A 57,671-nucleotide genomic window follows, 5' to 3' on the forward strand; every position below is an offset into this window, starting at 1 on the left:
GCTCATCACCACTGTAGCCGGTAACGTGAGCGTGGAGAAAACCACCCGCAATGCGTTGCAACTGCTGCATTTCTGGCAACGGGATGTGCCGCTGGCGAAGGGCGCCGCCACGCCTCTGGTACGCCCGCTGCGCGACGCGGCCTGTGTGCATGGCGAGTCCGGAATGGAAGGGTATAACTTTGTCGCCCATGATCGCCTCGCGCCTGACATTCCGGCTTTTCAGGCGATATATCACTGCCTCTTAGCCAGCAAAACGCCTGTCACTCTGGTTACTATCGGTCCGTTGACGAATATCGCGTTGTTGCTGACCCATTACCCTGACTGCGTCACCAGAATCAAACGGCTGGTGATGATGGGCGGCTCTGCCGGGCGCGGCAACTTTACCCCCAACGCCGAGTTTAATATCGCCATCGACCCGGAGGCGGCGGCGCGCGTTTTCCAGAGCGGGCTGGAGATAATAATGTGCGGGCTGGATGTCACAAACAAGGCCATGTTAACGCCGGAATATCTCGCCGCGCTTCCCACGCTGAACCGCACCGGCGCGATGCTGCATGCGCTCTTTAGCCACTACCGCAGCGGCAGCCTGTCCACCGGGCTGAGAATGCATGACCTCTGCGCCATTGCCTGGCTGGTTAAACCTGAACTGTTTACTTTAAAGCCCTGTTTCGTGGCGGTTGAAACGCAGGGCGAATACACTTCCGGCGCAACGGTGGTCGACCTGGAAGGGCGGTTAAATCAACCCGCTAACGCGCAGGTGGCGCTGGAGATAGACGTGCCTGCCTTTCAGCAGTGGGTGGCGCAAACGCTCGCGCTGGCGCCGTAGCGGAGCGGGTTTACTGGCTCTGAACGGTCAGCTTACCGGCGAGATAATCAATCATCGCGCGCATTTTAGCAGGAAGCTGGCGGCCTGCGGACCACAGCAGCCAGAGCTGGCCGGAGTAAGCGCTGATGAATTCCCACTCCGGCAGCACCTGCACAATTTCGCCGCGCTTTAGCGCTTCTCGCGCCGTAAACAGCGGCAGGCTGCCAATCCCCAGATGCTGTTTTACCGCGTCCAGCCGCACGCCGGTATGGTTCGCTGCATAGCGGCCATGCGTCTGCACGACCAGCGTTTTGCCGTGCTGGCGAAACTTCCATCGCGAATCTGCCGGCGTTTCCCCAAGGCTGATACAGCTGTGATTACGCAGATCCCGAGGATGCTGTGGCGCGCCGTGCTGCGCCAGATAATGCGGCGTGGCGCACAACAGATGGGTAATCGGCATCAGCGCTTTACCGTGCAAACCGGGCGAAGGGGTGTCGGTAATCCGCAGCGCCAGGTCGACGCCGTCGTCAATCAGGTCCATATAGCGGTCTTCAAGCCTCAGGCGAACGTCGATTTGCGGGTAGCGGGCCAGAAATTCCGGCATGACCGGATGCAAAACAAAACGGCCTACCGCTTTAGGTACGCTCAGGGTAAGCGTACCTTGCGGCTCCTGCTGGCCGACCGCCCCATGAGCAAGCACCTGACGCGCTGAATCCATCATTACGGCGGCGGATTTCAGCACTTCGGCGCCCGCGTCGCTCAGGCGCAGCTTGCGGGTGGTGCGGTGCAACAGCTTCACGCCAAGCTCCTTTTCCAGCCGTGAAATACTTCGGCTGACGGAGGAGGGGGCGGTGCCAAGCTTGCGGGCGGCGGCGGAAAAGCTGCCGCTTTCCACCACAATGACAAACGCGGCGATTTCAGGCAAAAGCGTCAGGTTCATATTTGTGCGTAGGGTGCAAAGGTTCATTGTCAGGTGACGGGATTATCTTCCCGGGATTAACCAATATACTGTCTGGCTAACCGGGAGGACAACGATGACTGAAAGATGCTATTACACCAGCGATGCAATAAGCGGCGAAGCGCAGGTCTTACGCTGCGAGGCAAACGGCGATGGCTTATATGAAGTGGAACTTAACGCCACGCTTTTTCATCCGCAGGGCGGCGGACAGCCTGCCGACAGCGGGACTCTTAACGGCATTCCTGTTGTGCGCCTGGAGAACCGTGGCGAGCAAGTTATTCATTTTCTTGAGCAGCCTGTAGCGGAAGAGACAGTCAGGCTTGAGATAGATGCCCCGCTGCGCAAGCGCCACTCTCGCTGGCATTCGGCCGGACATTTGATTGGTTATGCCGGCGAAGAGGCGGGCTGGCGTCCTGTCAAAGCGCATCACTGGCCTGGCGAAGGGAAAATTACCTTTAGCGCGGCGCAGGACGCAGCTGCGCCAGACATCTCAACATTGAGTGACAAAATTGCAGCCTGGATTGCCGCCGATTTGCCGCGCCGGGTAACCTTTAAGGATACGCTTCGTCAGGTGCGCTTCGGCGATTTACCCATTTATGGCTGCGGCGGTACGCACGTGGCTTCGCTTGCAGAACTCGGCGAAGTAAAGCTTACCAGCCTGAAAATCAAAAAAGGCCAGTTGATAGTGGCTTATCAGTTGGAAGAGTAAACCACGCCGCTAAAACCGGTTCGCTTATTTTGCAGGCGTATGCTTATCCCTGAAAAGCTTACGCCTTTCATGTCTTTTACTGATATCCCCTTCGTTTTGTCATAAATTTCTAATTATGGGCGTTTTCGGCTGGCGGCCCGCCTGCGGGCTGGTTACCCTGAGAACGTTTTGTAAGCAATTTTTTAACATATAAAGAGTATAACTATGCAAGAAGCACAAATCCGCGTCGCCATCGCCGGAGCGGGCGGCCGCATGGGGCGGCAGTTGATCCAGGCTACGCTGCAAATGGAAGGCGTGGCGCTGGGCGCGGCGCTGGAGCGGGAAGGCTCATCGCTGCTCGGCAGCGATGCCGGTGAGCTGGCGGGCGTGGGTAAGTCAGGGGTTATCATTCAAAGTAGCCTTGAAGCGGTAGTTAACGATTTCGATGTCTTTATCGATTTCACCCGACCGGAAGGCACACTGGCGCATCTGGCCTTTTGTCGCCAGCATGGCAAAGGGATGGTCATCGGCACCACGGGCTTTGACGATGCCGGCAAACAGGCCATCGGCGAAGCCGCGAAAACTATCCCTGTCGTATTTGCCGCTAACTTTAGCGTAGGGGTTAACGTCATGCTTAAGCTGCTGGAGAAAGCCGCGAAGGTGATGGGTAACTATACCGACATAGAGATCATTGAAGCGCACCATCGCCACAAAGTGGACGCGCCGTCAGGCACGGCGCTGGCGATGGGAGAAGCTATCGCCCAGGCGCTGGATAAAGACCTTAAAGATTGCGCAGTTTATGCGCGGGAAGGTTATACCGGCGAGCGCGAGCCAGGCACTATCGGCTTCGCTACCGTTCGCGCAGGCGACATTGTGGGCGAGCACACCGCTATGTTTGCCGATATTGGCGAGCGCGTTGAAATTACGCATAAGGCATCAAGCCGGATGACATTTGCCAACGGAGCGGTTCGTTCCGCTATCTGGCTGAAAGGTCATAAAAATGGCCTTTTTGATATGCGCGACGTGCTGGATTTGAACAGTATTTAAAAAGAATTACCCATCGTGATGTGGTTATTACAATCATAACTAATTGATTGGCAGGGCAATAATTTATTGCCCTTTTTATTTTTGTTTTTTTAATTGGTTACATGCGTTTTTTTATAGCAATACTTCATAAATAATGGTTTTGGTCACGATTTTTGTTGCCTTTCTGTAAATTTTGACCAAATGGTCCGCTTTTTTCATGCTGGCTACCCTGTTTTCTTTTTTCACTGGCAACGAAACGGTTTCGTCGCTGACTTTTCCATGGGTTTTGTTGCTGTTTAAGCTTATTTCATCTCAGAGCGCTAAAAATATCAGAAAAAATCACCTTCAGAGTAGACTTTGCCCCGCCTTCTCTCTAGAATGCCGCCGTTTGCCAAAAATTCGTCAGGCAGGCTGTTTTGCAATTGATTCATCACCTCGATTTGAATTAATATGCAAATAAATTGACTGTTTATTCCCTGGAGGACGTTTTGATTAAGTCAGCGCTGTTGGTTCTGGAAGACGGGACCCAATTTTACGGTCGGGCCATTGGGGCATCAGGTTCGGCGGTTGGGGAAGTCGTTTTCAATACTTCAATGACCGGTTATCAAGAAATCCTCACTGATCCTTCCTACTCCCGCCAGATTGTCACTCTTACTTATCCCCATATCGGTAATGTCGGCACTAACGAAGCCGACGCAGAATCCTCTCAGGTGCATGCCCAGGGGCTTGTGATTCGCGACCTGCCGCTGATTGCCAGCAACTACCGCAACACCGAGGATCTTTCTTCTTACCTTAAGCGCCATAACATCGTGGCGATTGCCGATATCGATACCCGTAAGCTGACCCGCCTGCTGCGTGAAAAAGGCGCGCAGAACGGCTGCATCATCGCAGGCGATAATCTCGACGCCCGCCTGGCGCTGGAAAAAGCAAAAGGGTTCCCGGGGCTGAATGGTATGGACCTGGCGAAAGAAGTCAGCACGGCTGAACCTTACAGCTGGACGCAGGGAAGCTGGACGCTTTCAGGCGAGCTACCGGAAGCGAAGAAAGAAGAAGAACTCCCGTATCACGTGGTGGCTTACGACTACGGCGTGAAGCGCAACATTTTGCGCATGCTGGTTGACCGCGGCTGTCGTTTGACCGTCGTGCCGGCGAAAACCTCTGCGGAAGAGGTGCTGAAAATGAAACCGGACGGCGTATTCCTTTCGAATGGCCCGGGCGACCCGGCGCCGTGCGACTACGCCATCGAAGCGATTGAGCATTTCCTGCAAACCGAGCTGCCGGTATTCGGCATCTGCCTCGGCCACCAGCTGCTGGCGCTGGCAAGCGGCGCGAAAACCGTGAAGATGAAGTTCGGCCATCACGGCGGCAACCACCCGGTAAAAGATATCGACAACAACCGCGTTATGATAACGGCCCAGAACCACGGCTTCGCTGTAGATGAAGCTACGCTGCCCGCTAACCTGCGCGTGACGCACAAATCGCTGTTCGACGGTACGCTACAGGGCATTCACCGCACCGACAAACCCGCTTTCAGCTTCCAGGGCCACCCGGAAGCGAGCCCGGGTCCGCATGATGCCGCGCCGCTGTTTGACCATTTCATTGACTTAATTGCGCACTACCGTAAGACCGCCAAATAATCAGGAGAAAATGAAACATGCCAAAACGTACAGACATTAAAAGCATCCTGATTCTTGGCGCAGGCCCGATTGTTATCGGCCAGGCCTGTGAATTCGACTATTCCGGCGCCCAGGCGTGTAAAGCGCTGCGCGAAGAGGGGTACCGCGTCATTCTGGTGAACTCCAACCCGGCGACCATTATGACCGACCCGGAAATGGCGGATGCAACCTACATTGAGCCGATCCACTGGGAAGTGGTGCGTAAGATTATCGAAAAAGAACGCCCGGACGCGGTGCTGCCGACCATGGGCGGCCAGACGGCGCTTAACTGCGCGCTGGAGCTGGAGCGTCAGGGCGTGCTGGAAGAGTTCGGCGTGACCATGATTGGCGCCACCGCCGATGCGATTGATAAAGCCGAAGACCGTCGCCGTTTCGACGTGGCAATGAAGAAAATCGGTCTGGAAACCGCACGCTCGGGTATCGCCCACAATATGGAAGAAGCGCTGGCGGTTGCGGCTGATGTCGGCTATCCGTGCATCATCCGTCCGTCCTTCACCATGGGCGGCACCGGCGGCGGCATTGCTTATAACCGCGAAGAGTTTGAAGAAATTTGTGCTCGCGGCCTCGATCTTTCTCCGACCAAAGAGCTGCTGATTGACGAATCGCTTATCGGCTGGAAAGAGTACGAGATGGAAGTGGTGCGCGATAAGAACGACAACTGCATCATCGTCTGTTCTATCGAAAACTTCGACGCGATGGGCATTCACACCGGCGACTCCATCACCGTAGCCCCCGCTCAGACGCTGACCGATAAGGAATACCAGATCATGCGTAACGCCTCGATGGCGGTGCTGCGTGAGATAGGCGTAGAGACCGGCGGCTCCAACGTGCAGTTTGCGGTAAACCCGAAAAACGGTCGCCTGATTGTCATTGAGATGAACCCGCGCGTGTCGCGCTCTTCGGCGCTGGCTTCCAAAGCCACGGGCTTCCCGATCGCCAAAGTGGCGGCGAAGCTGGCGGTGGGCTACACCCTCGACGAACTGATGAACGACATCACCGGCGGGCGTACGCCAGCTTCGTTCGAACCCTCTATCGACTACGTCGTGACAAAAATCCCGCGCTTTAACTTTGAAAAATTTGCGGGCGCTAACGACCGTCTGACCACTCAGATGAAATCGGTCGGCGAGGTCATGGCGATTGGTCGCACCCAGCAGGAGTCCATGCAGAAAGCGCTGCGCGGCCTGGAAGTGGGCGCAACAGGCTTCGACCCGAAAGTGAGCCTGGATGACCCGGAAGCGCTGACCAAAATTCGCCGCGAGCTGAAAGACGCAGGCGCCGAGCGTATCTGGTACATCGCCGACGCCTTCCGCGCCGGGTTGTCTGTAGACGGCGTCTTTAACCTGACTAACATTGACCGTTGGTTCCTGGTGCAGATTGAAGAGCTGGTGCGTCTTGAAGAGAAAGTCGCAGAGGTGGGTATCAACGGGCTGGACGCCGATTTCCTGCGCATGCTTAAGCGCAAAGGCTTTGCCGACGCGCGTCTTGCTAAGCTTGCCGGCGTTCGCGAAGCGGAAATCTGTAAACTGCGCGAGCAGTATAATTTGCACCCGGTCTACAAGCGTGTGGATACCTGCGCGGCGGAGTTCGCTACCGACACCGCTTATATGTACTCCACTTATGAAGATGAGTGCGAAGCCAACCCGAACCAGGATCGTGAAAAAATCATGGTGCTGGGCGGCGGACCGAACCGTATCGGCCAGGGCATTGAATTTGACTACTGCTGCGTTCACGCCTCGCTTGCGCTGCGCGAAGACGGTTACGAAACCATCATGGTCAACTGCAACCCGGAAACCGTTTCTACCGACTATGACACCTCCGATCGCCTCTACTTCGAACCGGTAACGCTGGAAGATGTGCTGGAGATTGTGCGTATCGAGAAACCCAAAGGCGTGATCGTGCAGTACGGCGGACAGACCCCGCTCAAGCTGGCGCGTGCGCTTGAAGCGGCAGGCGTGCCGGTGATTGGCACCAGCCCGGACGCGATTGACCGTGCGGAAGACCGCGAGCGTTTCCAGCAGGCGGTGGATCGCCTGAAGCTGAAACAGCCGGCTAACGCCACCGTGACCGCAATCGAGCAGGCCGTTGAAAAAGCAAAAGAGATTGGCTACCCGCTGGTCGTGCGTCCTTCTTATGTACTGGGCGGCCGCGCGATGGAAATCGTGTATGACGAAGCGGACCTGCGTCGCTACTTCATGACCGCCGTCAGCGTTTCTAACGATGCGCCGGTACTGCTCGACCGTTTCCTGGACGACGCGGTTGAAGTTGACGTCGACGCTATCTGCGATGGCGAAACCGTGCTGATTGGCGGCATCATGGAGCACATTGAGCAGGCAGGCGTCCACTCAGGTGACTCCGCCTGTTCGCTGCCGGCTTACACGCTGAGCCAGGAAATCCAGGATGTGATGCGCCAGCAGGTGCAGAAGCTGGCTTTCGAATTGCAGGTTCGCGGTCTGATGAACGTACAGTTTGCGGTGAAAGATAACGAGGTTTACCTGATTGAGGTGAACCCGCGCGCCGCACGTACCGTACCGTTCGTTTCTAAAGCCACCGGCGTGCCGCTGGCAAAAGTGGCGGCGCGTGTCATGGCAGGCAAAACGCTGAGCGAGCAGGGCGTCACCAAAGAGATCATCCCGCCGTACTACTCGGTGAAAGAAGTGGTGCTGCCGTTTAACAAGTTCCCGGGCGTCGACCCGCTTCTGGGGCCTGAAATGCGCTCTACCGGTGAAGTTATGGGCGTGGGCCGCACTTTCGCGGAAGCGTTCGCCAAAGCGCAGCTCGGCAGCAACTCCACCATGAAGAAGAAAGGCCGCGCGCTGCTCTCCGTTCGTGAAGGAGATAAAGAACGCGTAGTGGATCTGGCGGCGAAACTGCTGAAATATGGCTTTGAACTCGACGCCACCCACGGCACGGCGATTGTGCTGGGCGAAGCGGGCATTAACCCGCGTCTGGTAAACAAAGTGCATGAAGGCCGTCCGCACATTCAGGACCGCATCAAGAATGGCGAATACACTTACATCATCAATACCACCGCAGGACGCCAGGCGATTGAGGATTCCAAGCTGATTCGCCGCAGCGCGCTGCAATACAAAGTGCATTACGACACTACGCTGAACGGCGGCTTCGCTACCGCGATGGCGCTGAACGCCGATGCCACTGAGAAAGTGACCTCCGTTCAGGAGATGCACGCGCAAATCACGAAGTAACAGCTTCACTCTCTCTGCAAGCCCGCTTATAAAGCGGGCTTTTTTATTTCCCCCTACCTGATATGGCGGGTTTATGTCCGGGCAACCTGATATCCCGCTAAACTTGCTCGGGTTCAGAGGCATAGCCGACTTAAGGAGAACATTTTGCAACGTGCATGGGTAGCCGTTACGCTGGCGCTGACTTTATCGGGCTGCGCGGAATTCTCTTCCTCGGTAACAAATAGTATCGATGCGATGGGGATGACGCCGGATTACGCGAAGGGCATTAAAGAAGATTTACAGCCAAAAAAACTTGAAGCGCCTTCGGTCACCGTGACCGATAACGTCCCGGAAGGAAAACTAACGGAGCGTTATGACAATGGCCGTAAAAAGTTTGAAACCGTGGTGAAAAACCGTTGTTTCGATGAATACCTTGATATTTATTACCCGGACGGCAAGCTTCGCACGCACACGCCGTTAGTGAACTGTAAAGCGCAGGGCGTGTCGCAAGGCTATTCGCCGCAAGGTAAGTTAAAAACGGAGATCACCTATAAAGAAGGTCTGGCAGACGGCAAAGCGACGACATATGACGATAACGGTAAGGTGCTGAAAACCGTAACGTATAAAGCGGGTTATCCGGCGAGCGGCGCGTAAATAACTGACAGGGCAGCGTAGGAGTCTTCTGTTTCTGATTTTCTGCTTCGCTTGCGAAGCTATAGTTACAGAACTATCGCAGCAAACAAACGGGAGATAACTATGCAAGTTAAACATCTTGCCGCCCCTTTTCTGGCCGCCTCCGCCTTGCTTTTTATCAGCGGCTGCTCTTCTAACCAGGCGGTGAAAACCACCGATGGCCACACCATTGTTACCGATGGCAAACCGCAGGTGGATGACGATACCGGCCTGGTATCGTATGAAAATGCCGAAACGGGCAAAACTGAACAGATTAACCGCGATCAGGTTAAGTCGATGAACGAGCTGGATAACTAAGCCTCATCTCTTAATTTCAGCAGTGGCTTGCCCACTGCTGTTCCGCGCATCGAAAAAGCCCTGCATATTGTCCCTGTAAGCGAAACGTCAATCCGTCTACACTCAGGGGATTAACCGTGCCCGCAAGACAGGCGACCTCATGATTTTGATTATTTATGCACATCCCTACCCGAACCACTCCCACGCCAACCGGCATATGCTTGAACAGATAAGCGCTTTGCCGGATGTGGAAGTGCGCTCGCTTTATGCGCTTTATCCCGATTTCAATATCGATATTGTCGCCGAACAGGAAGCATTAAGCCGGGCGGAGTTAATCATCTGGCAACATCCGATGCAGTGGTACAGCGTGCCGCCGCTCTTTAAGCTCTGGATAGACAAGGTGCTGACGCACGGCTGGGCTTATGGTCATGGCGGCACGGCGCTGCATGGCAAAAGCGTGCTCTGGGCCGTAACCACCGGCGGCGATGCGCATCATTTTGATCTGGGCGACCATCCGGGTTTCGACGCGCTGGCCCAGCCGTTACAGGCTACTGCGCTCTATTGCGGGCTGCAATGGCTGCCGCCTTTTACGCTGCACGGCGCCTTTGTCTGCGACGATGAAACCCTGGAAGGCCAGGCGCGACATTATAAACAACGGTTAATGGAATGGCAGGAGACGCACCGTGGATAGTCATACTCTGATTCAGGCGCTGATTTATCTTGGCTCCGCAGCGCTGATAGTGCCGCTGGCGGTGCGGCTCGGGCTTGGCTCGGTGCTGGGCTATCTGATTGCAGGCTGTATTATCGGCCCCTGGGGCCTGCGGCTCGTGACCGACGCCGAGTCTATCCTTCACTTCGCCGAAATCGGCGTGGTGTTAATGCTGTTTGTCATCGGGCTGGAGCTGGATCCGCGCCGTCTCTGGACGCTGCGCGCTTCGGTGTTTGGCGGCGGAGCGTTGCAGATGGTCGCCTGCGGTTTGCTGCTTGGGCTGTTCTGCATGGCGCTGGGTCTGCGCTGGCAGGTAGCCGTGCTGATTGGCCTGACGCTTGCGCTCTCTTCTACAGCGATTGCGATGCAGGCGATGAATGAGCGCAACCTGACGGTTTCGCAAATGGGGCGTAGCGCTTTTGCGGTGCTGCTGTTTCAGGATATCGCTGCGATCCCGCTGGTGGCGATGATACCGCTGCTGGCCGCCAGCGGCGCGGCCACAACGCTTGGCGCTTTTACGCTTTCGGCGCTGAAAGTGGTGGCGGCGCTGGCCGCTGTGGTGCTGATAGGGCGTTACGTTGCGCGTCCGGCGCTGCGCTTCGTGGCGCGCTCTGGCCTGCGGGAAGTCTTCAGCGCCGTCGCATTATTTCTGGTATTTGGCTTTGGCCTGCTGCTGGAAGAGGCCGGGCTGTCCATGGCGATGGGGGCGTTTCTGGCAGGCGTTCTGCTGGCGAGTTCCGAGTACCGGCATGCGCTGGAAAGCGATATCGAGCCGTTTAAGGGGTTGCTGCTCGGCCTCTTTTTTATCGGCGTCGGCATGTCTGTCGACTTCGGTACGCTGGTGGCGAACCCGCTACGGGTAATTATCCTGCTGGTAGGCTTCCTGGCGATTAAAACGGCAACGCTGTGGGTAGTGGCGAAACCGCTAAAAGTGCCGGGCAAGCAGCGCCGCTGGTTTGCCGTGCTGTTAGGGCAGGGGAGCGAATTCGCCTTTGTAATTTTCGGCGCGGCGCAAACGGCGCAGGTGCTTGATCCGGAGTGGGCTAAATCGCTGACGCTTGCGGTCGCGCTTTCTATGGCTGCGACGCCGGTATTGCTGGTGCTACTGACACGGCTTGAGAAAGCTGCCCCTGCGCAGTCGCGCGAAGCGGATGAAATTGACGAGGAACAGCCGCGGGTGATTATCGCAGGCTTCGGGCGTTTCGGGCAGATTGCCGGACGTTTGCTGCTTTCAAGCGGCGTAAAAATGGTGGTGCTCGACCACGATCCCGATCACATCGAAACCCTGCGTAAGTTCGGCATGAAGGTCTTCTATGGCGACGCCACGCGGGTGGATCTGCTGGAGTCGGCAGGCGTGGCGAAAGCCGAGGTGTTAATCAACGCCATTGACGACCCGCAAACTAACCTGCAACTTACGGAACTCGTGCAGGCGCATTTTCCCCATGTGCGTATTATCGCTCGCGCCCGCGATGTCGATCATTACATCCGGCTGCGCCAGGCGGGCGTTGAACAGCCGGAACGTGAAACTTTCGAAGGCGCGCTGAAAGTGGGCCGCCTGGCGCTGGAAGGGTTAGGCATCGGCGCGTATGAAGCGCGCGAGAGAGCCGATGTCTTTCGCCATTATAATAAGCAAATGGTGGAAGAGATGGCGGATGGCGATAACGACACCGCCGCTCGCGCCGCGACGTTCCGGCGCACCAGCGCGATGCTGACCGAGATAATCAGCGAAGACCGGGCGCATCAGTCGATAGTTCAGCGCCACGGCTGGCAGGGAACGCAGGAAGGAAAACATACCGGTAACGAGGCGGATGAACCTGAAGTGAAGCCGCAGGTCTGATAAAAAGCGCCCCGTAAGGGGCGTTTTTATTAGCTCAGGGCAACTTTAATCCCAAGCGCCAGCAGCATGCCGCCGAGCAGCTTATCAATAATTTTCTGCGCTCTGGTTAATGCGCGACGCACCGGATCGCTCTGGATCAGCACCACCAGCAGCGGCCACCAGACCACCGTCAGGCCAACAATAATGCCCGCGTACCAGAGCTTTTCGCCTAAACCGGAGTTCACGTTCAGGACCTGGGTGAACATCGCCAGGAAAAAGAGGGTCGCTTTGGGGTTAAGTAGGTTGCACAGATAACCCTGTAAAAATGCTTTTTTCAGCGAAACCTGTTCACGCGCGACGTCGCTGACAGAAATTTTACTGCCGCCGCGGGAAAGCAGCGCCTGTACGCCAAGCCAGATAAGATAAGCGGCGCCCGCATATTTCAACAGACCAAACAGCCAGGGCGTTGTGGTGATAACCACGGCGATGCCGGCCACACAGTAGGTCATATGGGTCACCACGCCGCAAATTACGCCCGCCGCGGTAGTGAGCGCGGCAGTGCGGTGATAGCGTGCGGCGTTTTTAATCACCAGAAAAAAATCGGGGCCGGGGGAGAGCATCCCCAGCGCGGCAATCGTCGCGACAAATAAGGTGGTTTCAAGCATACCGGTATCTCACTCTAAAACGTGGGCAGAACTATAGCGTAAAAAGTTGTCAAAAAGATCGCGCAAGCAGCCCGTAAATTTCGCCTTCTGCGATTATGTTGTTAACCGTGGCGTAAGTGGATAGTCCTCCGTCCAGCCAGGGTTGTGGAAGATCCGGCAGAACGGAAAATTTTACCGATCGCTTACGTTGCGTTAGTCGACTAAGGAATGCGCTTTACGTATAGTGGCGGCAATTTTTTTACCATCCAGGAATTAACCAATGATCAATCTGATTGCAGCGTTAGCTGTGGATCGCGTTATTGGCATGGAAAACGCCATGCCGTGGAATTTGCCAGCCGATCTCGCCTGGTTTAAGCGTACAACGCTGAACAAACCGGTCATTATGGGCCGCCTGACCTGGGAGTCTATCGGTCGCCCTTTGCCCGGTCGTAAAAATATCGTTCTCAGCAGCAAAGCCGGTGATGACGATCGCGTCGTCTGGGTCAGTTCAGTGGAAGAGGCGCTGAAAGCCTGTGAAGATGCGCAGGAGATCATGGTGATCGGCGGCGGGCGCGTTTATGAGCAGTTCCTGCCGAAAGCGCAGCGTCTTTATCTCACTCACATTGATGCGGAAGTGGAAGGCGATACTCATTTCCCGGATTATGAGCCCGATGAATGGCAGTCTGTGTTCAGCGAATTTCATGACGCAGACGAACAGAATTCGCACAGCTACTGCTTTGAAATTCTGGAGCGCCGATAAGCGGCGCACCTGAGCCTCGCATTCGGCGGCCCTCGCCTGAGGGCGCCGACGCGCATTACGACGCGACTGCCGTTTCGCCTTCGTCCAGATCAAGCTGGCGATTCGAAGGCTGGGTAAAGTAAGTTTTATCTTCCCAGCGCAGGCAGGTCAGCGTTCCTCCCCAGCAACAGCCCGTGTCCAGCCCGTAGATATGCTCCGGCGTGCCTTTGCCTTCAAGTGATGCCCAGTGCCCAAAAACAATGGCGTAGTTTTGCGATACCGGCCCCGGGATCGCAAACCAGGGTTTTAGCGGCGCAGGCGCGTTTTCCGGCGTGTCTTTGCAAAACATATCAAGCTGGCCGTTCGGGAAGCAGTAGCGCATCCGCGTCAATGCATTGGTAATGAAACGCAGGCGCGCCAGGCCGGTGAGATCCGTTGACCAGTTGTTTGGCATATCGCCATACATGGCGTCGAGAAAGAGCGGATAGCTGTCGCTTGAAAGCACCGCTTCCACATCGCGGGCGCACTCTATAGCGGTTTGCAGGTCCCACTGGGGCGTAATGCCAGCATGCGCCATCACCAGCTTTTTCTCTTCATCCACCTGTAATAGCGGCTGGCGACGCAGCCAGTTAATGAGCTCGTCAGCGTCTGGCGCTTCCAGCAGGGGGGTAATACGGTCTTTCGGTTTATTACGGCTGATGCCGGCGTAGACCGCCAGCAGATGCAAATCGTGATTGCCCAGCACCACGCGCACCGCATCGCCAAGCGAGCGGACATAGCGCAGCACCTCCAGCGAACCGGGGCCGCGCGCCACCAGATCGCCTGTCAGCCACAGCGTATCTTTGCCGGGAGTAAATTCGACATGCTTTAGCAGGGCGACCAGTTCATCGTAGCAACCGTGAACGTCGCCTATCAGGTATGTTGACATCGTATCAGTGAATTAATGTAGGTAGGGCCAGCCGGAAAACCGGGATGGCGATGCGAAAGCGGGCGCCCTGTTCATCGACCATTTCATAATGGCCTTCCATAGTGCCGAACGGCGTTTCTATCACCGCGCCGCTGGTGTACTGGTATTCGCCGCCAGGCGCGATATGGGGTTGTTCGCCAACGACCCCTTCACCCTGAACTTCTGTCTCGCGTCCATTACCGTTAGTGATAAGCCAGTAACGGCTCAGCAACTGCACGGGAGTTCGCCCCAGGTTGCGGATAGTGACGGTATAGGCAAAGACGAAACGCTCTTCGTCCGGCGAGGACTGGGATTCGATATAAACGCTTTGCACCTGAACACAAACACGGGGCGAATCTAACATGGCTTAGCTCTCCTTCGAGGGCAGATTGTCGGCTAAATAGTTAGCCATTTGACAATATTGCGCCACAGAAATGTTTTCTGCACGCAGGGCAGGATCTACCCCAAGCGATGTCAGCACTTCCGGGCTAAAGAGGTTGCCGAGGCTGTTGCGAATGGTTTTACGGCGCTGGTTAAACGCCTCTGTCGTCAGACGGCTCAGCAAACGCAAATCTTTCACCGGGTGCGGCAACTGCGCATGCGGCACAAGACGCACCACGGCGGAATCAACTTTCGGCGGCGGCGCAAACGCCGTCGGCGGCACTTCCAGCACCGGGATTATCTGGCAGTAATATTGCGCCATCACGCTTAAGCGACCATACGCTTTACTGTTCGGCCCTGCAACCAGTCGGTTTACCACCTCTTTTTGCAGCATAAAATGCATATCGGCAATCGAATCAGTATAGCTAAACAGGTGAAACATCAGCGGAGTGGAGATGTTATACGGCAGGTTGCCGAACACGCGCAGCGGCTGGCCGAGCGTTGCGGAAAGTTCGCTGAAGTTCATGGTCATTGCGTCCTGCTGATAAATCGTCAGCTTAGGCGCAAGGAAAGGGTGCGTTTGCAGACGGGCGGCAAGGTCGCGGTCCAGCTCGATTACCGTGAGCTTGTCCAGCCGCTCGCCGACAGGTTCAGTCAGCGCGCCGAGACCGGGGCCGATTTCCACCATCGCCTGGCCTTTTTGCGGATTGATGGCGGAGACGATGCTGTCGATAACGAACTGGTCGTTAAGAAAGTTTTGCCCGAAGCGTTTGCGGGCTAAATGGCCCTGGTGGACTCGATTATTCATTGATTCTTACTGTTTAAAATCATCTGGATGGCGAGATTAATCGCCGTAATAAAACTGCCGACACTGGCGGTGCCCTGGCCCGCGAGTTCAAGCGCGGTGCCGTGGTCGACCGACGTGCGAATAAAGGGCAGGCCAAGCGTGATATTCACCGCGCGGCCAAAGCCCTGGTATTTTAGCACGGGCAGGCCCTGATCGTGGTACATCGCCAGCACGGCGTCAGCATGCTCAAGATATTTCGGCTGGAACAGCGTATCGGCAGGCAGCGGACCGGTAAGGTTCATGCCGCGCGTACGCATCTCTTCAAGCACCGGAATTATCGTATCAATTTCCTCAGTGCCCATATGACCGCCTTCGCCCGCATGGGGGTTCAGGCCGCAAACCAGCACATGCGGTTGCGCGATGCCGAATTTGCTTTGCAGATCCTTATACAGAGTGGCGATGATATGCCGCAGCAGATCCGCAGTAATAGCCTGCGGAATGGCTTTTAGCGGCAGATGCGTGGTGGCAAGCGCTACGCGTAGCGATTCAGTCGCCAGCATCATCACCACTTTTTCGCTGTGCGAACGCTCTTCAAAAAACTCTGTGTGACCAATAAAAGGTATGCCTGCATCGTTGATGATGCCCTTATGCACGGGACCCGTTATCAGCGCGCCGAATTCGCCGCTCAGACAGCCGTCGCAGGCGCGCGCCAGCGTCTCTACCACATAGTCAGCATTACGCACATCGAGTACGCCCGGGGTTACCGGCGCACGCAGCTCAACGGGCAGTATAGTGAGCGTGCCTGCCCGTTGGGCGATGGCTGGCGAACCGGGCTTAAAAGGCAGAAGCGTCAGCGGCAGGCCCAGCAGGGCGGCGCGTTCGGTTAACAGTTCAGGGGAGGCGCAGACGACCAGTTCTGCGGGCCAGTCACGGCTTGCCAGCGCGATGACCAGGTCGGGCCCAATCCCGGCGGGTTCGCCGGGAGTGAGGATAACACGGGGAGTGTTTGCCATTAGTTGCTCAGAATTTTGACATAGGCGCTGGCGCGCTGTTCCTGCATCCAGGTTGCCGCTTCTTCAGAGAATTTACGGTTAAACAACATGCGATAGGCGCGCTCTTTCTGCGCGGCGTCGGTCTTGTCGACGTTGCGCGTATCCATCAGCTCAATCAAGTGCCAGCCGAAAGAAGAGTGCACCGGGGCGCTTAACTGGCCGCGTTGTAAACGCGTTAGCGCATCACGGAATGCCGGATCGTAAGCTTCGGGAGAGGCCCAACCCAGATCGCCGCCCTGGTTTGCTGAACCCGGATCCTGAGAAAAGGCTTTCGCCGCGTCGGCAAAGGAGGTTTTACCGCTCCTGATATCCGCCGCGATCTCTTCAAGCTTCAGGCGCGCCTGCTGATCGGTCATGATCGGCGAAGGCTTAAGCAGGATGTGGCGGGCGTGCACTTCAGTCACAGAAATGCTCTGAGACTGACCGCGCAGATCGTTCACTTTCAGGATATGGAAGCCAACGCCGGAACGGACAGGCCCAACGATATCGCCTTTCTTCGCCGTGCTTAACGCCTGAGCGAAAATAGACGGCAGTTCCTGAATGCGTCCCCAGCCCATCTGGCCGCCTTTAAGCGCTTGCTGATCGGCGGAATAGGTAATGGCGAGCTTGCCGAAATCACCGCCGTTGCGGGCTTCATCAACAATGGATCGCGCCTGCGCTTCCGCTTCGTTCACCTGGTCGGAAGTGGGGTTTTCCGGCAGCGGAATTAAAATGTGGCTCAGGTTTAATTCCGTGCTGGCGTCATTCTGGCTGCCCACTTGCTTCGCCAGCGTATCCACTTCCTGCGGCAGGATCGTGACGCGACGGCGTACTTCATTATTACGCACTTCAGAGATGATCATCTCTTTGCGGATCTGGTTACGATACGTGCTGTAGTTGATGCCGTCATAAGCCAGACGGCTGCGCATCTGATCCAGCGTCATGTTGTTTTGTTTGGCGATGTTGGCAATAGCCTGATCAAGCTGCTGATCGGTGATATTGACTCCCATCTTTTGCCCCATTTGCAGGATTATCTGATCTGTGATCAGACGCTCCAGAATCTGATGGCGCAACGTGCTGTTATCAGGAAGTTGCTGCCCCGCCTGATTTGCATTGAGCTTTACTGATTGCATCAGACCATCGACATCGCTTTCCAGTACCACGCCGTTATTCACGACGGCTGCAACTTTATCGACAACCTGCGGCGCAGCGAAGCTGGTATTCACGACTAAAGTGATACCAAGAAGCAGCGTTTTCCAGTTCTTCATACCTTTTCCATTTCGATTAACCGCAAAGCGGATTACGTTTAATTCAGTGCATTACAGCGAGCTTTGGTACGGCAGAATGTTGGAGCGCAACATCTGCTGTGTGCCGAGGCCGTAGTTAGAACTCAGGCCGCGCAGTTCGATGTTAAAGCCGAACACTTCGTCATACTTGCTCTGATCTTTTTCCCAACCGTTAATTTTCCGCTCGTAACCGACGCGGATGGCATAGCAGCAGGAGTTATATTGCACGCCCAGCATCTGGTCGGCGGCTTTGTTGGCATTGGTGTCGTAGTAATACGCGCCCACGACCGACCAGCGATCCACCACAGGCCAGCTTGCCGTCACGCCGACCTGGTTAATGCCGTCTTTAAACTGCTCGGTGGTTGAGTAGTAAGAAGGCAGCGTCGCCTGGATATACTGCGGACTGGCGTAGCGGTAATTCAGTTGCAGCATCCGGTCTTGATCGCGGCGGTATTCAATCGCCCCGTTGCCGGTCGCGACGTTATTCAGGCGCGCGTCATACTGCACGCCGCCGCGCAGGCCCCACCTGTCGCTGATGCGCCAGTAGGTATCTCCCGCCCATACCATGGAGCCGGTGTCTTTGTCTTTCTCCCAGTTGATGTTGTCATCACCGGTACGGGACTCGGTGAAATAGTAGATTTGACCTACAGAAATGTTAAAACGTTCAACGGCCTTATCATCATAAACGCGGGATGTGACGCCGGTCGTCATCTGGTTGGCCGAGGCAATACGGTCCAGGCCGCCGTAAGTACGGTCACGGAACAGGCCGGAATAGTCAGACTGCAACAGCGAGGAGTCGTAGTTATTGATGGTGCTCTGGTCGCGATAGGGCACATAAAGATATTGCGCGCGCGGCTCCAGCGTTTGCGTATAGCCTTCAGCCAGCGCGCTGAAATCACGCTCAAAGACCATCTTGCCGTCGATTTTAAACTGCGGCAGTACGCGGTTAACGGAGTCTTCAAGGTTATTCGCCGCGGCATTATTACCACCAAGATAATTGCGATAACGCTCCAGATTATCCTGCTGATAGTGGGTCGCCATCAGCTTGGCTTCCGTGTTGATGCTGCCCCAGTTGTTTGACAACGGCAGGTTAATCGTGGGTTCCAGATGCAGGCGCGTCGCTTCCGGATAGTTGTCGTTCACGTTAGTGAACTTGACCGCCTGCGCGTAAAGACGCGTATCAAACGGCCCTACGTCATTCTGGTAGAAGTTAACGTCCAGCTGTGGCAACGAACGGTAGGTATTACCAAAATCATTAAATACCTGGAAGTCTCGCGCGGAAACTGTCGCGTCAAAGTTTTCTATCGCGTAGCCGAGACTGAAAAATTGCGTCGCGTAGCCATCGGTACTGGAGCCATATTTAGAGCTGAAGTCATTGAAGTAACGATCGTCACTGACTTTGGTGTAGTCCACATTAAAGCGCCACACCTGATCCAGCACCCCGTTATGCTGCCAGTAGAACAGCCAGCGGTGTTCGTTATCGTCTGTGCGGGCGGTGTCGTCGCGGTAGACATCATCCGAAGGCAGGTAGTCGAACTCCATTAAACCCATGCCCGCCTGCGTCAGATAGCGGAATTCGTTCTGCCACTGCACGTTGCCGCGTTTTTCAATGTAGTGCGGTGTAATGGTGGCGTCGAAGTTAGGCGCGATGTTCCAGTAGTAGGGCAGGGTAAACTCAAACCCGTTATTGGTGCCGTACTTCGCATTCGGAATAAGGAAGCCGGAACGGCGCTTATCGCCGATCGGCAATTGCAGGTATGGGCTATAAAACACTGGCACCGGGCCGAGCTTAAAGCGGGCGTTCCAGATCTCCGCAACCTGTTCTTCCCGGTCGTGGATAACTTCGCTGCCCACCACGCTCCAGGTATTGGTGCCCGGCAGACAAGAGGTAAAGGTGCCGTTTTCCAGAATGGTATAGCGGTTTTCGCCGCGCTGCTTCATGAGATCGGCGGTGCCGCGGCCCTGCCGGCCTACCATCTGGTAGTCGCCTTTCCAGACGTTGGTGTCTTTGGTGTTTAAATTCGACCAGGCTTTCGGACCTTTCAGGATGACCTGGTTGTCGTCGTAGTGCACATTACCCAGTGCGTCGACCGTACGCACCGGATCCGCCTGGCCTTCTACCTGTTTTTGATGCAGCTGGACTTCGTCAGCCTGAAGGCGACCATTCCCCTGCGCAATATCGACATTGCCGCTGAAAACCGCGTCGTCAGGATAGTTTCCTTTAGCGCTGTCAGCATTAATTGTCACAGGCAATTGATTGGTGTCGCCTTGAACAAGAGGGCGGTTATAGCTGGGCACGCCGAGCATACACTGCGAAGCGAGATCGGCAGCCATCCCTTGTTGGCTATAGAGGGCTGTGCCAATCATCGTGGCCAGCAAGGTGGGAATACGTTTTTTCATACGTGTTATTCGTTGTTCCGTCATCATTGGCTTGGCGCCGGCAAACGGTCAGAGACTAACTTACTCATCACCACAGCGCTAGTGTTAATCCTGCCCGCTTTCGAGCCTCTCTGTTAGGCACGGCTTAGAATGACGGGTATGATAAAGCAAATTCTAGCCGACGGCATGACGATTTGGGGAGTATATGCAGTATTGGGGAAAAGTGGTTGGCGTGGCAGTGGCGCTGCTAATGAATGGCGGGATATGGGGCGTCATTCTTGGCCTTATCGTAGGCCATCTTTTTGATAAAGCGCGTAGTCGTCGTAACGTCTGGTTTGCCAGCCAGCGGGATCGTCAGTCGCTCTTTTTCAGCACGACCTTTGAGGTGATGGGGCATTTGACCAAATCCAAGGGCCGCGTGACCGAGGCGGACATTCAGATCGCAACGATATTAATGGACCGGATGAACCTGCATGGCGAATCACGCCGGGCGGCGCAAAACGCCTTTCGCATCGGTAAAGAGAATGGCTATCCGCTGCGCGATAAAATGCGTCAGCTCAGAAGCGTCTGTTTTGGCCGTTTCGACCTGATTCAGATGTTTCTGGAAATCCAGATCCAGGCGGCTTTTGCTGACGGCACGCTGCACCCGAACGAGCGCGAAGTGCTTTATGTCATTGCAGAAGAGCTTGGCATTTCGCGAATGCAGTTCGATCAGTTCATGCGCATGATGCAGGGAGGCGCGCAGTTTAACGGCGGCTACCAGCAACAGTCGCAGCAAAACGGCGGCTGGCAGCAGGCGCAGCGCGGGCCTACGCTGGAGGATGCCTGTAATGTGCTGGGCGTGAAACCGACCGACGATATCACCACGATTAAGCGCGCCTATCGCAAGCTGATGAGCGAGCATCACCCGGATAAGCTCGTGGCGAAAGGGCTGCCGCCTGAAATGATGCAAATGGCTAAGCAAAAGGCGCAGGAAATCCAGAAAGCGTACGATCTGATTAAAACTGCGAAGGGCGTTAAGTAACGGTTCCAGGACGCGCTTTAGCGTTAAATCGGTGGGATGACGGCTTGTTTATTTTTCAGGAATTAACGCTGTCAGAAGGTGGGTAAGCAAAGCGTTACCCACCTTTTACAACACGGCGTCAGAAATCCGCAGGCGCGCGGAAGGTCATGGAAGAGCCGTAGGCGGGGTGAGTGATGGTCAGCGTTTCCGCATGCAGCAGCAGGCGGTCCGCGCGGGCGAACGCCTCCGGCGTGGCGTAAAATTTATCGCCGAGGATCGGGTGACCCAGCGCCATCATATGTACGCGCAGCTGGTGAGAACGCCCGGTTATCGGTTTCAACAGCACGCGGGCGGTGTTATCCGCCGCATACTCCAGCACTTCATATTCCGTTTGCGCCGCTTTTCCGGTTTCATGACAGACTTTCTGTTTTGGCCGGTTCGGCCAGTCGCAAATCAGCGGTAAATCCACCAACCCTTCTTCGTTTGCCGGGTGGCCCCACACTCGCGCGACATACTGCTTTTTCGGTTCGCGCTCGCGAAACTGCCGCTTAAGCTCGCGCTCCGCCGCTTTGGTGAGGGCAACCACAAGCACTCCGCTGGTTGCCATATCCAGACGATGCACGGATTCCGCCCGTGGGAAGTCGCGCTGAATGCGCGTCATCACGCTGTCTTTATGCTCTTCGAGCCGGCCCGGCACGGAGAGCAGGCCGCTCGGTTTGTTGACCACCATGATATGGTCATCCTGATAAAGGATGACCAGCCAGGGTTCCTGCGGCGGATGATAAAATTCCAGCATCGTCCGGCTCCGGTTATTGATGCGTCACGACGATAAGACGCAGCGCGTCCAGACGCCAGCTCGCCTCATTAAGGCTCTCCAGCACCTGCTGGCGGTTGGTCTCAATAGCGCTCAGCTCGTCATCGCGAATGTTCGGGTTAACCGCGCGCAGCGCTTCCAGACGGGACAGCTCAGCAGACAGTTTTTCATCCGCTTCGTCGCGCGCCGCAGCAATCAGCGCCTGCGCCGCTTTCTCTACCTGACCTTCCGCCAGTTGCAAAATGGCATGCACATCCTGCTGAACGGCGTTAACCAGTTTGCTGCCGGTATGGCGGTTTACGGCGCTTAGCTGGCGGTTAAAGCTTTCAAACTCTACCTGTGAAGCGAGGTTAGTGCCGTTTTTATCCATCAGCATGCGCACCGGCGTCGGCGGCAGGAAACGGTTAAGCTGTAACTGCTTCGGCGCTTTAGCCTCAACCACATACATCAGCTCAACCAGCAGCGTGCCGACGGGCAGCGCTTTGTTCTTCAGCAGTGAAATAGCGCTGCTGCCCGTATCGCCGGAGAGGATAAGATCCAGGCCGTTGCGAATAAGCGGGTGCTCCCAGGTAATGAACTGCGCATCTTCGCGGGAAAGGGCCACGTCGCGGTTGAAGGTGATGGTGCAGCCATCTTCCGGCAGACCGGGGAAATCCGGCACCAGCATATGGTCGGACGGCGTCAGCACAATCATGTGCTCGCCGCGGTCGTCCTGGTTGATGCCGATAATATCAAACAGGTTCATGGCGAAATTCACCAGCCCGGTGTCGTTATCCTGCCCGGCGATCTCGTCCGCCAGACGCTGCGCTTTTTCACCGCCGTTGGAGTGGATTTCCAGCAGGCGGTCGCGGCCTTGCTCCAGTTGCGCTTTCAGCGCTTCATGTTGTTCGCGGCAAGCTTTAATGAGTTCATCAAAACCTTCTGTGTTTTCCGGCGCGGCGAGATAGCCAATCAGCTGCTCATAGACGCTGTCGTAAATGGCGCGCCCGGTCGGGCAGGTGTGCTCGAATGCATCCAGCCCTTCGTGATACCAGCGCACCAGAACCGACTGCGAGGTTTTTTCCAGGTAAGGCACATGGATCTGGATGTCATGCATCTGGCCGATACGATCCAGACGGCCGATACGCTGTTCAAGCAGGTCCGGGTTAAACGGCAGGTCGAACATCACCAGCTGGCTGGCGAACTGGAAGTTGCGGCCTTCAGAACCAATTTCCGAGCAGAGTAACACCTGCGCGCCGGTATCTTCTTCAGCAAACCACGCGGCGGCGCGGTCGCGCTCGATAATCGACATGCCTTCGTGGAACACGGCGGCGCGAATGCCTTCACGCTCGCGCAGCACCTGCTCAAGCTGTAAAGCCGTTGCGGCTTTGGCGCAAATAACCAGCACTTTCTGCGAGCGATGGCTGGTGAGGTAGCCCATCAGCCATTCCACGCGCGGGTCGAAGTTCCACCAGGTGCCGGTGTCGCCTTCAAACTCCTGATAAATTTGCTCCGGGTAAAGCATATCGCGGGCGCGATCTTCCACCGGTTTGCGGGCGCCCATAATGCCAGACACTTTGATCGCCGTTTGATACTGGGTCGGCAGCGGCAGCTTGATGGTGTGCAGCTCACGCTTCGGAAAGCCTTTTACGCCGTTACGGGTATTACGGAACAGCACGCGGCTGGTGCCGTGGCGGTCCATCAGCATGTCGATAAGCTCGTGGCGCGCCTCTTCTGCGCCGTCGCGGTCGCTGTTGGCGGTTTGCAGCAGCGGCTCAATATCCTGTTCGCCAATCAGTTCGCTCAACATATTGAGCTCTTCATTGCTCAGTTTGTTGCCGGCAAGCAGCAAGGCCACGGCATCGGCCACCGGACGGTAGTTTTTCTGCTCTTCGACAAACTGGGCGAAGTCGTGAAAGCGGTTCGGATCAAGCAGGCGCAGGCGGGCGAAATGGCTTTCCATTCCCAGCTGTTCCGGCGTAGCGGTGAGCAGCAGTACGCCCGGCACCTGTTCCGCCAGCTGTTCAATCGCCTGGTACTCGCGGCTCGGCGCGCCTTCGCTCCAGACCAGGTGATGCGCTTCGTCCACCACCAGCAGATCCCACTGCGCTTCGCACAGATGCTCCAGGCGTTGCTTGTTGCGGCGTACAAAATCAAGCGAACAGATAACCAGCTGTTCCGTATCGAACGGGTTGTCGGATTCATGCTGCGCTTCGGTATAGCGTTCGTCGTCAAACAGAGCAAAGCGCAGGTTAAAGCGGCGCAGCATTTCTACCAGCCACTGGTGTTGCAGCGTTTCAGGCACCACGATCAGCACGCGTTCAGCGGCGCCGGAGAGCAATTGCTGATGAATGATCATGCCCGCTTCGATGGTTTTACCCAGGCCCACTTCGTCTGCCAGCAAAACGCGCGGCGCATGGCGGCGGCCCACGTCGTGGGCAATATTAAGCTGGTGAGGGATCAGGTTGGTGCGCTGGCCGCGCAGGCCGCTCCACGGCATGCGGTACTGCTCGCTCTGGTATTTGCGGGCGCGATAGCGCAGGGCAAAGCGATCCATACGATCAAGCTGGCCGGCGAACAGGCGATCCTGCGGCTTGCTGAACACCAGTTTGCTGTCGAGCAGTACTTCGCGCAGCATGACGTCCGCTTCCTGGGTATCCAGACGAGTGCCGATATAGGCCAGAAGGCCGTTCTCTTCCTTTACTTCATCCACTTTCAACTGCCAGCCTTCGTGGCTAGTCACGGTGTCGCCCGGGTTAAACATAACGCGGGTGATAGGGGAGTCATTTCGGGCATACAGACGATTTTCACCGGTAGCCGGGAAAAGCAGGGTAACCATGCGGGCGTCGATCGCCACCACGGTGCCCAGTCCCAGTTCGCTTTCCGTATCGCTGATCCAGCGTTGACCAAGTGTAAAAGGCATATATCGGCTCTATTCTCGTTACAAATTTGCAGGCAATAGTATGACTCCCGCCTGCGAGGAGGCGGGGGGTCGGGATTGGGTACAGTTTTGGAAAGGGCGCTATGGTACTGGATGGCAACGCGTTCGTCACCTGTCAAAATAGCCCTAACTGACCCGTCATGAGTGTAGCAAAGTCATCTTCAAGGAAAGGCAAAATGCCGTCCGCTACGGGCTGAAGCTGTTTTTCCAGATAGTGGTCGTAATCAAGCGGCGAACGTTGATAATCGACCGGCTCCGGGCCGCTGGTGGTCCAGACATATTTAATCGTGCCGCGGTTTTGATACTGCGCCGGACGCCCACGCTTAAGGTTTTCTTCATCGGCAAGCCTTGCGGCGCGCACATGCGGCGGCACGTTACGCTGATACTCAGCCAGCGGGCGGCGCAGCCGTTTACGGTAGACCAGCTGCTCATCCAGCTCGCCGGCCATCAGCTTCGCAATCGTGTCACGTACGAAATCCTGATAAGGCTCGTTGCGGAAAATTCGCAGGTATAAGCTTTGCTGAAACTGTTGGGCAAGCGGCGTCCAGTCGGTGCGCACTGTCTCCAGCCCCTTAAAAACCATGCGCTGGCTTTCGCCTTCCTGTATCAACCCGGCGTAGCGTTTTTTGCTGCCCAGCTCCGCGCCGCGAATGGTCGGCATGAGAAAGCGGCAAAAATGCGTCTCGAATTCCAGTTCCAGCGCGCTGGTTACCCCCATTGACGCATGCAGATGGCTTTTCCACCAGGCATTAACATGCTCTACCAGCTGCTGGCCGATACGCGCCGCTTCTGCTTCGCTGTGCGGCGTTTTAAGCCAGACGAAGGTGGAATCCGTATCGCCATAAATGACTTCATAGCCTTGCGTTTCTATCAGTTCGCGGGTCTGGCGCATAATTTCATGGCCGCGCAGGGTAATAGAAGAGGCGAGCCGCGGGTCGAAGAAGCGGCAGGCGCTGGTGCCAAGGACGCCGTAAAAGGCGTTCATGATGATTTTCAGCGCCTGGGAGAGGGGTTTGTTGCCCTGACGCTTCGCCGCTTCGCGCCCCTGCCAGATTTGCGTCACAATCTCCGGCAGGCAGTGCGTTTCCCGTGAAAAAAAGGCGCCGAGAAACCCTTCCACGCTCGCCTGCGCATCGGGGCGGGCCATGCCTTCCGCAAGCCCCACCGGGTCGATTAAAAAGGTGCGGATAATGGACGGGTAAAGGCTTTTGTAATCCAGCACCAGCACCGAGTCATACAAGCCCGGGCGAGAGTCCATGACGTAACCGCCAGGGCTCGCCTGCGGCGGCACATCGCCATGATTCGGGGCGACATAGCCTGCGCGATGCATGCGCGGGAAATAGAGATGGCTGAAGGCGGCCACCGAGCCGCCGTGGCGGTCGGCTGGCAGGCCGTTCACCGTGGCGCGCTCCAGTAAAAAAGGCATCAGCTCGGTTTTCTGGAAGATGCGCGTCACCAGCTCGCAATCTTTCAGGTTATAGGTGGCAAGCGCCGGTTTATCTTCGGCGAAGCGGCGGTTAATTTCCGCCATGCGGTGCCACGGGTCGTCTATCGCCTTGCCTTCGCCAAGCAATTCTTGTGAAACGGATTCCAGCGAAAAAGAAGAAAAGTTCCAGAAAGCGGATTTCAGCGCGTCGATGCCGTCGATAATCAGCCGTCCTGCGGCCTGAGCAAAGAAAACGCCGTTTTTGTAACCGTGCTCGCGCCATTCAAGCTCGCTGTTGCCGCGCCCAAGGCGCAGCGGCACGCCGTAACGCTCGGCATGTTTTTGCAGCATGCGCAGATCAAACTGCACCACGTTCCAGCCTATTAATACGTCGGGATCGTGCTGCGCAAACCAGGCGTTAAGTTTTTCAAGCAGCTGCGCACGGCCCGCCACATATTCCAGCTGAAAATCCAGGGCGCTGGCGTCGCCGTTTTCCGGCCCCAGCATGTAGACCACGCGCTGGCCGCACCCCTCAAGCCCGATGCAGTAAAGCTCGCCGTGGCGGTTAGTTTCAATATCCAGCGACACCCACTTCAGCGGCGGGCGATAGTGCGGGCTGGGTTTCAGGCGAGCGTTAATTAACATCCCGCCCTGCGGTTCGCCGCTTACCCAGACCGGCGCGGTAATAAAACGCTCCATTAAAAAGCGCTCCGGCGGGCGCACGTCGGCTTCATAAAGCGTCACGCCGTTTTCCCGAAGCAGCTTTTCGAGCCGCATCAACTGGCGGTGAGAACGGCAGTAAAGGCCGCAAACGGGCTGGCGATGAAAATCTTTAAGAGTCAGCGGCGCAAGGCGCGCATCGCTTTCGTTGGCCAGCAGTCGCTGCGCCTGGGGGCGCTGGGATTCAGGAATAAACGCCACGGACTCCTGCGGCGGCAGGCGAACCTTCAGCGGGCCGTCGTCGGTCGCCAGCCAGAACTCCACTTCCGTACCCTGCGTGCTATCCCGCCAGTGGCGGGTCAATATAAAACCCTGACGCGCTTCAGACACACCGCTTTCCTGAACAAAAAACCAGGCCTGATTATAGCCTGGTTTGGGTGGTGTTGCTGGTGTTTTATACAGTGCTATTGCCCGTAATAGGCTTTTGCCCCGTGCTTGCGCAGGTAATGTTTATCCAGCAGCGTTTGCTGCATATCCGGCAGTTGCGGGGCAAGCTGGCGGCAGAAAATGCCCATATAGGCGACCTCTTCCAGCACGATAGCGTTATGCACCGCGTCTGAGGCGTCTTTACCCCAGGCGAAAGGCCCATGGGAATGCACCAGCACGCCGGGCATCTGCGCGGGATCGATTCCCTTTTCACGGAACGTCTCGGCAATCACCACGCCGGTTTCCCACTCATATTCACCGTTAATTTCCGCATCGGTCATTTTGCGGGTGCAGGGGATCGCGCCGTAGAAATAGTCGGCATGGGTCGTGCCCGTCGCCGGAATCGACTGACCCGCCTGCGCCCAGATAGTGGCGTGACGAGAATGGGTATGCACAATGCCGCCAATGGTGGGGAACTGTTGGTAAAGCAGGCGGTGCGTCGGCGTATCTGACGAAGGCTTTTTGGTGCCTTCCACCACTTCGCCGGTTTCGATGCTGACAACCACCATATCTTCAGCGGTCATTACGGTGTAATCAACGCCCGACGGCTTGATAATGAAAACGCCGCGTTCGCGATCGACAGCGCTGACGTTGCCCCAGGTAAGCGTGACCAGATTATGTTTCGGCAGCGCCAGGTTCGCTTCCAGCACCTGACGTTTTAACTCTTCCAGCATCCTGAACCTCCAGATAAAAAAGAGGGCCAGCCCTTGCGAGCTGGCCGAACCCTGTTTTTACCGTTTGAAACCGTAGTAAACCTCGTTCCAGCGCAGCGCGTCTTTAAAAGCGGGCAGGCGAGTGTCGTTATCGATAACCGCAATCTCAATGTTATGCAGCTCAGCGAACTGGCGCATGTCGTTGAGATCCAGCGCCTGGCTGAAAACAGTGTGGTGCGCGCCGCCAGCGAGTATCCACGCCTCGGAGGCGGTCGGCAGATCCGGCTGCGCTTTCCACAGCGCGTTGGCTACCGGCAGCTTCGGCAATGAATGCGGCGCTTTCACCGCGTCGACGCAGTTAACCAGCAGGCGGAAGCGATCGCCCAGATCGATAAGGCTGGCGTTGATGGCAGGCCCGGTGGTGGTGGAGAAAATCAGGCGCGCCGGATCCGCTTTGCCGCCAATGCCGAGGTACTGCACGTCGAGGATCGGTTTTTCATCGGTGGCGATAGTCGGGCAGACTTCCAGCATGTGGGAGCCCAGCACCATGTCGTTGCCCGATTCGAAGTTATAGGTGTAGTCCTCCATAAAGGAGGTGCCGCCATGCAGGCCAGTGGACATCACTTTCATGATGCGAAGCAGGGCGGCGGTTTTCCAGTCGCCTTCGCCGGCGAAGCCGTAGCCCTGTTGCATCAGGCGCTGCACCGCAAGCCCGGGAAGCTGTTTTAAGCCGTGTAAATCTTCAAACGTGGTGGTGAAAGCGTGAAAGCCGCCCTGCTCCAGGAAGCGCTTCATGCCAAGCTCGATACGCGCCGCATCAATGACGTTCTGGCGCTTATCGCCATTAATCTGCGCAGCAGGCGTGAGGCGATAGCTGCTTTCGTATTCGTCTACCAGCGCGCTGATGTCGCCTTCGCTGACGTCATTCACTACTGCGACCAGGTCGCCGACGCCCCAGGTGTTGACCGAGAAGCCGAACCTGATCTGCGCGGCCACTTTATCCCCTTCGGTAACAGCCACTTCGCGCATGTTGTCGCCAAAGCGCGCCACTTTCAGGTGACGGGTATCCTGTTTAGATACCGCCTGGCGCATCCAGGCGCCGATGCGTTTATGCGCTTCGCCATCCTGCCAGTGGCCGGTAACGACGCTGTGTTGCAACCGCATGCGGGCGCCGATGAAGCCGAACTCGCGGCCGCCGTGCGCGGTCTGGTTCAGGTTCATAAAGTCCATGTCGATGCTGTCCCACGGAATTTGCGCATTAAACTGGGTGTGGAATTGCAGCAGCGGCTTGGTCAGGATAGAGAGACCGTTGATCCACATCTTGGCGGGCGAGAATGTGTGCAGCCATACCACCATCCCCGCGCATTTATCGTCGTAGTTGGCATCGCGGCAGATGTCGGTGATTTGATCCGGCGTGGTGCCGAGCGGCTTCAATACCAGCTTGCAGGGCAATTTCGCTTCCGCGTTCAGCGCATTCACTACCTGTTCCGCCTGCTGATTCACCTGGCGCAGCGCTTCGGGGCCATACAGATGCTGGCTGCCAATTACAAACCACACTTCATACTGGTCGAAAATAGTCATCGTCATATCCTTAATGTGTCAGTGCTGCCTGGCCTTCGCTGTGGTTAGCGCTGCTGGCCGGTAGTGAAGGGAGATAGTGTTGTTCCGCGCTGGCGGACCACTGCTGATAGCGGCGGTAAAGCTGCTCAAAGCGGGCGGCGCGTTCCGGGATTGGCTGTAGCGTGTTTTCGATGCGGCTGGCCATCGCCTGCTGCGCGGCGGGAATATCCGGGTGAACGCCTGCGGCGACAGCGGCGAAAATCGCGGCGCCCAGCGCGCAGCATTGATCGGAGGCGACAATCTGTAGCGGACGGTTCAGCACGTCGCAGCAAACCTGCATGATCACCGGGTTTTTGCGCGCAATGCCGCCCAGCGCCATCACGTTATTCACCGCAATGCCCTGTTCGGTAAAGCACTCCATAATGGCGCGGGCGCCGAAGGCGGTAGCGGCAATCAGTCCGCCGAACAGCAGCGGCGCATCGGTTGCGAGATTCAGGTCGGTAATCACGCCTTTCAGGCGCTGGTTGGCGTTCGGCGTACGGCGGCCGTTGAACCAGTCCAGAATGACCGGCAGGTGATCGAGCGAAGGGTTTTTCGCCCAGGCTTCGGTAAGCGCAGGCAGTAGCTGTTTTTTGCTGGCAGCGATAGCCTCTTTCAGCGCTGGCTGCTGTTGCGCCAGCTGGTCAAGCGGCCAGCCAAGAAGACGGCCAAACCAGGCGTAGATATCGCCAAAGGCGGATTGCCCCGCTTCAAAGCCGATAAATTCCGGCACTACGCTGCCGTCTACCTGGCCGCAAATGCCTTTCACAGCGCGATCGCCTACGCTCGGTTTATCCGCAGTGAGAATGTCGCAAGTGGAGGTGCCGATAACTTTTACCAGCGTATTGGGCTGAGCGCCGGCGCCGACGGCGCCCATATGGCAGTCAAACGCGCCGCCGGAAATCACCACGCTCTGCGCCAGGCCCAGACGCGCCGCCCATTCCGGGCTGAGGTTGCCCACCGGAATATCCGCAGTCCAGGTCTCGGTGAACATCGGGTAATCGAGGTGCTGATTGATAATAGGGTCGAGTTCGTCGAAGAAACTGGCAGGCGGCAGGCCGCCCCAGCTTTCATGCCACAGCGATTTATGCCCGGCGCTGCATCGGCCGCGGCGAATATCCGCCGGGCGGGTAGTGCCGGAGAGCAGGGCGGGCACCCAGTCGCACAGTTCAATCCAGGAGACCGCCGCCTGCGCGACGGCGCTGTCTTCCCGCGTCACGTGCAGGATTTTGGCCCAGAACCATTCGCTGGAATAAATGCCGCCGATATAGCGTGAATAATCCACTTTATCCGGCTGGTGGCACAGGCGCGTAATCGCTTCGGCCTCTTCAACCGCCGTGTGATCTTTCCACAGCACGAACATCGCGTTGGGGTTATCGGCAAACTGCGGGTTAAGCGCCAGTACGTTGCCCTGCGCGTCAATCGGCGCCGGGGTGGAGCCGGTTGAATCGACGCCAATGCCGACCACGTCGGCGCGCTGCGCTTCACTCAGTTGCGCCAGCACCGCCTTCAGCGCTGCTTCCATCGACTCGATGTAATCCAGCGGATGATGACGAAACCGGTTATGGGCGGCGTCGCAATAGCGGCCTTCCTGCCAGCGAGGATACCACTCAACCTGGGTGGCGAGCTCGGCGCCGCTGGCGCAATCCACCGCCAGCGCGCGCACTGAATCACTGCCGAAATCAAGTCCCAGCGCAATAGCCATCTTCACACTCCGTGAGGTAAACAAACATGCAGTGAACATTAGTTTTACGGGCAGAAAAGGGTCAGGGTGGATCCGCTGAACTTATGGACTAAAATGCTATGGGTTGAGAAATTGTGACGCCACGCAAATTATCGATGTGGACATTCCTGCCATGTTTATAGACACTTTAGCCATCATTGAAAAAGCCTGATGTAACAGGCGCGACGGGATAAATTCTGTTATGGCGCGGCTTTAACAACCCCGATAAGCTGAAGAAAAGGTAAGCAGAACGGCGAACGTCCCTCTGTTTGCTCATATGGACAAATGGTTTCCTTAAACTGGCTCTGGAGCACCGCTGACGATGGCTGAAACGCAAAACGATCCCCTGCTGCCGGGGTACTCATTCAACGCGCATCTGGTTGCCGGGCTAACCCCCATAGAGGCTAACGGCTACCTTGATTTCTTTATCAACAGGCCGCTCGGCATGAAGGGTTACATTCTTAACCTCACCATCCGCGGCGAGGGCGTGGTGAAAAATCAGGGGCAGGAGTTTGTCTGCCGTCCGGGCGACATGCTGCTGTTTCCACCAGGCGAAGTGCACCACTATGGCCGCCATCCGGAAGCGAAAGAGTGGTATCACCAGTGGGTTTACTTTCGTCCGCGCGCTTACTGGCATGAGTGGCTGAACTGGCCGACCATTTTCGCCCATACCGGCTTTTACCGTCCCGATGACGTCCACCAGCTCCAGTGCTCCACGCTTTTTCAGGAGATAATCAACGCCGCGCAGGGGCCGGGGCGATACGCCGAACTGCTGGCGATAAATCTGCTGGAACAGCTGTTGCTACGGCGCGTAGAAGCCATTAGCGAATCGATGAAAGCGCCGCTGGATAACCGCGTGCGCGACGCTTGCCAGTACATCAGCGACCATCTGGCGGACAGCCATTTTGATATCTCAAGCGTGGCGCAGCACGTCTGCCTTTCGCCGTCGCGCCTGTCGCATCTGTTTCGCCAGCAGCTTGGCGTTAGCGTATTGAGCTGGCGCGAGGATCAGCGCATTAGCCAGGCGAAGCTTTTACTCAGCACAACGCGTATGCCGATAGCGAGCGTCGGGCGTAACGTCGGTTTTGAAGATCAGCTCTATTTTTCGCGGGTCTTTAAAAAATGCACGGGCGCCAGCCCCAGCGAGTTCCGCGCAGGCTGCGAATAAAGCTAAACCGAAACTAAATGCTTTAGCGAATGTCGTAACCGGTAAGTTATTCAGGCAACGGATATCTTGACGCAGGTCAAGGCCGCCGGGAGAATCCTTCTTCCTCACTTTACCGGGTACGTTATGGAAGCCTTGCTGGAACATTTTATTACGCAGTCGCTCGCTTATTCGCTTATCGCCGTGGCGCTGGTGGCGTTTCTCGAGTCGCTGGCGCTGGTAGGGCTGTTGTTGCCGGGCACGGTGATGATGGCTGCGCTGGGCGCGCTGATAGGCAGCGGCGAGGTAGGCTTTTATGAGGCCTGGGCCGCCGGGATAGCCGGGTGTCTGCTGGGCGACTGGATCTCCTTCTGGCTGGGCTGGCGCTTTAAAAAACCGCTGCACCGCTGGAGCTTTTTGAAAAAGCATAAAGCGCTGCTGGATAAAACGGAGCATGCGCTGCATCAGCACAGCATGTTTACGATTCTGGTCGGCCGCTTTGTCGGGCCCACCCGTCCGCTGGTGCCGATGGTGGCAGGCATGCTTGACCTGCCCGTCGCGAAATTCGTGCTGCCCAATATTATCGGCTGCCTGCTCTGGCCGCCGCTTTATTTCCTGCCCGGCATTCTGGCCGGCGCGGCTATCGATATTCCCGCCGGAATGCAAAGCAGCGGCTTTAAGTGGCTGCTGCTTGGCGTAGCGCTACTGCTTTGGCTTGCGGCGTGGCTTTGCTGGCGCTGGTGGCGCAGCGGCAAAACCACCGACCGGCTGTCGCGCTTCCTGCCGCGCGCGCGCCTGCACTGGCTGGCGCCGCTGGCCAGCGCGGTGGGGCTGGCGGCGTTTATCGCCATTTTGCAGCACCCGCTAATGCCGGTTTACCTTACCCTTCTTGGAAAAGTGGTCAGCGGCGGGCATTAAGAGGTTATGCCGAGCAGCTTCGAGGCGCTCGCTTCGCCGCTCACCAGTTGAGCGGTGTCGCCATCCCAGGCGATGCGGCCGTCCACCACCACCACCGAGCGCGGCGCGATGCGCGCCGCATCTTCAAGGCTGTGCGACACCATCAGCAGCGTCAGATTTTGCGCCTGGCAAAGGCGCTCAAGCAGCGTCAGCATCTCCTGGCGCAGCGCCGGGTCGAGCGCGGAGAAAGGTTCATCAAGCAGCAATATCGGTTGCTGGCGTATCAGGCAGCGCGCCAGCGCCGCCCGCTGACGCTGGCCGCCGGAAAGTTCGCCTGGCAGCCGCGCCAGCAGGTCGTCAATCGCCATTTCCCTGGCTATCGTCGCCACGTTCTCCCGCTGGGCGGCGGTCAGCTTCAGCCCCGGATGCAGCCCAAGCCCGATATTCTCCCGCACCGTCAGATGGTTAAACAGGTTGTTCTCCTGAAACAGCATGGAGACCGGGCGGGCGGATGGCGGCGTGCGCGTATGGTCTGTCTCATTCAGCCGCAGCTCGCCGCTTGCCGGCGGCAGAAAGCCCGCAATGAGATTCAGCAGCGTGCTTTTCCCTGCGCCGCTTGGCCCCAGTATCGCCACGCGCTCGCCTGCTTTTACATGAAGAGAAAAGCGCATCGGCAGATGATGATAAAGCCAGGTGAGATCAGTCAGAGTCAGCATGGCGCCCCGGTAGTTTTTCGATAAGCGTGAAAAGCAGGAAGCAGAGCAGCAGCAAAATCAGCGCTGTTACGGCGCCCGCATCGCTGCGGTAAGAGCCAATCTGCTGGTAAAGGTAGAAAGGCAGCGTACGGAAATCTTCATTACCGAACAACGCCACCACGCCGAAATCGCCTATCGAAAGCACGCTGGCGAAAGCCAGCGCCTGCGCCAGCGGCCTTTTCAATGCGCGCAGTTCAATCAGGCGTAAGCGGTTAAAACCGTTTATATCGAGCGAGGCGCACAGCGGGGCGTAACGGGCGGCGATATCGCGCATCGGGTTTTCCAGCACTTTAAGCGCGTAGGGAATAGCCATAAGCGCGTTGGTAAAAATCACAATCGCGTCTGCCGATTGCGGCAACCCGATGGTGCTGTTAAGCAGCAGGAAAAAACCGGTGGCCAGCACGATGCCTGGCATGGCGAGGATCAGCATCCCGCTCAGTTCGAGGCTCTGGCCCGCCAGACGACGCTGTCGCAGGTAAAGCTCGCGGGCGCTCCATAACAGCATCATGGTGAGCGCCACGCAGAGCAGCCCGGCGGCGAGCGCGATACGCAGCGAAGTCCAGAGCGCGCGCCACAGCGCTGGCTGAAAAAGCGACTCGCCGGCGCTGCCGTTAATCCCATCCACCATGACCGCTATCAACGGCGGCAGTAATAGCAGCATCGCGAGGAAAATCAGCAAACTGTCCGCCAGCTTGCTGAAGCGGGAATCTTGCGGATCGCGCCAGCCGCGCAGTTGCGCGGCGCCGACAGGGATCGCCTTGCTGAACTGCTGGCTCAGGAGCATTAGCGCAAGACAGCAGACCATCTGTACCAGCGCCAGCAGCGCCGCGCGGCCAGGATCGTAGTCGTAGCTCAGCGCCTGATAGATAGCCAGCTCGATGGTGGTCGCCTGCGGGCCGCCGCCAAGCGAAAGCACCGTCGCGAAACTGGCGAAGCAAAGCATAAAAATCAGCGCGGCGGCGGGCGTGATTTGTCGGCGCAGCCACGGCCACTCCACCAGACGGAAAAACGCCCAGCCGCGCATGCCGAGCTGGGCGGCAATCTGGCGCTGTTCGCCAGGGATATTTTCCAGCGCCTGCAACAGCAGGCGGGTCGCCATCGGCATATTGAAAAAGAGATGGGCGAGCAGAATGCCCTGGAGCCCGTAAGGCGAAAAAGACCACTCCAGACCAAGCCACCCGCACAGCGAGGCGAGCCAGCCGCTGCGGCCATACACGCTGAGGATGCCGAACACCGCCACCAGCACCGGCAAAATAAGCGTCATGGCGCACAGCCGCAACAGGGCGTTACGGCCGGGAAAGCGGCGGCGGTAAAGGGCGCGGGCGAGAAAAATGGCGGGCACGACGGAGAGCAGGGCGGAGAGGAATGCCTGCCAGAAAGAGAAACGCACCACATGCCACAGATAGCTGTCCTGCAAGAGCGCCGGGAAATCGGTCTGCGGCGCGTTAAGCCAGAGGGCGGAGAAAGCCGTCAGGGCTACCGCCGCCATCAGCAGGGCGGCGAGCAGACCAGGCCACAGCCAGCCGGGAATTAACGGCTGACGGCGCGTTGCCATTCGCTAATCCATTGCGCGCGCGATTTCGCAACCACCTGCGGCGTAAACTCCAGCGAAGTTTGCGGTTTCTGCAACGTATTGAAGCCTTCCGGCAGGGCGATATCGGTGACCGGATACATCCAGTTGCCGGTGGGAATGGCGTTCTGGAAGGCGGGGGAAACCATAAACTTGAGGAATTTTTCTGCCAGTTCCGGCTGTTTGCTGGCAGCGGTGCGGGCCGCCACTTCCACTTGCAGATAATGACCTTCGCTGAAGTTAGCTGCGGCGTAGTTGTCCTTTTTCTCTTCGATAATGTGATAAGCCGGCGAGGTGGTATAGCTCAGCACGAGGTCGCTTTCCCCTTTCAGGAACAGGCCGTAAGCCTCGCTCCAGCCTTTGGTGACGGTCACCGTCTTCGCTGCAAGCTTCTGCCAGGCTTGCGGCGCGTTGTCGCCATAGACTTTTTGCATCCACAGCAGCAGGCCAAGCCCTGGCGTGCTGGTGCGCGGGTCTTCATAGATCACGCGCCACTTCTGGTCGCTCTCCACCAACTCTTTTAAGCTCTTCGGCGGGCTCTTTAGCTTGTTTTTGTCGTAGACAAAGGCGAAGTAACCGTAATCGAAGGGGACAAAGGTGTCGTTCTTCCAGCCGCCCGGCACGTTGACAGCTTCCGGCGCAACGCCGCTCGGCGCGAAGAGTTTTGTGGCGGTGGCGGCTTCCAGCAGGTTGTTATCAAGCCCCAGCACCACATCCGCCTTACTGTTTTTGCCTTCCATGCGCAGGCGGTTAAGCAACGAGACGCCATCTTCGAGCGCGACGAATTTCAGCTCGCAGCCGCAGTCCGCTTCAAACGCTTTTTTGACTTTCGGACCCGGGCCCCAGTCGGCGGAGAACGAGTCGTAGGTATAAACCGTCAGAATGGGTTTCGCAAAAACAGGCGCGGCGACCAGCGCCAGCAGTGGGAGAATTTTTTTAAGCACTTTGCACCTTTAAAAATAGGGGGCAAAGGTTTTTGAGTGGTAGCCTCAAATCCCTTCGCCGGCGTTATCCGGATCAGGTTCGACGGGTATTATCTCAGCGCGCACGAGCGGTGCGGCACCCCGTTGAGAACGGCCCATTGTAATGATTCGCTGAATGTTTCGAAAGGGTTACGGTTCCGGCGGCGCAAACCAGGCGGATTTAAAGTCAAACCAGCCCAGCGTGTTCATGCGCAAGCCGCGCATGCTGCGCTGTCCCTGCAAAATAAGCCAGTGATGCACCAGCGGTAAAACATGCTGGCTTTCAAGCAGTTGCTGGCACCATGCGGGTAAATCCAGTTCACCTGCGCGCCAGCGTGCGGCATCCTGCCGCCAGTTGAGCGGCACGCATTTTTGCATCAAAGGCGTTTCATAAAGGTTGGCGAACAGCGAGAAGTCCAGGGGAAGCGTGAAGTTAACGCTGTTTAACCAGAGATCGCTTACTTCTTCTCCCTGATGCCACTCGGTGTAATCTATCTCGTTTATCTCTACCTTTACGCCTTGTTCTGCAAGCAGCGTCTGGATAATCGCGCCGATAGCACAGTTTTCAATATGGTCGCGATAGTAAGTGAGCCTGAGGCTTTCCAGCCCGGCGGGGCGCTCCACCAGCGCTATCTGCGGTGCATGGTGCCAGCGGGGCAGCAGGCCGTAAGCGGGGAACCAGTAGCGCTGGTAATGTTCTGCGGCGCGATAGAGGAAATTAACCGGCGAAAGCAGATGGCTTAGCCACTGGCGCGCTTGCGGGTTCGCCCCGGTACGGGAGCGGGAATCAAACAGCAAATAATAGCAGCCTTCTTCAAGGCGGCTTTCCACCGCTTTTTCTCCGCCTGTCGGGCCTTCAAGCTGGACGCTGCCGCCCAGCTCGTCGCCGATATCCGGCAAGACCCAAAAATTCACCTCATCAATTAATGCCCGGTAGCCGAAGTAATCATCAAAAGCATGGATTTTTAACTGGTTGCTGTTATTGCGCACCACCGCGTAAGGCCCGGTGCCGACCGGTTTGCTGGCGAAGTGTGGCAGAGTGGTCCATTCCCGCGGCAGGATCATCGCCGCCGCGCTGCCCATCAGCCACGGCAGCCATTTGTCTGGTTCGCTAAGGTGGATATCCAGCGTCCAGGGCGTGGGGGAAACCACATGGGAGATATGCGAGTAAAGCGGCAACGCACTAATACGTTCAAGCGAGGTAATAATGTCGAGCATATCCAGCTCGCGGCCATGGTGGAAATGGATGCCGGGGCGCAGAAAAAATCGCCAGTGCAAAGGGGAAAGTTTTTGCCAGTGGTGAGCTATGTCCGCTTCCAGTTCCCCATTTTCCTCGTTTATGCGCGTAAGGCCGCTGAAGATTTGCCGTACCACGTGGGTTTCTGAACGGCGCAGCGCGCTGCCGGGCAGCAGGTTTTGCAACGGGCGGTAGTAGAGCACGCGCAGAATATGCCGCCCCTGGCGAAAGCTGCGTCCAAGATGAGAGATAAGCATCTGACGCACCGCGGTTTTATCGCCAACAATCTGCACCAACTGATCGATTCTGTCCTGCTCGAGCAACTCTTCGGCGCGCTGCTGCTGTAGCGCGAGGCCAGTATAGAGGAACGTTAAGCGCGAACGCTTGCCGCGCCCGGCTTCCGCTTCCCATTTCAGCCACCCTTTTTCCTGCATGGCGTTAAGCAGGGTGCGCATATGGCGGCGCGAGCAGTTCAGCATTTCCGCCAGGTCGTTCAGCGTGGTTTCCTGCGGTTTACCCTCGCAGTATTGCCATAAGCGAATAAATTGTTGTTGCAGACGGCCGGTGGACATAAAAGGGGAACTCCTCGCCAAAACTCTTCAATTTATCTTTCCCTATATTACGCCAATAATTCTTAACGATGAAAGCGAGGAGGCGTTTATGAAACGGTCATCGGTACGCAGTTTCTGGCAACACTATTTTTTTGCAACGCAGGGCGTTCGCGCATTCTGGCTGGCCCGCCTGAGCGCGGCGCAACGCATGCAGATGCTGGACGCGGTGATGCAGTGGGAGGTTACAACCCCGGTTTCCTTTAAGCGTCTTCTGCGCCGACATCGAGTGTAACTGAGTATTGGTGCTTTTCACCGGCCAGCAGCGTATGTTGCTGGCTTTTTTCTTTTTTGTTTGCTGAACTTATCTCCCCGCCTTGCTGAAAGGATGCATCTTAATGCGCTGGTTCTTAACCAAAGGTCGTCGCCTGAATCGGATCTATGTCGCCTTTATGTCCGTGGCTTTTATGATGGGCATAGCAGGTGCGCTACAGGCGCCGACGCTCAGTTTGTTTCTCAGTCGTGAAGTGGAAGTGCGTCCCTTCTGGGTCGGGCTTTTTTATACCGTTAATGCGATTGCCGGGATTCTGGTAAGCCTGTGGCTGGCGAAACGCTCCGACACACAGGGCGATCGTCGCAAATTAATTATGTTCTGCTGCCTGATGGCGGTAGCCAACTGTCTGCTTTTCGCTTTTAACCGGCATTATCTGACGCTGATTACCGCTGGCGTATTGCTGGCATCGCTGGCGAACACCTCTATGCCGCAAATCTTTGCGCTGGCCCGCGAGTACGCTGATAAATCTGCCCGTGAAGTGGTTATGTTCAGCTCCGTTATGCGCGCTCAGCTGTCGCTGGCATGGGTCATTGGTCCGCCGCTCTCTTTTATGCTGGCGCTCAACTACGGCTTTACCACCATGTTTCTGATAGCGGCGGGTATTTTCGTTATCAGCCTGATGATTATCATCTTCGCGCTGCCTTCCGTAGAGCGAGTGGAGCAACCGGCGGATGTGGCGCTGACGCAGGTGAGCGGCTGGAAAGATAAAAATGTGCGGCTGCTGTTTGTCGCCTCAATGCTGATGTGGACCTGCAACACCATGTATATCATCGATATGCCGCTGTGGATAAGCCAGGATCTGGGGCTGCCGGATACCCTCGCCGGGGCGTTAATGGGCACGGCGGCTGGTCTTGAGATCCCGGCTATGCTGCTGGCGGGCTACTGCGTTAAGCGATTCGGCAAGCGTCGGTTGATGGTGCTGGCGGTGGCGGCGGGCGTGCTCTTTTATCTGGGGCTTATCCTGTTCCACAGCTACGAAGGGCTGGTGGTATTGCAAATCTTTAACGCCATCTTTATTGGCATTATTGCCGGGATCGGCATGCTCTGGTTTCAGGATTTAATGCCCGGGCGCGCCGGTTCGGCCACTACCCTGTTTACCAACAGCATCTCTACGGGCGTGATTCTGGCTGGCGTGATTCAGGGCGCGCTGGTGGAAAGCTTTGGCCACTTCGCTGTTTATTGGGTTATTGCGGGGATCTCGCTGCTGACCCTTGTACTGACGAGCCGGGTGAAGGACGTTTAAGAAAAGCGAGGGCGGCTGCGCTTGCCGCCCTGCGATTGGGTTTGCGAGTTAAGTGATAAAGGGGACGGCTTAACCCATAAACGCGGGTTGTTTGTTCTCGTAAGCGGCAATAGCGTCTTCATGTTGCAGCGTCAGGCCGATGCTATCCAGGCCGTTCAGCATACAGTGACGGCGAAACGCGTCGATACTAAAGCTGTAGGACTTATCGCCCGCTTTCACCACCTGCGCTTGCAGATCCACTTCAAAACGAATACCCGGGTTCGCCTTCACCAGGGTAAACATTTCGTCCACTTCCTGTTCGCTCAGCGTCACCGGCAGCAGCTGGTTATTAAAGCTGTTGCCATAAAAAATATCGGCGAAGCTTGGTGCAATAACCACTTTGAAGCCGTAATCGGTCAACGCCCAGGGCGCGTGTTCGCGCGACGAGCCACAGCCAAAATTCTCTCGCGCCAGCAGAATGGTGGCGCCTTTATATTCGGGAAAGTTCAGCACAAATTCCGGGTTCGGCTGTTCGCCTTTATCATCCAGAAAGCGCCAGTCGTTAAAGAGATGAGCGCCGAACCCGGTGCGCGTAACCTTTTGCAGAAACTGCTTAGGAATGATGGCGTCGGTGTCAACGTTGGCGGCATCCAGCGGAACCACCAGGCCGGTATGCTGTGTAAATTTTTCTGCCATGGTTCTCTTCCTTATTTCATGCCGCGAATATCGGCGAAATGACCGTTAACAGCGGCCGCTGCCGCCATCGCCGGGCTGACCAGATGCGTACGCCCGCCGCGCCCCTGACGACCTTCAAAGTTACGGTTGCTGGTAGACGCGCAACGCTCGCCCGGGTTCAGACGGTCGTTGTTCATTGCGAGGCACATGGAGCAACCCGGCAGACGCCACTCAAAACCTGCTTCGATAAAGATTTTATCCAGCCCTTCCGCTTCCGCCTGCGCTTTTACCGGGCCGGATCCTGGCACGACCAGCGCCTGCACGCCCGGCGCGACCTTACGGCCTTTGGCGATTTCCGCCGCCGCGCGTAAATCTTCGATACGCGAGTTAGTACAGGAGCCGATAAAGACTTTGTCGATAGCGACTTCTGTCAGCGGCACGCCTGGCTTCAGGCCCATGTAGGCCAGCGCCTTTTCCGCACTGGCGCGCTCGACCGGGTCGGTGAAGGAGGCCGGATCCGGAATGTTGTCCGTTACCGAAATCACCTGCCCTGGGTTCGTGCCCCAGGTGACCTGCGGCGCAATCTCTTGCGCATCCAGCGTAACGACAGTATCGAACTGCGCGCCTTCGTCGGTTTTCAGCGTGCTCCAGTATGCCACCGCGTCTTCAAAATCCTGGCCTTTCGGCGCATGCAGACGGCCTTTTACGTAGTTGAAAGTGGTTTCATCCGGCGCGACCAGGCCCGCCTTGGCGCCCATTTCGATAGCCATATTGCACAGGGTCATGCGGCCTTCCATGCTCAGCGCTTCAATGGCTTCGCCGCAGAATTCCACTACATGACCGGTGCCGCCCGCGCTGCCGGTTTTACCGATGATCGCCAGTACGATGTCTTTTGCGGTAATGCCCGGCGCGGCTTTGCCTTTCACTTCAATTTTCATGGTCTTGGCGCGACCCTGCTTCAGGGTTTGCGTCGCCAGCACATGTTCGACTTCAGAGGTGCCGATGCCAAACGCCAGCGCGCCGAACGCACCGTGCGTGGCGGTATGCGAGTCACCGCAAACAATCGTCATGCCCGGCAGGGTGATGCCTTGCTCAGGCCCCATTACGTGGACGATGCCCTGATAAGGATGGTTCAGGTCATAGAGCTCAACGCCGAACTCATTACAGTTTTTGATTAACTCCTGCATCTGAATGCGCGCCATTTCACCGGAGGCGTTGATGTCTTTTGTCTGCGTGGAAACGTTGTGATCCATGGTGGCGAACGTTTTACGCGGCTGACGCACCGGGCGACCATGCGCCCGCAGGCCGTCAAACGCCTGCGGTGACGTCACTTCATGCACCAGATGGCGGTCGATATAGAGCAGCGGGGTTTCATTTGGCGCTTCAAAAACCACATGGGCGTCAAACAGTTTCTGATATAAGGTCTTTGCCATGGTTACACCCCTTCGGCCACATAGCGGGCAATAATGTCGCCCATTTCATCGGTACTGACGGCCTGTGCTCCACGTGCCAGGTCGCTGGTGCGCACGCCTTCTTCCAGCGCGCGGTTGATGGCTTTTTCAATAGCCGTTGCCGCGTCGTCAGCGTCCAGGCTATAGCGCAGCAGCAGCGCCAGCGACAGGATCTGCGCAACCGGGTTGGCGATATTTTTACCTGCAATATCCGGCGCCGAGCCGCCTGCGGGCTCATACAGGCCAAAACCTTGCTCGTTCAGGCTGGCGGAAGGCAACATGCCCATGGAGCCGGTAATCATGGCGCATTCATCCGATAAAATATCGCCAAACAGGTTGGAGCAGAGCAGCACGTCAAACTGAGACGGGTCTTTAATCAGCTGCATCGTGGCGTTATCGATATACATGTGCGCCAGTTCAACGTCCGGGTACTCTTTGGCGATTTCATTAACGATTTCACGCCACAGCAGCGACGTTTGCAGCACGTTCGCTTTATCGATAGAGGTGACTTTGCTACGGCGCTTGCGGGCAGATTCAAAAGCGATACGGGCGATACGCTCGATTTCGAAACGGTGATAAATCTCGGTATCGAACGCTTTTTCGTGCATGCCGCTGCCTTCGCGACCTTTCGGTTGACCGAAGTAAATGCCGCCGGTCAGTTCGCGTACGCACAGAATATCAAAGCCGTTAGCGGCAATATCAGCGCGCAGCGGGCAGAACGCTTCCAGCCCCTGATAGAGCCTGGCCGGGCGCAGGTTGCTAAAAAGCTTAAAGTGTTTACGCAGCGGCAACAGCGCGCCGCGCTCCGGCTGTTCGGCGGGAGGCAGATGTTCCCATTTCGGGCCGCCTACGGAGCCGAACAGAATGGCGTCGGCCTGCTCGCAGCCTTCCAGCGTCGCCTGCGGCAGCGGATTGCCGTGACGGTCAATGGCGATGCCGCCTACGTCATAGCTGCTGGTGGTAATACGTATGTCAAAACGCTGACGAATTGCATCCAGTACTTTCAGGGCTTGCGCCATGACTTCCGGGCCAATGCCATCGCCCGCCAAAACTGCAATATGATAATTTTTAGACATCACACGGTTTCCTGATTGTGTTCTTTATTCTGTGCTTTGCGTTGCAACTCTTTTTCCACTTCCCCGGCGCGCCAGATGTTATTGAGCACATGTACCATGGCGCGGGCGGAAGATTCGACGATATCGGTCGTCAGGCCCATACCGTGGAAGCGGCGGCCGTTATAGTTAACGACAATGTCCACCTGGCCCAGTGCGTCTTTACCGTGGCCTTTCGCGCTTAAGCCATATTTCACCAGCTCGATGTTGTAGTCAGTAATGCGGTTGATAGCCTGATAAACGGCGTCGACCGGGCCATTGCCGTTTGCCGCTTCCGCTTTCACTTCATCGCCGCAAACGAGCTTCACGGAAGCGGTGGCGATATCGTTGGAGCCGGATTGCACGCTGAAGTAGTCCAGACGGAAATGTTCCGGTTCTTCCTGCTGCTTGTTGATGAACGCCAGCGCTTCCAGGTCGTAATCAAATACCTGGCCTTTTTTATCCGCCAGCTTCAGGAATGCGTCATACAGATCGTCCAGGTTGTAGTCATCTTCGTGATAACCCATCTCTTCCATGCGGTGTTTAACCGCCGCGCGGCCGGAACGGGAGGTCAGGTTCAACTGCACCTGATTCAGGCCGATGGATTCCGGCGTCATGATTTCGTAGTTTTCACGGTTTTTCAGTACGCCATCCTGATGGATGCCGGAAGAGTGAGCGAAGGCGCCGGAGCCCACCACCGCTTTGTTCGCCGGGATGGGCATATTGCAGATCTGGCTGACGGTCTGGCTGGTGCGCCAGATCTCATGATGATTAATGTTGGTGTGCACGTTCAGCATAGACTGGCGCAGTTTGATGGCCATAATGACCTCTTCCAGCGCGCAGTTGCCGGCGCGTTCGCCAATGCCGTTCAGCGTGCCTTCAACCTGACGCGCGCCTGCATGCACCGCCGCGATGGCGTTGCCGACGCCCATGCCTAAATCGTCATGGGTGTGTACAGAAATGATGGCTTTATCAATATTAGGTACACGCTCATACAGGCCGGTGATGATATTGCTGAATTCGAAGGGCAGGGTGTAACCAACGGTATCGGGGATGTTGATAGTGGTGGCCCCTGCGTTGATGGCGGCTTCCACTACGCGGGCCAGATCGGCTATCGGCGTACGCCCGGCGTCTTCACAAGAAAATTCTACGTCATCGGTGTAATTACGCGCGCGTTTGACCATATAGACTGCGCGCTCAATCACTTCATCTAACGTGCTGCGCAGCTTGGTCGCAATGTGCATTGGCGAGGTGGCGATAAAAGTATGGATTCGGAACGCTTGCGCCACGCGCAGCGCTTCGGCGGCTACGTCGATATCTTTTTCTACACAACGCGCCAGCCCACAGACGCGGCTGTTTTTTACCTGGCGGGCAATGGTCTGGACCGATTCAAAATCGCCTGGCGAGGAAACCGGGAAACCAACTTCCATCACGTCAATGCCCATACGCTCCAGCGCCAGTGCGATTTGCAGCTTCTCTTTTACGCTCAGGCTCGCCTGCAACGCCTGTTCGCCGTCACGTAAAGTGGTATCAAAAATAATGACTTGCTGGCTCATGGTTACGGTCCTTATTCTGTCTGAGGGCGCCTGCTACGAGCATAAAAAAACCCGCGCATTGGCGCGGGTTTTGTATTTTGCTGATGGCTTGATGTTACTCAGTGGCAACCGTCGCCCAGCACTCTACCGCGCACAGTGGATGCGTTTAGTAGTAGTAGCGCTGCCAGACGAGTCGTGCGAATCATGCATCAAACCTCAAAATGAAAACTGTGAATCGGAATATGCTTTTAGTGGTACTTGATACGGGGGAAGGTGTCAACCCCTGGACACCCTGACAGAACGTCTCTGGCCGATTCAGACGCGAAGAATATTTAGCGTATTGTGCTGAAAATTGTCCGGCGGGCAGGAGTAAACATTATGGTGAAAAAGTGCTGTTTTTATAATTTGTCGCATTTATACATTCTTTTATAAATTTATGTGCAATTGAAAACATATTTAAGCGCTGACTATCCTGATGATATAAAAGATATAATTTATTTGCTGAATATTATTGAGTGTATTTATAAATAAATTGCTGCTTTTCTGTTAAGAATGGCACGGTGGACGGGTAACATTTTAATAAAGCTTAAATAAATATTCACTTGATGAATTGTTGTACATTTGCAGGTTTTATGATTTGATCTCGCCGTCAGAAAACAAAAATATTAATTATGTTTGTGAAAAGTTCTTTTTTCATGCTGTCGCATGAATAATTACACATCATTATCTGACAAAATTTTGGCTTTTTCTGAATTCTTATTTTCAATCTTTTGCTTGCGATTGCTACATGTTAAACGAAGTAAGTAGTGGTTATTCCAGGGCAAGGGAATTAATGAACAAGTGGAGTAGACTATGTCTGAGGATTATATTGAGCATCTACCAGTGCAGGAAGGATTAAAAACACAATTACGCATGGTGGATCTTAACCTTTTAACCGTTTTTGATGCCGTTATGCAGGAGCAAAACATCACCCGCGCTGCGCAGACTTTAGGTATGTCGCAGCCAGCCGTCAGTAACGCCGTTGCACGCCTCAAGGTTATGTTTAACGACGAATTATTTGTGCGTTATGGCAGAGGCATTCAACCCACCGCGCGAGCGCACCAGCTGTTTGGGTCTATCCGCCAGGCGCTACAACTCGTTCAGAATGAATTGCCCGGCTCAGGGTTTGAGCCTCTTAGCAGCGAAAGATTGTTTAATCTTTGCGTTTGCAGCCCTCTGGATAATTTACTGACCTCGCGTATTTACAATAAAGTGAATAGCATTGCCCCTAATATCCATTTGGTATTTAAATCGTCATTAAATCAGAATATCGAACATCAGCTTCGCTATCAGGAAGTGGAATTTGTTATTGGTTATGACGATTTCCGGCGTCCTGAATTTTCATGCGTTCCCCTTTTTAAAGATGAAATGGTATTAGTTTGCAGTAAAGAGCATCCCCGCCAGGATACGCTGACGCTTGAAGCGAATATTTATCAGGAGCAGCATGCGGTAGTTGTGCTCGACCGCTACGGTTCATTTAGCGCCCCCTGGTATAACACGCCTGAAAAAGAAGCCTGCATCGCTTACCAGGGCATGGCGATGACCAGCGTATTGAATGTGGTTTCACGCACTAATCTTGTCACCATAGCGCCACGTTGGCTGGCGGAAGAATATAAACAGACGTGGAATTTAGCCGTACTGCCGCTGCCTCTGGTATTGAATAACCGTACCTGTTATTTATCCTGGCACGAGGCCGCTGGCAGGGATAAAGGGCATCAGTGGATGGAAGAATTGCTGGTAACTATCTGCCGAGCCGCCTGATTTCATACCTGTGAAAAAGCCAGGCCAGCCAGACTGGCCGGTTTTTCTTTTTTTTATCTTTTTTACAGCATATTCGACTGTTATAAGCGCCTCGGGATCTGTTGTTTCGATAATCGCCTTATAAATTTGATTTAACTCTGCGAATCAGCCTTCTGACAACATTTCCCTTCATCGCTTTTGCTTATACTTAGTGTTTCTTACCGTATCGCCTCCTCTTTTCTCATTTTATTCGCCGCCTGGCGTGCTGCCCGCTTCACGAAGGTCATTTGATTGCCTGATTTTCAGCGGTTATGTTAGGGCCATTACTCAAACGATAAAAACGACAGGGCACGCTTACCTGTGACAATGACAGGGCGGAAATGATTTCTGCCGTCAGCCTATAAACACAAGCCTGGAGGCAAATCATGGAGATGTTATCAGGAGCCGAGATGGTCGTCCGATCGTTAATCGATCAGGGCGTAAAACAGATATTCGGTTATCCCGGCGGCGCGGTGCTTGATATTTATGATGCGCTGCATACTGTCGGCGGTATCGATCATGTGCTGGTGCGCCATGAGCAAGCGGCAGTACACATGGCTGATGGCCTTGCCCGCGCGACGGGTGAAGTGGGCGTTGTGCTGGTCACATCCGGTCCCGGCGCGACGAACGCGATAACCGGCATCGCAACGGCTTATATGGATTCTATTCCGCTGGTGGTGCTATCCGGCCAGGTGGCGACATCTCTTATTGGTTATGACGCTTTTCAGGAATGCGACATGGTGGGCATCTCTCGCCCGGTCGTGAAGCACAGCTTTCTGGTTAAACAAACGGAAGATATTCCGGGCGTACTGAAAAAAGCGTTCTGGCTCGCCGCGAGCGGGCGTCCTGGCCCGGTGGTTGTCGATTTGCCGAAAGATATTCTCAACCCGGCGAAGAAACTGCCGTATGTCTGGCCTGACTCTGTCAGTATGCGCTCGTACAACCCTACGACACAGGGACACAAAGGGCAGATCAAACGCGCGCTGCAAACGCTCATTGCGGCGAAAAAGCCGGTTATGTACGTAGGCGGCGGCGCAATCAATGCCGCATGCGAGGCTGAACTGCGCGCAGTGGCGGAAAAACTCAACATTCCTGTTGCTTCATCTTTAATGGGGCTTGGCGCTTTTCCAGGCTCGCATCGTCAGGCGCTCGGCATGTTAGGCATGCATGGCACCTACGAAGCCAATATGACGATGCATCATTCCGACGTCATTTTTGCTGTCGGCGTACGGTTTGACGATCGCACCACCAATAATCTGGCTAAATATTGTCCGAACGCGACGGTGTTGCATATTGATATCGACCCGACCTCTATTTCTAAAACCATTTCGGCGGATATACCTATCGTAGGCGACGCCCGGCATGTGTTGCAGCAAATGCTGGAGCTGCTGGAACAGGAAAGCGTTCAGCAGCCGCTGGATGATATTCGCGACTGGTGGCAACAGATTGAACAATGGCGGGCGCGTCAGTGCCTGAGCTACGACCGTGACAGCGCCAGCATTAAACCGCAGGCGGTTATTGAGACGCTGCACCGTTTAACTAATGGCGATGCTTATGTGACTTCCGATGTCGGTCAGCATCAGATGTTCGCCGCCCTGTATTACACCTTCGACAAGCCGCGTCGCTGGATCAACTCCGGCGGCCTTGGCACCATGGGGTTTGGTTTGCCTGCCGCGCTGGGCGTTAAGCTGGCATTACCGAATGAAACCGTGGTGTGCGTAACGGGCGACGGCAGTATCCAGATGAATATTCAGGAGCTTTCGACGGCGTTGCAGTACGAACTGCCTGTGCTGGTGCTCAACCTGAACAACCGCTACCTCGGCATGGTGAAGCAATGGCAGGATATGATCTATTCCGGTCGCCATTCGCAATCTTATATGGAATCGCTGCCGGATTTTGTTCGCCTGGCTCAGGCTTATGGCCATGTGGGCATCGGCATCACCAAACCAGAAGAGTTAGAAAGCAAGCTTGGCGAAGCGCTGGAGCATGTGCGCAACAACCGTCTGGTCTTTGTGGACGTCACAGTGGATGGCACCGAACACGTTTATCCGATGCAGGTCCGCGGCGGCAGTATGGATGAGATGTGGTTAAGCAAAACGGAGAGAACCTGATTATGCGCCGGATATTATCTGTCTTACTGGAAAACGAATCGGGCGCATTGTCGTGCGTAATCGGTCTCTTCTCTCAGCGTGGCTACAACATTGAAAGCCTGACGGTTGCGCCAACGGATGACCCAACGCTTTCGCGTATGACCATCCAGACGGTGGGCGATGAAAAAGTGCTGGAACAGATTGAAAAGCAGCTGCACAAATTAGTGGATGTGCTGCGCGTCAGCGAACTGGGCCAGGGAGCGCATGTCGAGCGTGAGATCATGCTGGTGAAAATCCAGGCGAGCGGCTACGGGCGGGAAGAGGTGAAACGAAATACAGAAATCTTCCGCGGCCAGATTATCGATGTGACACCATCGCTTTATACCGTTCAGTTGGCAGGCACCAGTGAAAAACTGGATGCGTTCCTCGCCACGCTGCGCGACGTAGCAAAAATTGTTGAAGTGGCGCGTTCCGGCGTAGTGGGCCTGGCGCGCGGTGAAAAGATCATGCGCTAGTCGCTAAAGTTTGCCTCTTTATTAGCCCGACGCATTATGCCCGGGCTTTTTTTTGCAGTCGCTCCGGCACCAGCGTGCAAAAGCAGTTGCCCAGGTTACTGTTCTGCGCTTAGATGTTAAGGATTTTAACTTATAACCCTGCAAAGGTTATGGAGTAACATTTTTATTTAAGGGGCAATCGTGAAACTGGATGAAATCGCGCGGCTGGCTGGCGTGTCGCGCACCACGGCGAGCTATGTCATCAATGGAAAAGCCAAACAGTATCGGGTCAGTGATAAAACTGTTGAAAAAGTGATGGCGGTGGTACGTGAGCATAATTATCACCCTAACGCCGTTGCCGCCGGGTTACGTGCCGGACGCACCCGCTCTATCGGTCTGGTTATCCCGGATCTGGAAAACACCAGTTATACCCGTATCGCCAATTACCTTGAGCGCCAGGCGCGCCAGCGGGGCTACCAGTTACTAATCGCCTGCTCAGAAGACCAACCTGATAATGAAATGCGCTGTATTGAACACCTCCTCCAGCGCCAGGTTGACGCCATTATCGTTTCTACTTCTTTACCTCCGGAACACCCTTTTTATCAGCGCTGGGCCCGCGACGCCTTTCCCATTGTCGCGCTGGATCGCGCGCTCGATCGCGAACACTTCACAAGCGTTGTAGGCGCCGACCAGGAAGATGCGGAAATGCTGGGCAGCGAACTGCGTAAGTTTCCTGCTGAAACGGTGCTTTATCTGGGAGCGTTGCCTGAGCTTTCGGTAAGCTTTTTACGTGAACAAGGTTTTCGTCACGCCTGGAAGGATGACCCGCGCGAAGTGCATTTTCTTTATGCCAACAGTTATGAACGCGAAGCGGCAGGTCAGCTGTTTGAGAAATGGTTAGAAACCCACCCCATGCCGCAGGCGCTGTTCACTACCTCTTTTGCTCTGTTACAGGGGGTTATGGACGTTACGCTGCGCAGGGAAGGGCGCCTTCCTGAAAACCTCGCTATTGCTACCTTTGGCGATAATGAACTGCTCGATTTTCTGCAATGCCCGGTCCTGGCGGTCGCGCAGCGTCATCGCGACGTGGCGGAGCGAGTTCTGGAACTGGTGCTGGCAAGCCTGGACGAGCCGCGCAAACCCAAACCCGGTCTGACGCGCATTAAACGCAACCTCTACCGGCGCGGCAGCTTAAGTCGGTAGTCAAGAAAGGCGGCAAAGACCGCCTTTTTTTATTATTCGGAATTATCCATGCAGATAAAAAAGCGGATTCCGAATGAAAGGCGCGAAAGGTTTGCTTTTTTATAAAGCGCATAATGACCAATAAATACCTGCTTAATATGTATTATTTTGTTACAGCCATTTCTTTTATAAGCGTGACGCGCTGGCTCTCTTTTTTGTCACAAGCCCGCCAGTGCTGCGCCAGGCCGTTACGTTAACTCCCGCTGTTAACAAAAGAAGTTTTGCCTTAAAATGCCGCCCGCGTCGCAAACTCCGCATAGCATTCGTCTCATCGCTTGTGTGTGGCTTTTTTTCGCACGCTGCGAATACCCGTTATTTTTTTACAAATATTCATAGCGTTAATTCCCCTGAATTACCTGTCTGGTTTTTTCTGCGCCAGGGCCTGGACAATAGCGCCGGATGTTTTGTCTGTACCTGTCTGTGTGCTGGCTTGACAAGCTTTTCCTCCGCTCCGTAAACTCGCGGTGGTGGTAATTTGTGGGATAAAGTGGTGGGATAAGCATAACCCGGTGAGGCAGGCATGTTCCGTGGCGCAACGTTAGTTAATCTCGACAGCAAAGGGCGTTTATCCGTCCCGACCCGCTATCGTGAAAAACTCATCGAAGCTGCGTCAGGCCAAATGGTATGCACTATCGATATTCATCATCCCTGCCTGCTGCTTTATACGCTCCCGGAATGGGAAATTATCGAACATAAGTTGTCTCGTCTGTCGAGCATGAACCCGGCGGAACGGCGCGTTCAACGCCTGTTACTGGGCCATGCCAGCGAATGCCAGATGGACAATGCCGGCCGACTGCTGCTGGCGCCCGTATTACGCCAACATGCGGGGCTTACCAAAGAAGTGATGCTGGTTGGGCAGTTCAATAAGTTTGAACTGTGGGACGAAACGACCTGGTATCAACGTGTCAGGGAAGACATCGACGCTGAGCAGTCCTCTGCCAACTTATTGTCAGAACGATTGCAGGATTTGTCTCTATAAAGATGATGGAAAATTATAAACATACGACGGTATTGCTTGATGAAGCCGTCAACGGCCTGAATATTCGTCCAGATGGCATCTATATTGATGGCACTTTTGGTCGCGGTGGTCACTCGCGTCTTATTCTTTCACAGCTTGGGCCGCAGGGGCGCTTAATTGCGATCGACCGCGATCCGCAAGCCATTGCTGTTGCGCAACAGATTGACGACCCACGTTTTTCTTTCGTACACGGGCCTTTTTCCGCGCTGTCTGACTACATTGAAGAACGCAACCTCACCGGCAAGATTGACGGCATCCTGCTCGATCTCGGCGTTTCGTCGCCGCAACTGGACGATCCGGAGCGCGGCTTTTCATTCATGCGCGACGGCCCGCTGGATATGCGGATGGATCCCACGCGCGGCCAGTCTGCCGCTGAATGGCTACTGTCAGCGGAAGAAGCGGATATCGCCTGGGTATTAAAAACCTATGGCGAGGAGCGTTTTGCTAAGCGTATCGCCCGCGCCATTGTCGAGCGCAACCGCGAAGCGCCAATGACGCGGACAAAAGAGTTAGCCGAAGTCGTGGCGGCCGCTACGCCTGTTAAAGATAAGTTCAAACACCCTGCGACACGTACTTTCCAGGCCGTGCGCATCTGGGTAAACAGCGAGCTGGAAGAGATAGAGCTGGCGCTGAAAGGCTCTCTGAAGGTGCTCGCTCCCGGCGGGCGTCTTTCCATCATTAGTTTCCACTCGCTTGAAGACAGGCTGGTAAAACGCTTTATGCGCGAGCAAAGCCGCGGTCCGCAAGTTCCGGCAGGAATACCCATGACGGAAGAACAGTTGCGAAAGCTGGGCGGACGCGAATTAAAAGCATTAGGCAAATTGATGCCGGGCGATGAAGAAGTGGCGGAAAACCCGCGCGCCCGAAGTTCAGTGCTGCGTATTGCAGAAAGGACGAGCGCATGATCAGCAGAGTGACAGAGACCTTTAACAAAGTTACCGGATCGCTTTCAGGCACCGAGCGTCACGCTTTGCCTGCGGTTATCGGTGGCGATCTTTTGCGTCACGGGAAACTGCCACTCTGTCTGTTTATCGCCATCATTATTACCGCCGTTGTTGTGGTCACTACAGCGCATCACACGCGTCTTTTAACGGCGCAGCGCGAACAACTGGTGGTCGAGCGCGACGCGCTGGATATTGAATGGCGAAATTTGATCCTTGAAGAAAACGCCCTTGGCGATCACAGCCGGGTGGAGCGGATAGCGACGGATAAGCTGCAAATGCAGCACGTCGATCCCTCACAGGAAAATATTGTGGTACAGAAATAAGGACTAACGCAACGAATGAAAGCAGCGGCAAAATCGCTTAAACCGAAACGCCAGGAAGAGCAGGCCAGCTTTGTCAGCTGGCGTTTTGCGTTGCTTTGCGGCTGTATACTGCTGGCACTGGGATTCCTGTTGGGCCGCGTGGCATGGCTTCAGATTATTAATCCTGACATGCTGGTGCGCCAGGGCGATATGCGATCGCTGCGCGTTCAGGAAGTCTCTACTTCACGCGGCATGATCACCGACCGCTCGGGCAGGCCACTGGCGGTGAGCGTACCGGTTAACGCGATCTGGGCCGATCCCAAAGAGTTGCATGACGCAGGGGGCATTACGCTGGATAACCGCTGGAAAGCGTTGTCCGATGCGCTAAAACTGCCGCTCGACCAGCTCTCGGCGCGCGTTAACGCTAACCCTAAAGGCCGTTTTATCTATCTCGCCCGTCAGGTAAACCCGGATATTGGCGAGTACATCAAAAAACTCAAGCTTCCTGGCATTCATTTACGCCAGGAATCGCGTCGCTACTACCCTTCTGGCGAAGTTACTGCTCACCTCATCGGCTTTACCAACGTCGACAGCCAGGGACTCGAAGGCGTGGAAAAAAGCTTTGATAAATGGCTTACCGGCCAGCCGGGCGAACGTATCGTTCGTAAGGACCGTTACGGCCGCGTTATAGAAGACATCTCTTCCACCGACAGTCAGGCTGCGCATAATCTTGCGCTCAGTATTGATGAGCGTCTCCAGGCGCTGGTTTATCGTGAGCTGAGCAATGCCGTGGCTTTCAACAAAGCGGAATCGGGTAGCGCCGTGCTGGTAGACGTCAATACGGGCGAAGTCCTGGCGATGGCGAACAGCCCCTCCTATAACCCGAACAATATCGCCGGCACCCCGAAAGATGTCATGCGTAACCGCACCATTACCGACGTGTTTGAACCCGGCTCCACGGTTAAGCCCATGGTGGTGATGACCGCATTGCAGCGCGGCGTAGTGCGTGAAAATACCGTGCTAAACACCGTTCCTTACCGAATCAACGGCCACGAGATCAAAGACGTGGCGCGTTACAGCGAATTGACCCTGACCGGGGTACTGCAAAAGTCGAGTAACGTCGGCGTTTCCAAGCTGGCGTTAGCGATGCCGTCCTCAGCGTTAGTAGATACTTACTCACGTTTTGGACTGGGAAAGGCGACCAATTTGGGGTTGGTCGGAGAACGCAGTGGCTTATATCCTCAAAAACAACGGTGGTCTGACATAGAGAGGGCCACCTTCTCTTTCGGCTATGGGCTAATGGTAACGCCGTTACAGTTAGCGCGAGTCTACGCAACCATCGGCAGCTATGGCATTTACCGTCCGCTGTCGATAACGAAAGTCGATCCTCCTGTGCCGGGCGAGCGCGTCTTCCCGGAATCTATTGTCCGCACCGTCGTGCATATGATGGAAAGCGTGGCGCTGCCAGGCGGCGGCGGCGTGAAGGCGGCCATTAAGGGGTATCGCATCGCCATTAAAACCGGTACGGCGAAAAAAGTGGGGCCGGACGGGCGATACATCAATAAATACATTGCTTATACAGCAGGCGTTGCGCCTGCCAGCAACCCGCGTTTCGCGCTGGTGGTGGTAATCAACGATCCGCAGGCGGGTAAATATTACGGCGGCGCGGTGTCAGCGCCCGTTTTCGGCGCCATCATGGGCGGCGTGTTGCGCACCATGAATATCGAGCCGGACGCGCTGGCAACGGGTGAGAAAAGTGAATTTGTAATTAATCGAGAAGAGGGAACAGGTGGCAGATCGTAATTTGCGCGACCTTCTCGCTCCGTGGGTGCCAGGCGCACCGGAGCGGGCACTGCGAGAGATGACGCTCGACAGCCGTGTGGCTGCGTCGGGCGATCTTTTTGTGGCGGTGGTCGGTCATCAGGCGGACGGGCGTCGATATATCCCGCAGGCGATAGCGCAAGGTGTGGCTGCCATCGTTGCTGAAGCGCAGGGCGAAGCGACGGACGGTGAAATCCGCGAAATGCACGGCGTGCCGGTTATCTATTTAAGCCAGCTCACGGAACGTCTTTCCGCGCTGGCGGGGCGCTTTTACAACGAGCCTTCTGAGCGCCTGCGCCTGATTGGCGTAACCGGCACTAACGGTAAAACCACCACAACGCAATTGCTGGCGCAATGGAGCCAACTGCTTGGCGAAACCAGCGCGGTGATGGGCACTGTAGGCAATGGTTTGCTGGGCAAAGTGAGCCCGACGGAAAACACGACCGGTTCAGCAGTAGATGTACAGCAAGTGCTTGCTAACCTTGCAGGGCAGGGCGCGACGGTAGCGGCTATGGAAGTTTCCTCCCATGGGCTGGTACAGCATCGCGTGGCGGCGCTGAAATTCGCCGCGTCTGTCTTTACGAACTTAAGCCGCGATCACCTCGACTATCACGGCGACATGGAGCGTTATGAAGCCGCTAAATGGCTGCTCTTCTCTTCTCATCATTACGGGCAAGCGATTATTAATGCCGATGACGAAGTGGGTCGCCGCTGGCTTGCAAACCTGCCGGACGCGGTTGCCGTGTCGATGGAAGACAAGATTAATCCGGATTGCCATGGCCGCTGGCTGAAGGCAACAGGCGTCGACTACCACGACAGCGGCGCCACCATTCGCTTCTCCTCTTCCTGGGGCGAAGGGCAAATTGAAAGCCGCCTGATGGGCGCTTTTAACGTCAGCAACCTGCTGCTTTCGCTGGCGACATTGCTGGCGCTGGGCTATCCGCTGGCGGAATTGCTTGCCGTTGCTTCCCGGCTTCAACCCGTGTGCGGAAGAATGGAAGTATTTAGCGCGCCAGGCAAACCGACCGTGGTTGTGGATTATGCGCATACCCCGGACGCGCTTGAAAAAGCCCTTGAGGCTGCGCGACTGCACTGCGCAGGCACGCTGTGGTGCGTCTTTGGCTGCGGCGGCGATCGCGATAAAGGCAAGCGTCCTTTGATGGGCGCCATTGCGGAACAGTACGCCGATATCGCCGTGGTCACGGACGATAACCCACGAACGGAAGAGCCAAAGGCGATTATCGCTGACATTCTTGCAGGCATGCTTGATGCAGGCCGCGCTCGCGTGGTGGAAGGCCGCGCGGAAGCCGTAACCAGCACCATCATGCAGGCGAAAGAGAATGACGTTGTGCTGATTGCAGGCAAAGGCCATGAAGACTACCAGATAGTCGGCACTCGCCGTCTCGATTATTCCGACCGCGTTACCGCAGCCCGCCTGCTGGGAGTAGTGGCATGATCCGCGTTTCTTTAAGCCAGCTTGCCGCCGTGCTGAACGGCGAACTGCTGGGCAACGATGCAGACATCGTCGATGTGACGACCGATACCCGCAAATTAACGCCAGGCTGCTTGTTTGTCGCCCTGAAAGGCGAGCGCTTTGATGCGCACGATTTTGCCGACCAGGCGAAAGCGGGCGGCGCAGGCGCGCTGCTGGTGAGTCGTAAGGTCGACTGCGATCTGCCGCAGTTGCTGGTAGAAGACACCCGTCTGGCATTCGGCGCGCTGGGCGCCTGGGTGCGCCAGCAAGTGCCGACTCGCGTCGTCGCGCTGACGGGCTCTTCCGGCAAAACCTCAGTAAAAGAGATGACCGCCTCCATTCTTGGCGAGTGCGGCAACACGCTTTACACCGCTGGCAACCTGAATAACGACATCGGCGTGCCGATGACATTGCTGCGCCTGACGCCAGAACATCAATTCGCGGTGATTGAACTTGGTGCGAATCATCAGGGCGAAATTGCCTGGACGGTGAGCCTGACGCGGCCCGAGGCTGCGCTGGTTAATAACCTGGCGGCGGCGCATCTGGAAGGGTTTGGCTCGCTTGCGGGCGTGGCGAAAGCCAAAGGGGAAATCTTCACCGGTTTGCCGACAGACGGCATTGCCATTTTGAATGCCGACAACAACGACTGGCTGAACTGGCAAAGCGTTATTGGCGATCGCAAGGTATGGCGCTTTTCACCCAATGCCGCCCAGAGCGATTTTACCGCCACCAATATTCATGTGACCTCTCACGGAACCGAATTCACGCTTCGCACGCCAACAGGCGATATAGACGTCGTGCTGCCGCTGCCGGGTCGTCATAACATTGCGAATGCGCTGGCGGCCACGGCGCTGGCGATGGCGGTCGGGGCACATCACGAAGCGATTAAAACCGGTCTGGCGAAGCTTAACGCTGTGCCGGGGCGTTTGTTCCCCATCATGCTTGCAGAAAACCAGCTGTTGCTGGATGACAGCTATAACGCCAACGTCGGCTCGATGACGGCGGCGGCGCAGGTGCTTTCCGAGATGCCCGGCTACCGGGTGCTGGTGGTTGGCGACATGGCCGAACTGGGCGCAGAAGCGCAAGCGTGTCACCGCCAGGTTGGCGAGGCAGCGAAAGCGGCAGGCATTGATTGCGTATTAAGCGTAGGCAGCCTGAGCCGGACTATAGGCGAGGCAAGCGGCGTGGGCGAACATTTTAGCGATAAAGCCGCTGTTGTAGCGCGTCTGCAAGCGCTGATTGCAGAACATTCGGTTATCACCATTTTAGTGAAAGGTTCACGTAGTGCCGCCATGGAAGAGGTAGTACGCGCATTACAGGAGAAGGGGACATGTTAGTTTGGCTGGCCGAACATTTGGTCAAATATTATTCGGGCTTTAACGTCTTTTCTTATCTGACGTTTCGCGCCATCGTCAGCCTGCTGACCGCGCTCTTCATTTCTTTATGGATGGGGCCGCGCCTTATCGCCCGCCTGCAACAGCTTTCTTTTGGCCAGGTTGTACGTAACGACGGTCCGGAATCGCACTTCAGCAAGCGCGGCACGCCGACCATGGGCGGCATTATGATCCTGACCTCTATTGTGGTCTCGGTGCTGCTCTGGGCCTATCCTTCCAACCCTTATGTCTGGTGTGTGCTCTTTGTTCTGGTAGGTTACGGCGCGGTAGGTTTCGTGGATGATTACCGCAAAGTGGTGCGTAAAGACACTAAAGGCCTGATTGCCCGCTGGAAATACTTCTGGATGTCG

The 57,671-nt window shown here is 56.0% G+C and carries 49 protein-coding genes and 1 riboswitch (2 of these 50 only partly in view); of the genes, 26 read left to right on the forward strand and 23 right to left on the reverse strand.

Features of this window, described 5'->3' with window-relative positions; genetic code table 11:
* Positions 1 to 823 carry the 3' portion of a ribonucleoside hydrolase RihC gene (rihC, locus tag DW56_RS04650; protein WP_024551202.1) on the forward strand. Its footprint begins 95 nt before the window's first position, so the window shows 823 of its 918 coding nt (coding positions 96-918); its start codon lies beyond the left edge, outside the window; its stop codon occupies positions 821 to 823.
* 10 nt (positions 824 to 833) lie between these two features.
* On the opposite strand, the gene DW56_RS04655 is transcribed toward rihC, so the two are convergent.
* Positions 834 to 1,742: a LysR family transcriptional regulator gene (locus DW56_RS04655; protein ID WP_024551201.1), complete on the reverse strand. Its 909-nt coding sequence runs from the start codon at positions 1,740 to 1,742 to the stop codon at positions 834 to 836.
* A gap of 94 nt (positions 1,743 to 1,836) precedes the next feature.
* Between DW56_RS04655 and DW56_RS04660 the strand changes: the two genes are divergently transcribed.
* The 8 genes from DW56_RS04660 (at position 1,837) to kefC (ending at position 11,847) form a co-directional block, all read left to right on the forward strand.
* Positions 1,837 to 2,469 carry a serine-tRNA(Ala) deacylase AlaX gene (locus DW56_RS04660; protein ID WP_024551200.1) on the forward strand — a complete coding sequence of 211 codons (633 nt, stop codon included), beginning with the start codon at positions 1,837 to 1,839 and terminating at the stop codon, positions 2,467 to 2,469.
* Positions 2,470 to 2,673: 204 nt separating this feature from the next.
* Complete coding sequence (dapB, locus tag DW56_RS04665; protein WP_024551199.1) at positions 2,674 to 3,495, forward strand: 4-hydroxy-tetrahydrodipicolinate reductase; 822 nt, start codon at positions 2,674 to 2,676, stop codon at positions 3,493 to 3,495.
* Between the two features lie 467 nt (positions 3,496 to 3,962).
* Complete coding sequence (gene carA, locus DW56_RS04670) at positions 3,963 to 5,111, forward strand: glutamine-hydrolyzing carbamoyl-phosphate synthase small subunit (protein ID WP_029697229.1); 1,149 nt, start codon at positions 3,963 to 3,965, stop codon at positions 5,109 to 5,111.
* A 17-nt stretch (positions 5,112 to 5,128) separates the two neighbouring features.
* Complete coding sequence (carB, locus tag DW56_RS04675; RefSeq protein WP_024551195.1) at positions 5,129 to 8,353, forward strand: carbamoyl-phosphate synthase large subunit; 3,225 nt, start codon at positions 5,129 to 5,131, stop codon at positions 8,351 to 8,353.
* A 144-nt stretch (positions 8,354 to 8,497) separates the two neighbouring features.
* Positions 8,498 to 8,986, forward strand: a complete 489-nt coding sequence (locus DW56_RS04680) for a toxin-antitoxin system YwqK family antitoxin (protein WP_024551194.1) — start codon at positions 8,498 to 8,500, stop codon at positions 8,984 to 8,986.
* Positions 8,987 to 9,088: 102 nt separating this feature from the next.
* Complete coding sequence (locus tag DW56_RS04685) at positions 9,089 to 9,322, forward strand: YgdI/YgdR family lipoprotein (RefSeq protein ID WP_024551193.1); 234 nt, start codon at positions 9,089 to 9,091, stop codon at positions 9,320 to 9,322.
* A 139-nt stretch (positions 9,323 to 9,461) separates the two neighbouring features.
* On the forward strand, positions 9,462 to 9,992 hold the full coding sequence (gene kefF / locus DW56_RS04690; protein ID WP_024551192.1) for a glutathione-regulated potassium-efflux system oxidoreductase KefF: 531 nt from the start codon (positions 9,462 to 9,464) through the stop codon (positions 9,990 to 9,992).
* Positions 9,985 to 11,847 (forward strand): glutathione-regulated potassium-efflux system protein KefC, encoded by a 1,863-nt coding sequence (gene kefC, locus DW56_RS04695; protein ID WP_024561982.1) that lies wholly within the window; start codon positions 9,985 to 9,987, stop codon positions 11,845 to 11,847. Before kefF ends, kefC begins: the two co-directional genes overlap by 8 nt.
* A gap of 29 nt (positions 11,848 to 11,876) precedes the next feature.
* Here kefC and DW56_RS04700 read toward each other — a convergent pair whose 3' ends face one another.
* Complete coding sequence (locus DW56_RS04700; protein WP_024553810.1) at positions 11,877 to 12,491, reverse strand: LysE family transporter; 615 nt, start codon at positions 12,489 to 12,491, stop codon at positions 11,877 to 11,879.
* Between the two features lie 259 nt (positions 12,492 to 12,750).
* On the opposite strand from DW56_RS04700, the gene folA reads away from it, so the two are divergent.
* Positions 12,751 to 13,230, forward strand: a complete 480-nt coding sequence (gene folA, locus DW56_RS04705) for a type 3 dihydrofolate reductase (protein ID WP_024553809.1) — start codon at positions 12,751 to 12,753, stop codon at positions 13,228 to 13,230.
* Between the two features lie 55 nt (positions 13,231 to 13,285).
* Here folA and apaH read toward each other — a convergent pair whose 3' ends face one another.
* From apaH to lptD, 6 genes are read right to left on the reverse strand one after another with little or no spacing between them, the layout of a single operon-like run.
* Positions 13,286 to 14,137, reverse strand: coding sequence for a bis(5'-nucleosyl)-tetraphosphatase (symmetrical) ApaH (gene apaH / locus DW56_RS04710; protein ID WP_024553808.1), 852 nt, complete (start codon positions 14,135 to 14,137; stop codon positions 13,286 to 13,288).
* A 4-nt stretch (positions 14,138 to 14,141) separates the two neighbouring features.
* Entirely contained in the window at positions 14,142 to 14,519 is a 378-nt protein-coding gene (gene apaG, locus DW56_RS04715; RefSeq protein WP_024553807.1) for a Co2+/Mg2+ efflux protein ApaG, read from the reverse strand.
* Between the two features lie 3 nt (positions 14,520 to 14,522).
* Entirely contained in the window at positions 14,523 to 15,344 is an 822-nt protein-coding gene (rsmA, locus tag DW56_RS04720) for a 16S rRNA (adenine(1518)-N(6)/adenine(1519)-N(6))-dimethyltransferase RsmA (protein ID WP_024553806.1), read from the reverse strand.
* The gene (gene pdxA / locus DW56_RS04725) at positions 15,341 to 16,336 is read right to left on the reverse strand and encodes a 4-hydroxythreonine-4-phosphate dehydrogenase PdxA (RefSeq protein ID WP_024553805.1); all 996 of its coding nucleotides are present in this window, start codon (positions 16,334 to 16,336) and stop codon (positions 15,341 to 15,343) included. Before pdxA ends, rsmA begins: the two co-directional genes overlap by 4 nt.
* Positions 16,336 to 17,622, reverse strand: a complete 1,287-nt coding sequence (gene surA, locus DW56_RS04730) for a peptidylprolyl isomerase SurA (RefSeq protein ID WP_024553804.1) — start codon at positions 17,620 to 17,622, stop codon at positions 16,336 to 16,338. The genes pdxA and surA overlap by 1 nt, the downstream gene beginning before the upstream one ends.
* Before the next feature lie 51 nt (positions 17,623 to 17,673).
* Positions 17,674 to 20,040, reverse strand: a complete 2,367-nt coding sequence (gene lptD / locus DW56_RS04735; protein WP_024553803.1) for an LPS assembly protein LptD — start codon at positions 20,038 to 20,040, stop codon at positions 17,674 to 17,676.
* Positions 20,041 to 20,224: 184 nt separating this feature from the next.
* Between lptD and djlA the strand changes: the two genes are divergently transcribed.
* Positions 20,225 to 21,043 (forward strand): co-chaperone DjlA, encoded by an 819-nt coding sequence (djlA, locus tag DW56_RS04740; RefSeq protein ID WP_024553802.1) that lies wholly within the window; start codon positions 20,225 to 20,227, stop codon positions 21,041 to 21,043.
* Between the two features lie 118 nt (positions 21,044 to 21,161).
* Here djlA and rluA read toward each other — a convergent pair whose 3' ends face one another.
* From rluA to araB, 6 genes are all read right to left on the reverse strand, one after another.
* Positions 21,162 to 21,818 carry a bifunctional tRNA pseudouridine(32) synthase/23S rRNA pseudouridine(746) synthase RluA gene (rluA, locus tag DW56_RS04745; protein ID WP_029697231.1) on the reverse strand — a complete coding sequence of 219 codons (657 nt, stop codon included), beginning with the start codon at positions 21,816 to 21,818 and terminating at the stop codon, positions 21,162 to 21,164.
* 13 nt (positions 21,819 to 21,831) lie between these two features.
* The gene (gene rapA / locus DW56_RS04750; protein WP_024553800.1) at positions 21,832 to 24,738 is read right to left on the reverse strand and encodes an RNA polymerase-associated protein RapA; all 2,907 of its coding nucleotides are present in this window, start codon (positions 24,736 to 24,738) and stop codon (positions 21,832 to 21,834) included.
* A gap of 133 nt (positions 24,739 to 24,871) precedes the next feature.
* Positions 24,872 to 27,232, reverse strand: coding sequence for a DNA polymerase II (gene polB, locus DW56_RS04755; protein WP_024553799.1), 2,361 nt, complete (start codon positions 27,230 to 27,232; stop codon positions 24,872 to 24,874).
* Between the two features lie 74 nt (positions 27,233 to 27,306).
* Positions 27,307 to 28,002, reverse strand: coding sequence for an L-ribulose-5-phosphate 4-epimerase (araD, locus tag DW56_RS04760; protein ID WP_024553798.1), 696 nt, complete (start codon positions 28,000 to 28,002; stop codon positions 27,307 to 27,309).
* Between the two features lie 57 nt (positions 28,003 to 28,059).
* Positions 28,060 to 29,562, reverse strand: a complete 1,503-nt coding sequence (gene araA, locus DW56_RS04765) for an L-arabinose isomerase (RefSeq protein ID WP_024553797.1) — start codon at positions 29,560 to 29,562, stop codon at positions 28,060 to 28,062.
* 10 nt (positions 29,563 to 29,572) lie between these two features.
* On the reverse strand, positions 29,573 to 31,285 hold the full coding sequence (gene araB, locus DW56_RS04770; RefSeq protein WP_024561983.1) for a ribulokinase: 1,713 nt from the start codon (positions 31,283 to 31,285) through the stop codon (positions 29,573 to 29,575).
* Between the two features lie 340 nt (positions 31,286 to 31,625).
* Here araB and araC point away from each other — a divergent pair, with 340 nt between their 5' ends.
* Complete coding sequence (gene araC / locus DW56_RS04775; RefSeq protein ID WP_024553930.1) at positions 31,626 to 32,471, forward strand: arabinose operon transcriptional regulator AraC; 846 nt, start codon at positions 31,626 to 31,628, stop codon at positions 32,469 to 32,471.
* Positions 32,472 to 32,594: 123 nt separating this feature from the next.
* On the forward strand, positions 32,595 to 33,365 hold the full coding sequence (locus DW56_RS04780) for a DedA family protein (protein WP_024553929.1): 771 nt from the start codon (positions 32,595 to 32,597) through the stop codon (positions 33,363 to 33,365).
* Here DW56_RS04780 and thiQ read toward each other — a convergent pair.
* The 4 genes from thiQ to sgrR form a co-directional block, all read right to left on the reverse strand.
* On the reverse strand, positions 33,362 to 34,060 hold the full coding sequence (thiQ, locus tag DW56_RS04785) for a thiamine ABC transporter ATP-binding protein ThiQ (protein WP_024553928.1): 699 nt from the start codon (positions 34,058 to 34,060) through the stop codon (positions 33,362 to 33,364). The two genes, DW56_RS04780 and thiQ, sit on opposite strands and share 4 nt — an antisense overlap.
* Positions 34,044 to 35,654 (reverse strand): thiamine/thiamine pyrophosphate ABC transporter permease ThiP, encoded by a 1,611-nt coding sequence (thiP, locus tag DW56_RS04790; protein WP_024553927.1) that lies wholly within the window; start codon positions 35,652 to 35,654, stop codon positions 34,044 to 34,046. Before thiP ends, thiQ begins: the two co-directional genes overlap by 17 nt.
* A complete protein-coding gene (gene thiB / locus DW56_RS04795) occupies positions 35,630 to 36,613 on the reverse strand; it encodes a thiamine ABC transporter substrate binding subunit (protein WP_024553926.1) in 984 nt (327 codons plus the stop codon). The genes thiP and thiB overlap by 25 nt, the downstream gene beginning before the upstream one ends.
* A gap of 32 nt (positions 36,614 to 36,645) precedes the next feature.
* A riboswitch (TPP riboswitch) is annotated at positions 36,646 to 36,746 on the reverse strand.
* A gap of 35 nt (positions 36,747 to 36,781) precedes the next feature.
* A complete protein-coding gene (gene sgrR / locus DW56_RS04800) occupies positions 36,782 to 38,440 on the reverse strand; it encodes an HTH-type transcriptional regulator SgrR (protein ID WP_024553925.1) in 1,659 nt (552 codons plus the stop codon).
* Positions 38,441 to 38,528: 88 nt separating this feature from the next.
* On the opposite strand from sgrR, the gene sgrT reads away from it, so the two are divergent.
* Positions 38,529 to 38,711 (forward strand): glucose uptake inhibitor SgrT, encoded by a 183-nt coding sequence (gene sgrT / locus DW56_RS04805; protein ID WP_024553924.1) that lies wholly within the window; start codon positions 38,529 to 38,531, stop codon positions 38,709 to 38,711.
* Between the two features lie 103 nt (positions 38,712 to 38,814).
* Positions 38,815 to 39,993, forward strand: a complete 1,179-nt coding sequence (locus DW56_RS04810) for a sugar efflux transporter (RefSeq protein ID WP_024561984.1) — start codon at positions 38,815 to 38,817, stop codon at positions 39,991 to 39,993.
* Positions 39,994 to 40,062: 69 nt separating this feature from the next.
* Here the strand turns inward: DW56_RS04810 and leuD are convergent, their stop codons facing one another.
* The 5 genes from leuD to leuL form a co-directional block, all read right to left on the reverse strand.
* Positions 40,063 to 40,668: a 3-isopropylmalate dehydratase small subunit gene (gene leuD / locus DW56_RS04815; RefSeq protein ID WP_024561985.1), complete on the reverse strand. Its 606-nt coding sequence runs from the start codon at positions 40,666 to 40,668 to the stop codon at positions 40,063 to 40,065.
* Positions 40,669 to 40,679: 11 nt separating this feature from the next.
* Positions 40,680 to 42,080, reverse strand: coding sequence for a 3-isopropylmalate dehydratase large subunit (leuC, locus tag DW56_RS04820; RefSeq protein ID WP_024555268.1), 1,401 nt, complete (start codon positions 42,078 to 42,080; stop codon positions 40,680 to 40,682).
* Between the two features lie 2 nt (positions 42,081 to 42,082).
* Positions 42,083 to 43,174, reverse strand: coding sequence for a 3-isopropylmalate dehydrogenase (leuB, locus tag DW56_RS04825; RefSeq protein WP_024555267.1), 1,092 nt, complete (start codon positions 43,172 to 43,174; stop codon positions 42,083 to 42,085).
* Positions 43,174 to 44,745, reverse strand: coding sequence for a 2-isopropylmalate synthase (gene leuA, locus DW56_RS04830; protein WP_024561986.1), 1,572 nt, complete (start codon positions 44,743 to 44,745; stop codon positions 43,174 to 43,176). The genes leuB and leuA overlap by 1 nt, the downstream gene beginning before the upstream one ends.
* A 98-nt stretch (positions 44,746 to 44,843) precedes the next feature.
* Positions 44,844 to 44,930 carry a leu operon leader peptide gene (leuL, locus tag DW56_RS23120; protein ID WP_110876375.1) on the reverse strand — a complete coding sequence of 29 codons (87 nt, stop codon included), beginning with the start codon at positions 44,928 to 44,930 and terminating at the stop codon, positions 44,844 to 44,846.
* A 646-nt stretch (positions 44,931 to 45,576) separates the two neighbouring features.
* Between leuL and leuO the strand changes: the two genes are divergently transcribed.
* The 11 genes from leuO to mraY all read left to right on the forward strand — a co-directional run.
* Positions 45,577 to 46,524 carry a transcriptional regulator LeuO gene (gene leuO / locus DW56_RS04835; protein ID WP_024552353.1) on the forward strand — a complete coding sequence of 316 codons (948 nt, stop codon included), beginning with the start codon at positions 45,577 to 45,579 and terminating at the stop codon, positions 46,522 to 46,524.
* Between the two features lie 404 nt (positions 46,525 to 46,928).
* Entirely contained in the window at positions 46,929 to 48,653 is a 1,725-nt protein-coding gene (gene ilvI, locus DW56_RS04840; protein WP_024552352.1) for an acetolactate synthase 3 large subunit, read from the forward strand.
* A 2-nt stretch (positions 48,654 to 48,655) separates the two neighbouring features.
* Complete coding sequence (gene ilvN / locus DW56_RS04845) at positions 48,656 to 49,147, forward strand: acetolactate synthase small subunit (RefSeq protein WP_024552351.1); 492 nt, start codon at positions 48,656 to 48,658, stop codon at positions 49,145 to 49,147.
* Positions 49,148 to 49,327: 180 nt separating this feature from the next.
* Complete coding sequence (gene cra / locus DW56_RS04850) at positions 49,328 to 50,329, forward strand: catabolite repressor/activator (protein ID WP_024552350.1); 1,002 nt, start codon at positions 49,328 to 49,330, stop codon at positions 50,327 to 50,329.
* A 559-nt stretch (positions 50,330 to 50,888) separates the two neighbouring features.
* The gene (gene mraZ / locus DW56_RS04855; protein ID WP_024552349.1) at positions 50,889 to 51,347 is read left to right on the forward strand and encodes a division/cell wall cluster transcriptional repressor MraZ; all 459 of its coding nucleotides are present in this window, start codon (positions 50,889 to 50,891) and stop codon (positions 51,345 to 51,347) included.
* Between the two features lie 2 nt (positions 51,348 to 51,349).
* Positions 51,350 to 52,291: a 16S rRNA (cytosine(1402)-N(4))-methyltransferase RsmH gene (gene rsmH, locus DW56_RS04860; protein WP_024552348.1), complete on the forward strand. Its 942-nt coding sequence runs from the start codon at positions 51,350 to 51,352 to the stop codon at positions 52,289 to 52,291.
* Positions 52,288 to 52,653: a cell division protein FtsL gene (gene ftsL / locus DW56_RS04865; protein WP_024552347.1), complete on the forward strand. Its 366-nt coding sequence runs from the start codon at positions 52,288 to 52,290 to the stop codon at positions 52,651 to 52,653. Before rsmH ends, ftsL begins: the two co-directional genes overlap by 4 nt.
* Positions 52,654 to 52,668: 15 nt before the next feature.
* Positions 52,669 to 54,435, forward strand: a complete 1,767-nt coding sequence (locus tag DW56_RS04870) for a peptidoglycan glycosyltransferase FtsI (RefSeq protein WP_024552346.1) — start codon at positions 52,669 to 52,671, stop codon at positions 54,433 to 54,435.
* Positions 54,422 to 55,909, forward strand: coding sequence for a UDP-N-acetylmuramoyl-L-alanyl-D-glutamate--2,6-diaminopimelate ligase (gene murE, locus DW56_RS04875; protein WP_024552345.1), 1,488 nt, complete (start codon positions 54,422 to 54,424; stop codon positions 55,907 to 55,909). Before DW56_RS04870 ends, murE begins: the two co-directional genes overlap by 14 nt.
* Entirely contained in the window at positions 55,906 to 57,264 is a 1,359-nt protein-coding gene (murF, locus tag DW56_RS04880; protein WP_024552344.1) for a UDP-N-acetylmuramoyl-tripeptide--D-alanyl-D-alanine ligase, read from the forward strand. Before murE ends, murF begins: the two co-directional genes overlap by 4 nt.
* On the forward strand, positions 57,258 to 57,671 hold the 5' end (the start) of the coding sequence (gene mraY / locus DW56_RS04885; protein WP_024552343.1) for a phospho-N-acetylmuramoyl-pentapeptide-transferase. The gene runs 669 nt beyond the window's last position; 414 of the gene's 1,083 nt are visible here — the first part of the coding sequence; its start codon is at positions 57,258 to 57,260; the stop codon falls past the right edge of the window. Before murF ends, mraY begins: the two co-directional genes overlap by 7 nt.

The sequence above is a fragment of the Franconibacter helveticus LMG 23732 genome (assembly GCF_000463115.2).
Lineage (GTDB): Bacteria > Pseudomonadota > Gammaproteobacteria > Enterobacterales > Enterobacteriaceae > Franconibacter > Franconibacter helveticus.

Coding starts and splice junctions, on each gene's coding strand:
- DW56_RS04655 (WP_024551201.1), bottom strand. CDS start 1,742: ATGAACCTGACGCTTTTGCCTGAAATCGCCGCGTTTGTCATTGTGGTG.
- DW56_RS04660 (WP_024551200.1), top strand. CDS start 1,837: ATGACTGAAAGATGCTATTACACCAGCGATGCAATAAGCGGCGAAGCG.
- dapB (WP_024551199.1), top strand. CDS start 2,674: ATGCAAGAAGCACAAATCCGCGTCGCCATCGCCGGAGCGGGCGGCCGC.
- carB (WP_024551195.1), top strand. CDS start 5,129: ATGCCAAAACGTACAGACATTAAAAGCATCCTGATTCTTGGCGCAGGC.
- DW56_RS04685 (WP_024551193.1), top strand. CDS start 9,089: ATGCAAGTTAAACATCTTGCCGCCCCTTTTCTGGCCGCCTCCGCCTTG.
- kefF (WP_024551192.1), top strand. CDS start 9,462: ATGATTTTGATTATTTATGCACATCCCTACCCGAACCACTCCCACGCC.
- DW56_RS04700 (WP_024553810.1), bottom strand. CDS start 12,491: ATGCTTGAAACCACCTTATTTGTCGCGACGATTGCCGCGCTGGGGATG.
- folA (WP_024553809.1), top strand. CDS start 12,751: ATGATCAATCTGATTGCAGCGTTAGCTGTGGATCGCGTTATTGGCATG.
- apaH (WP_024553808.1), bottom strand. CDS start 14,137: ATGTCAACATACCTGATAGGCGACGTTCACGGTTGCTACGATGAACTG.
- apaG (WP_024553807.1), bottom strand. CDS start 14,519: ATGTTAGATTCGCCCCGTGTTTGTGTTCAGGTGCAAAGCGTTTATATC.
- rsmA (WP_024553806.1), bottom strand. CDS start 15,344: ATGAATAATCGAGTCCACCAGGGCCATTTAGCCCGCAAACGCTTCGGG.
- pdxA (WP_024553805.1), bottom strand. CDS start 16,336: ATGGCAAACACTCCCCGTGTTATCCTCACTCCCGGCGAACCCGCCGGG.
- surA (WP_024553804.1), bottom strand. CDS start 17,622: ATGAAGAACTGGAAAACGCTGCTTCTTGGTATCACTTTAGTCGTGAAT.
- lptD (WP_024553803.1), bottom strand. CDS start 20,040: ATGAAAAAACGTATTCCCACCTTGCTGGCCACGATGATTGGCACAGCC.
- djlA (WP_024553802.1), top strand. CDS start 20,225: ATGCAGTATTGGGGAAAAGTGGTTGGCGTGGCAGTGGCGCTGCTAATG.
- rluA (WP_029697231.1), bottom strand. CDS start 21,818: ATGCTGGAATTTTATCATCCGCCGCAGGAACCCTGGCTGGTCATCCTT.
- rapA (WP_024553800.1), bottom strand. CDS start 24,738: ATGCCTTTTACACTTGGTCAACGCTGGATCAGCGATACGGAAAGCGAA.
- araD (WP_024553798.1), bottom strand. CDS start 28,002: ATGCTGGAAGAGTTAAAACGTCAGGTGCTGGAAGCGAACCTGGCGCTG.
- araA (WP_024553797.1), bottom strand. CDS start 29,562: ATGACTATTTTCGACCAGTATGAAGTGTGGTTTGTAATTGGCAGCCAG.
- araB (WP_024561983.1), bottom strand. CDS start 31,285: ATGGCTATTGCGCTGGGACTTGATTTCGGCAGTGATTCAGTGCGCGCG.
- araC (WP_024553930.1), top strand. CDS start 31,626: ATGGCTGAAACGCAAAACGATCCCCTGCTGCCGGGGTACTCATTCAAC.
- DW56_RS04780 (WP_024553929.1), top strand. CDS start 32,595: ATGGAAGCCTTGCTGGAACATTTTATTACGCAGTCGCTCGCTTATTCG.
- thiQ (WP_024553928.1), bottom strand. CDS start 34,060: ATGCTGACTCTGACTGATCTCACCTGGCTTTATCATCATCTGCCGATG.
- thiP (WP_024553927.1), bottom strand. CDS start 35,654: ATGGCAACGCGCCGTCAGCCGTTAATTCCCGGCTGGCTGTGGCCTGGT.
- sgrR (WP_024553925.1), bottom strand. CDS start 38,440: ATGTCCACCGGCCGTCTGCAACAACAATTTATTCGCTTATGGCAATAC.
- sgrT (WP_024553924.1), top strand. CDS start 38,529: ATGAAACGGTCATCGGTACGCAGTTTCTGGCAACACTATTTTTTTGCA.
- DW56_RS04810 (WP_024561984.1), top strand. CDS start 38,815: ATGCGCTGGTTCTTAACCAAAGGTCGTCGCCTGAATCGGATCTATGTC.
- leuD (WP_024561985.1), bottom strand. CDS start 40,668: ATGGCAGAAAAATTTACACAGCATACCGGCCTGGTGGTTCCGCTGGAT.
- leuC (WP_024555268.1), bottom strand. CDS start 42,080: ATGGCAAAGACCTTATATCAGAAACTGTTTGACGCCCATGTGGTTTTT.
- leuB (WP_024555267.1), bottom strand. CDS start 43,174: ATGTCTAAAAATTATCATATTGCAGTTTTGGCGGGCGATGGCATTGGC.
- leuA (WP_024561986.1), bottom strand. CDS start 44,745: ATGAGCCAGCAAGTCATTATTTTTGATACCACTTTACGTGACGGCGAA.
- leuL (WP_110876375.1), bottom strand. CDS start 44,930: ATGATTCGCACGACTCGTCTGGCAGCGCTACTACTACTAAACGCATCC.
- leuO (WP_024552353.1), top strand. CDS start 45,577: ATGTCTGAGGATTATATTGAGCATCTACCAGTGCAGGAAGGATTAAAA.
- ilvI (WP_024552352.1), top strand. CDS start 46,929: ATGGAGATGTTATCAGGAGCCGAGATGGTCGTCCGATCGTTAATCGAT.
- ilvN (WP_024552351.1), top strand. CDS start 48,656: ATGCGCCGGATATTATCTGTCTTACTGGAAAACGAATCGGGCGCATTG.
- mraZ (WP_024552349.1), top strand. CDS start 50,889: ATGTTCCGTGGCGCAACGTTAGTTAATCTCGACAGCAAAGGGCGTTTA.
- rsmH (WP_024552348.1), top strand. CDS start 51,350: ATGATGGAAAATTATAAACATACGACGGTATTGCTTGATGAAGCCGTC.
- ftsL (WP_024552347.1), top strand. CDS start 52,288: ATGATCAGCAGAGTGACAGAGACCTTTAACAAAGTTACCGGATCGCTT.
- DW56_RS04870 (WP_024552346.1), top strand. CDS start 52,669: ATGAAAGCAGCGGCAAAATCGCTTAAACCGAAACGCCAGGAAGAGCAG.
- murF (WP_024552344.1), top strand. CDS start 55,906: ATGATCCGCGTTTCTTTAAGCCAGCTTGCCGCCGTGCTGAACGGCGAA.